This is a genomic window from uncultured Gimesia sp., assembly GCF_937910335.1.
Taxonomy (GTDB): Bacteria; Planctomycetota; Planctomycetia; order Planctomycetales; family Planctomycetaceae; genus Gimesia.
This window is the reverse complement of sequence record NZ_CALEMX010000207.1, coordinates 1-55,521: the sequence shown is the minus strand read 5'-3', so window position 1 is coordinate 55,521 and position 55,521 is coordinate 1. Positions and strand designations below refer to the sequence as shown.

Annotated in this window: 52 protein-coding genes; 13 read left to right on the top strand and 39 right to left on the bottom strand. The window is 49.5% G+C overall.

Annotated features, from left to right (window positions below):
• Positions 1-369 precede the first annotated feature (369 nt).
• The 4 genes from glyA to Q0668_RS07965 all read left to right on the top strand — a co-directional run bounded on the left by glyA (position 370) and on the right by Q0668_RS07965 (position 4,700).
• Positions 370-1,611 carry a serine hydroxymethyltransferase gene (glyA, locus tag Q0668_RS07980; RefSeq protein WP_298862479.1) on the top strand — a complete coding sequence of 414 codons (1,242 nt, stop codon included), beginning with the start codon at positions 370-372 and terminating at the stop codon, positions 1,609-1,611.
• A gap of 24 nt (positions 1,612-1,635) precedes the next feature.
• Positions 1,636-3,012, top strand: coding sequence for a histidinol dehydrogenase (gene hisD, locus Q0668_RS07975; protein ID WP_298862476.1), 1,377 nt, complete (start codon positions 1,636-1,638; stop codon positions 3,010-3,012).
• 412 nt (positions 3,013-3,424) lie between these two features.
• Complete coding sequence (locus tag Q0668_RS07970; protein ID WP_298862473.1) at positions 3,425-3,880, top strand: hypothetical protein; 456 nt, start codon at positions 3,425-3,427, stop codon at positions 3,878-3,880.
• Positions 3,881-4,310: 430 nt separating this feature from the next.
• Positions 4,311-4,700, top strand: coding sequence for a hypothetical protein (locus tag Q0668_RS07965; protein WP_298862469.1), 390 nt, complete (start codon positions 4,311-4,313; stop codon positions 4,698-4,700).
• A 412-nt stretch (positions 4,701-5,112) separates the two neighbouring features.
• Here Q0668_RS07965 and Q0668_RS07960 read toward each other — a convergent pair whose 3' ends face one another.
• The 3 genes from Q0668_RS07960 to Q0668_RS07950 all read right to left on the bottom strand — a co-directional run bounded on the left by Q0668_RS07960 (position 5,113) and on the right by Q0668_RS07950 (position 7,062).
• The gene (locus tag Q0668_RS07960) at positions 5,113-5,661 is read right to left on the bottom strand and encodes a hypothetical protein (protein WP_298862466.1); all 549 of its coding nucleotides are present in this window, start codon (positions 5,659-5,661) and stop codon (positions 5,113-5,115) included.
• 114 nt (positions 5,662-5,775) lie between these two features.
• Positions 5,776-6,186 carry a hypothetical protein gene (locus Q0668_RS07955; RefSeq protein ID WP_298862463.1) on the bottom strand — a complete coding sequence of 137 codons (411 nt, stop codon included), beginning with the start codon at positions 6,184-6,186 and terminating at the stop codon, positions 5,776-5,778.
• Between the two features lie 69 nt (positions 6,187-6,255).
• Positions 6,256-7,062: a hypothetical protein gene (locus Q0668_RS07950; RefSeq protein WP_298862460.1), complete on the bottom strand. Its 807-nt coding sequence runs from the start codon at positions 7,060-7,062 to the stop codon at positions 6,256-6,258.
• A 317-nt stretch (positions 7,063-7,379) separates the two neighbouring features.
• On the opposite strand from Q0668_RS07950, the gene Q0668_RS07945 reads away from it, so the two are divergent.
• Positions 7,380-9,065 carry a right-handed parallel beta-helix repeat-containing protein gene (locus Q0668_RS07945; protein ID WP_298862457.1) on the top strand — a complete coding sequence of 562 codons (1,686 nt, stop codon included), beginning with the start codon at positions 7,380-7,382 and terminating at the stop codon, positions 9,063-9,065.
• Positions 9,066-9,097: 32 nt separating this feature from the next.
• On the opposite strand, the gene Q0668_RS07940 is transcribed toward Q0668_RS07945, so the two are convergent.
• The 17 genes from Q0668_RS07940 to Q0668_RS07860 form a co-directional block, all read right to left on the bottom strand.
• Positions 9,098-10,594 carry an SDR family oxidoreductase gene (locus Q0668_RS07940; protein ID WP_298862454.1) on the bottom strand — a complete coding sequence of 499 codons (1,497 nt, stop codon included), beginning with the start codon at positions 10,592-10,594 and terminating at the stop codon, positions 9,098-9,100.
• Positions 10,595-10,870: 276 nt separating this feature from the next.
• Positions 10,871-11,242 (bottom strand): hypothetical protein, encoded by a 372-nt coding sequence (locus Q0668_RS07935; RefSeq protein WP_298862451.1) that lies wholly within the window; start codon positions 11,240-11,242, stop codon positions 10,871-10,873.
• Between the two features lie 55 nt (positions 11,243-11,297).
• The gene (locus Q0668_RS07930; protein WP_298862448.1) at positions 11,298-11,804 is read right to left on the bottom strand and encodes a hypothetical protein; all 507 of its coding nucleotides are present in this window, start codon (positions 11,802-11,804) and stop codon (positions 11,298-11,300) included.
• A gap of 27 nt (positions 11,805-11,831) precedes the next feature.
• Positions 11,832-12,077 carry a DUF6868 family protein gene (locus tag Q0668_RS07925; protein ID WP_298862445.1) on the bottom strand — a complete coding sequence of 82 codons (246 nt, stop codon included), beginning with the start codon at positions 12,075-12,077 and terminating at the stop codon, positions 11,832-11,834.
• Positions 12,078-12,166: 89 nt separating this feature from the next.
• Positions 12,167-12,835, bottom strand: a complete 669-nt coding sequence (gene pcp / locus Q0668_RS07920; protein WP_298862443.1) for a pyroglutamyl-peptidase I — start codon at positions 12,833-12,835, stop codon at positions 12,167-12,169.
• On the bottom strand, positions 12,832-13,341 hold the full coding sequence (locus Q0668_RS07915; protein WP_298862440.1) for a hypothetical protein: 510 nt from the start codon (positions 13,339-13,341) through the stop codon (positions 12,832-12,834). The genes pcp and Q0668_RS07915 overlap by 4 nt, the downstream gene beginning before the upstream one ends.
• Positions 13,338-14,015, bottom strand: a complete 678-nt coding sequence (locus Q0668_RS07910; protein WP_298862437.1) for a hypothetical protein — start codon at positions 14,013-14,015, stop codon at positions 13,338-13,340. Before Q0668_RS07910 ends, Q0668_RS07915 begins: the two co-directional genes overlap by 4 nt.
• Positions 14,016-14,102: 87 nt before the next feature.
• A complete protein-coding gene (locus Q0668_RS07905; RefSeq protein WP_298862434.1) occupies positions 14,103-14,681 on the bottom strand; it encodes an RDD family protein in 579 nt (192 codons plus the stop codon).
• An 84-nt stretch (positions 14,682-14,765) separates the two neighbouring features.
• Complete coding sequence (locus Q0668_RS07900) at positions 14,766-15,266, bottom strand: hypothetical protein (RefSeq protein WP_298862431.1); 501 nt, start codon at positions 15,264-15,266, stop codon at positions 14,766-14,768.
• 196 nt (positions 15,267-15,462) lie between these two features.
• Complete coding sequence (locus Q0668_RS07895; protein WP_298862428.1) at positions 15,463-16,095, bottom strand: hypothetical protein; 633 nt, start codon at positions 16,093-16,095, stop codon at positions 15,463-15,465.
• 66 nt (positions 16,096-16,161) lie between these two features.
• Complete coding sequence (locus tag Q0668_RS07890) at positions 16,162-16,398, bottom strand: hypothetical protein (RefSeq protein WP_298862425.1); 237 nt, start codon at positions 16,396-16,398, stop codon at positions 16,162-16,164.
• Between the two features lie 82 nt (positions 16,399-16,480).
• On the bottom strand, positions 16,481-16,840 hold the full coding sequence (locus tag Q0668_RS07885) for a hypothetical protein (protein WP_298862421.1): 360 nt from the start codon (positions 16,838-16,840) through the stop codon (positions 16,481-16,483).
• 70 nt (positions 16,841-16,910) lie between these two features.
• Complete coding sequence (locus tag Q0668_RS07880) at positions 16,911-17,282, bottom strand: hypothetical protein (RefSeq protein ID WP_298862418.1); 372 nt, start codon at positions 17,280-17,282, stop codon at positions 16,911-16,913.
• Positions 17,282-17,845 carry a hypothetical protein gene (locus tag Q0668_RS07875; protein ID WP_298862415.1) on the bottom strand — a complete coding sequence of 188 codons (564 nt, stop codon included), beginning with the start codon at positions 17,843-17,845 and terminating at the stop codon, positions 17,282-17,284. Before Q0668_RS07875 ends, Q0668_RS07880 begins: the two co-directional genes overlap by 1 nt.
• Before the next feature lie 3 nt (positions 17,846-17,848).
• The gene (locus Q0668_RS07870; RefSeq protein WP_298862412.1) at positions 17,849-18,340 is read right to left on the bottom strand and encodes a hypothetical protein; all 492 of its coding nucleotides are present in this window, start codon (positions 18,338-18,340) and stop codon (positions 17,849-17,851) included.
• Positions 18,341-18,462: 122 nt separating this feature from the next.
• Positions 18,463-19,353, bottom strand: coding sequence for a hypothetical protein (locus Q0668_RS07865; RefSeq protein ID WP_298862407.1), 891 nt, complete (start codon positions 19,351-19,353; stop codon positions 18,463-18,465).
• The gene (locus Q0668_RS07860) at positions 19,340-19,600 is read right to left on the bottom strand and encodes a hypothetical protein (RefSeq protein ID WP_298862406.1); all 261 of its coding nucleotides are present in this window, start codon (positions 19,598-19,600) and stop codon (positions 19,340-19,342) included. The genes Q0668_RS07865 and Q0668_RS07860 overlap by 14 nt, the downstream gene beginning before the upstream one ends.
• Positions 19,601-19,698: 98 nt before the next feature.
• On the opposite strand from Q0668_RS07860, the gene Q0668_RS07855 reads away from it, so the two are divergent.
• On the top strand, positions 19,699-20,958 hold the full coding sequence (locus tag Q0668_RS07855) for a mandelate racemase/muconate lactonizing enzyme family protein (protein ID WP_298862405.1): 1,260 nt from the start codon (positions 19,699-19,701) through the stop codon (positions 20,956-20,958).
• Positions 20,959-21,026: 68 nt separating this feature from the next.
• Here Q0668_RS07855 and Q0668_RS07850 read toward each other — a convergent pair whose 3' ends face one another.
• The 3 genes from Q0668_RS07850 to Q0668_RS07840 all read right to left on the bottom strand — a co-directional run bounded on the left by Q0668_RS07850 (position 21,027) and on the right by Q0668_RS07840 (position 23,297).
• Positions 21,027-21,872: a hypothetical protein gene (locus tag Q0668_RS07850; protein WP_298862402.1), complete on the bottom strand. Its 846-nt coding sequence runs from the start codon at positions 21,870-21,872 to the stop codon at positions 21,027-21,029.
• A 48-nt stretch (positions 21,873-21,920) separates the two neighbouring features.
• Positions 21,921-22,463: a cysteine hydrolase family protein gene (locus Q0668_RS07845; RefSeq protein WP_298862399.1), complete on the bottom strand. Its 543-nt coding sequence runs from the start codon at positions 22,461-22,463 to the stop codon at positions 21,921-21,923.
• A gap of 93 nt (positions 22,464-22,556) precedes the next feature.
• Positions 22,557-23,297, bottom strand: coding sequence for an AraC family transcriptional regulator (locus tag Q0668_RS07840; RefSeq protein ID WP_298862396.1), 741 nt, complete (start codon positions 23,295-23,297; stop codon positions 22,557-22,559).
• Positions 23,298-23,474: 177 nt separating this feature from the next.
• Here Q0668_RS07840 and Q0668_RS07835 point away from each other — a divergent pair, with 177 nt between their 5' ends.
• The 4 genes from Q0668_RS07835 to Q0668_RS07820 all read left to right on the top strand — a co-directional run bounded on the left by Q0668_RS07835 (position 23,475) and on the right by Q0668_RS07820 (position 28,449).
• Complete coding sequence (locus Q0668_RS07835; protein WP_298862393.1) at positions 23,475-24,422, top strand: dihydrodipicolinate synthase family protein; 948 nt, start codon at positions 23,475-23,477, stop codon at positions 24,420-24,422.
• 17 nt (positions 24,423-24,439) lie between these two features.
• Positions 24,440-25,384, top strand: a complete 945-nt coding sequence (locus tag Q0668_RS07830) for a proline racemase family protein (RefSeq protein ID WP_298862390.1) — start codon at positions 24,440-24,442, stop codon at positions 25,382-25,384.
• Entirely contained in the window at positions 25,381-26,640 is a 1,260-nt protein-coding gene (locus Q0668_RS07825) for an FAD-dependent oxidoreductase (RefSeq protein ID WP_298862387.1), read from the top strand. Before Q0668_RS07830 ends, Q0668_RS07825 begins: the two co-directional genes overlap by 4 nt.
• 243 nt (positions 26,641-26,883) lie before the next feature.
• Positions 26,884-28,449, top strand: a complete 1,566-nt coding sequence (locus Q0668_RS07820) for a hypothetical protein (RefSeq protein ID WP_298862385.1) — start codon at positions 26,884-26,886, stop codon at positions 28,447-28,449.
• A gap of 63 nt (positions 28,450-28,512) precedes the next feature.
• Here the strand turns inward: Q0668_RS07820 and Q0668_RS07815 are convergent, their stop codons facing one another.
• The 7 genes from Q0668_RS07815 to Q0668_RS07785 form a co-directional block, all read right to left on the bottom strand.
• Positions 28,513-29,382, bottom strand: coding sequence for a hypothetical protein (locus Q0668_RS07815; protein ID WP_298862383.1), 870 nt, complete (start codon positions 29,380-29,382; stop codon positions 28,513-28,515).
• A 389-nt stretch (positions 29,383-29,771) separates the two neighbouring features.
• Complete coding sequence (locus tag Q0668_RS07810; protein WP_298862381.1) at positions 29,772-31,238, bottom strand: DUF1501 domain-containing protein; 1,467 nt, start codon at positions 31,236-31,238, stop codon at positions 29,772-29,774.
• Entirely contained in the window at positions 31,235-34,021 is a 2,787-nt protein-coding gene (locus Q0668_RS07805) for a DUF1553 domain-containing protein (protein WP_298862379.1), read from the bottom strand. The genes Q0668_RS07810 and Q0668_RS07805 overlap by 4 nt, the downstream gene beginning before the upstream one ends.
• 23 nt (positions 34,022-34,044) lie before the next feature.
• Entirely contained in the window at positions 34,045-35,580 is a 1,536-nt protein-coding gene (locus Q0668_RS07800; RefSeq protein ID WP_298862377.1) for a LamG-like jellyroll fold domain-containing protein, read from the bottom strand.
• Complete coding sequence (locus Q0668_RS07795) at positions 35,577-36,110, bottom strand: sigma-70 family RNA polymerase sigma factor (protein WP_298862374.1); 534 nt, start codon at positions 36,108-36,110, stop codon at positions 35,577-35,579. The genes Q0668_RS07800 and Q0668_RS07795 overlap by 4 nt, the downstream gene beginning before the upstream one ends.
• Positions 36,111-36,422: 312 nt before the next feature.
• Complete coding sequence (locus Q0668_RS07790) at positions 36,423-38,828, bottom strand: hypothetical protein (RefSeq protein ID WP_298862371.1); 2,406 nt, start codon at positions 38,826-38,828, stop codon at positions 36,423-36,425.
• A gap of 58 nt (positions 38,829-38,886) precedes the next feature.
• Positions 38,887-39,459 carry a hypothetical protein gene (locus Q0668_RS07785; protein ID WP_298862368.1) on the bottom strand — a complete coding sequence of 191 codons (573 nt, stop codon included), beginning with the start codon at positions 39,457-39,459 and terminating at the stop codon, positions 38,887-38,889.
• A gap of 286 nt (positions 39,460-39,745) precedes the next feature.
• On the opposite strand from Q0668_RS07785, the gene Q0668_RS07780 reads away from it, so the two are divergent.
• Positions 39,746-42,016: a penicillin acylase family protein gene (locus Q0668_RS07780; RefSeq protein WP_298862365.1), complete on the top strand. Its 2,271-nt coding sequence runs from the start codon at positions 39,746-39,748 to the stop codon at positions 42,014-42,016.
• Between the two features lie 383 nt (positions 42,017-42,399).
• On the opposite strand, the gene Q0668_RS07775 is transcribed toward Q0668_RS07780, so the two are convergent.
• The 9 genes from Q0668_RS07775 to Q0668_RS07735 all read right to left on the bottom strand — a co-directional run bounded on the left by Q0668_RS07775 (position 42,400) and on the right by Q0668_RS07735 (position 52,472).
• Positions 42,400-42,879 carry a hypothetical protein gene (locus tag Q0668_RS07775; protein ID WP_298862362.1) on the bottom strand — a complete coding sequence of 160 codons (480 nt, stop codon included), beginning with the start codon at positions 42,877-42,879 and terminating at the stop codon, positions 42,400-42,402.
• A gap of 43 nt (positions 42,880-42,922) precedes the next feature.
• Complete coding sequence (locus tag Q0668_RS07770) at positions 42,923-43,609, bottom strand: hypothetical protein (protein WP_298862359.1); 687 nt, start codon at positions 43,607-43,609, stop codon at positions 42,923-42,925.
• Positions 43,610-44,002: 393 nt separating this feature from the next.
• Positions 44,003-44,941 (bottom strand): ABC transporter permease, encoded by a 939-nt coding sequence (locus Q0668_RS07765; RefSeq protein ID WP_366918882.1) that lies wholly within the window; start codon positions 44,939-44,941, stop codon positions 44,003-44,005.
• 68 nt (positions 44,942-45,009) lie between these two features.
• Positions 45,010-46,575: a sugar ABC transporter ATP-binding protein gene (locus Q0668_RS07760; RefSeq protein WP_298862351.1), complete on the bottom strand. Its 1,566-nt coding sequence runs from the start codon at positions 46,573-46,575 to the stop codon at positions 45,010-45,012.
• Complete coding sequence (locus Q0668_RS07755; protein ID WP_298862348.1) at positions 46,572-47,558, bottom strand: sugar ABC transporter substrate-binding protein; 987 nt, start codon at positions 47,556-47,558, stop codon at positions 46,572-46,574. The genes Q0668_RS07760 and Q0668_RS07755 overlap by 4 nt, the downstream gene beginning before the upstream one ends.
• A complete protein-coding gene (gene rbsK, locus Q0668_RS07750; protein ID WP_298862345.1) occupies positions 47,551-48,516 on the bottom strand; it encodes a ribokinase in 966 nt (321 codons plus the stop codon). Before rbsK ends, Q0668_RS07755 begins: the two co-directional genes overlap by 8 nt.
• Positions 48,517-48,532: 16 nt before the next feature.
• Entirely contained in the window at positions 48,533-49,600 is a 1,068-nt protein-coding gene (locus tag Q0668_RS07745; RefSeq protein ID WP_298862342.1) for a nucleoside hydrolase, read from the bottom strand.
• Between the two features lie 89 nt (positions 49,601-49,689).
• Positions 49,690-50,859 (bottom strand): glycoside hydrolase family 71/99-like protein, encoded by a 1,170-nt coding sequence (locus Q0668_RS07740; RefSeq protein WP_298862339.1) that lies wholly within the window; start codon positions 50,857-50,859, stop codon positions 49,690-49,692.
• Positions 50,860-50,972: 113 nt separating this feature from the next.
• The gene (locus tag Q0668_RS07735; protein WP_298862336.1) at positions 50,973-52,472 is read right to left on the bottom strand and encodes a PQQ-binding-like beta-propeller repeat protein; all 1,500 of its coding nucleotides are present in this window, start codon (positions 52,470-52,472) and stop codon (positions 50,973-50,975) included.
• A 295-nt stretch (positions 52,473-52,767) separates the two neighbouring features.
• Between Q0668_RS07735 and Q0668_RS07730 the strand changes: the two genes are divergently transcribed.
• Complete coding sequence (locus Q0668_RS07730; protein WP_298862333.1) at positions 52,768-54,207, top strand: DUF1501 domain-containing protein; 1,440 nt, start codon at positions 52,768-52,770, stop codon at positions 54,205-54,207.
• 167 nt (positions 54,208-54,374) lie between these two features.
• Positions 54,375-55,521: FG-GAP and VCBS repeat-containing protein (locus Q0668_RS07725; RefSeq protein WP_298862330.1), on the top strand; the 1,147-nt coding region annotated here is incomplete at its 3' end.

Below are 55,521 nucleotides of genomic sequence, written 5' to 3'. Positions count from 1 at the left end.
AGTTCAACGAACTCCCAGGCTTTCTGGTGTGTCATCGAGGCAAGCGTTCCGGTAAACACCACTCGCTCCCCCTGCAACGCGGGAGAGCCTTGTAGCAGTTGATCAGGTTGTTCTTCGTCAGTTTCCGCCATAGGTTAAGTAATAATGTATCAATCAAGGAATTTCGAGTAAAAAGGGGGTTATCAGGTGAGTGTGTCGAAAATATCATTCACATGACCAGTAAACTTTCTCCGAGGATACTGATACGCGAATCTGTTGGGTAGCTTTCAGAGCAAACCTTCATTATAAGGGAGCAAAATAAGTTACATACCCTCCATGTACCGTTTTTACCCTCGATTTTTGACTATATTTCCATGGGAGTTTATAGGAATGTCCGTGCTTGAGTCGTGTGATCCCGAAATCTGGAACCTTATTAAATCGGAAGCAAAAAGACAAAAACACGGCCTCGAGCTGATCGCTTCCGAAAATTACACCAGCGCAGCCGTCATGGAAGCCGCCGGATCGATCCTCACCAATAAATATGCCGAAGGACTTCCCGGCCGACGGTACTATGGGGGCTGTGAATATGTCGACGTCATCGAAGATATCGCACGCCAACGTGCATGCGAACTCTTCGGTGCCGAATATGCCAACGTTCAGCCACACTCCGGATCCCAGGCCAACATGTCCGTCTATTTCACCGTTTTGAAACCCGGTGATACCTTCCTCGCAATGGACCTCGCACACGGCGGCCACTTGACACACGGCATGAAACTGAATTTCTCCGGCACACTCTACAATCCCGTCCCTTACGGCGTACGGGAAGACAACCACCAGATCGACTATGACCAGGTAGCTAAACTCGCCCGCGAACACAAACCGAAAATGATCATCGCCGGTGCCTCTGCTTATCCCCGCGAAATCGATCACCCCAAGTTTGCAGAAATCGCCCAGGAAGTCGGCGCGATCCTGATGGTCGACATGGCGCACTACGCCGGACTCGTCGCAGGAGGCGTACACAACAACCCCGTCGAAGTCGCCGACTTCGTAACATCCACCACACACAAAACACTCCGAGGCCCACGTTCCGGTTTCGTCTTGATGAAAAAGAAATATGCCAAAGACTTGAACCGAGAGGTCTTCCCCGGAATTCAGGGCGGTCCACTCGAACACGTAATCGCCGGCAAAGCAACCTGCTTCAAAGAAGCGATCGCACCTTCGTTCAAAGAGTACGCTCAGCAAATCGTCAAGAACGCCAAAACATTGGCAGAAACCCTGATGGCAGGCGGCATCAAACTCGCTTCCGGCGGAACCGACAACCATCTGATGCTCTGCGATGTCACCGCAATCGACCTCTCCGGAAAAATCGCCGAAGAAGCACTCGACAAAGCAGGCATCACAGTCAACAAAAATATGATCCCCTACGATCAACGCAAACCTCTCGACCCCAGTGGCATCCGCATCGGCACCGCCGCCCTCACCACGCGAGGCATGCAGGAAGACGAAATGAAAAAAGTCGGTGCTTGGATTCTCCGCGTCCTGAGTGATCCCGATAATGATTCCAATATTGAAGCCGTCAAAGGGGAAATTGGGGAATTCACCCAAAACTTTCCCGTTCCCGGCATCGCATAATACAGACTCATATAGTACAGACCAATGACACACAGCGATCTCAACATCACAACCATCGACTGCACCCGCGACGACGCCACCGCGCTCTTCAGCGAACTCCGCGAAAAACTCAGCCCGCGCGGCAACATCGTCTCCGAAGCCGGACGTCAACGCACGATCGAACTCTTCGGCGAACCCCTCTCGCCACAGGAAGTCGTCGAACGTATCTGCAATGATGTCCGAGATAAAGGACGCCATGCACTCCTCGATTACTCCGAAAAACTTGACCAAAAAAAACTCACACCCGAAACCATGCGTGTCTCGGCTGAAGAACTCAAAACCGCTCACGAACAGGCCGATGCGGAGTACCTGAAAACGCTCCGCACCATTCGCGATAACATTATCGAATTCCAATCCGCGCTCCTGCCCGATGATGTCAAAGTCACCCGCGAGGCAGGGGAGGCCCACGTCGAATTGCGACAACGCTATCTGCCATTGAAACGCGTCGGAGTCTGCATTCCCGGCGGTGCAGCCGCGTATCCCTCGACACTCCTGATGACCGCCATCCCCGCACAAACTGCAGGCGTAAAAGAGATCGTCGTCGTCGTGCCTCCCACCGATTTCGGAGGCTACAACACCGACATCCTCGCCGCCTGTTATGAACTGGGCATCACAGAAATTTATCGTGTCGGCGGTGCACAAGCCGTCGCAGCACTCGCCTATGGTGTCGAAGGCATAGAACGCGTTGATAAAATTGTCGGCCCCGGTAATCTGTTCGTCGCCCTCGCCAAGCGTCACGTGTTCGGCGAAGTCGATATCGACAGTATTGCCGGCCCCAGTGAAGTCATCGTCCTGGCGGACGAAACCGCCAACCCGGAATTCATCGCCAGCGATCTGATCTCGCAAGCCGAACACAGCCCCGGTTCGGGAGTCCTCATCACCTGGCATGCACCACTCATCGAAGCCGTCCGTACCGCGCTGATCGAGCAACTCAACGAACTCCCGCGCGGCGATCTGGCACGCCAAAGCCTGCTCGACTACGGCGCCCTGATTCTCACACGCGACGAAGACGAAGCAGCCCGCTATACCGATCTCTTGGCTCCCGAACATCTTCATATTTCCACGAACGATCCAGAACAACTGCTTGCTAAAATCCAAAATGCCGGCGCGATCTTCATGGGCCATTATACCCCCGTTGCGACAGGCGATTATTACGCCGGCCCATCGCACGTACTGCCCACCGGCGGCACCGCCCGCTTTGCCAATGGCCTCTGTTCGATTGATTTCCTCAAACGTTCTTCCGTCATCTCCTACAACCAGCAGGCTTTGGCAAACGACGCCCCTGGCATCTGCCTCCTCGCCGATAAAGAAGGCCTCACCGCTCACGCCGCCAGCGTCAGTATTCGTTTGAAACAAAACTGAACTTGACCTCGCCGCGACTTTATTAAACCGCGCCACGCCCCTCAATCTACTGCTCACTTTCGCTCTTGACTCGCTCATCGGAAATCCCATCATGCGTTGATGCGCGTCGCGCGCGTGATGCGTTTTTTGCACACTGCTTTTTACGAACACTGAAGATCTCAGCACTATAAAAGTCTCTGTGTTTTGAAACTCTTCACCTGCAAAATCGTCACCAGTTCCCGCTGTCTCGTATCTCATCGACGGCCTTCGGTCACACTTCGACTCATATGACCCCGCGATTAATAACATTTCGCCAACTCTCTTCCACGTTTCAATCAAAAAAATTCGCTTGACCCCGGCGCGCCCTTCCGCATGATGCAACCTGTGCGTTATCAAACTGACAGACCACCAGCATAAAACAGGAAACCAATTCATGAACACCTCCCAACCCACTCCAAAACCCAGACAGCGTATGACAAAAGAACAACGAACATTAATCTTGCGGCTCATTAAAAAAATGATTGGTCTCGGAAGATATTCTTCCGAAATCAAAACCGCCATCGCCGATCAGTTCCATCTCAGCCCCCGTTCCGTCGAACGTTACATCAGCAGTGCCCGCCGGGAAATGCTGGAACGTTTGGAAATCTCAGTGGAACAGCACCGCGCAGATTCCTTCTACTTTTATCGCAGCATCATCGATTCACCAGAATCAAGCACGCGCGACCGTATGCACGCCCGCGAACGCATCGACAAACTCATTGGCGCCGAATCAGCAATCCGCTTTAAACCTGATCCATGGGTAAACGAAATCTCCCCCGAAGACATCAAAAACATGACCGACGAAGAACTTGATGCCGCCTACCAGAGAATCAGCAAAGAAGTCACCTAAAAAACCAGCCACACATTTTATGCCATAGCCACACAGACCTCGAGATGAATATCCGGAACTGCATAAACCCCACACAAAACACGTAAATGCGTCCGTGTGGTACTGGGTGGATCGCCACCAGTGATCATGAAAGACGGGTAAGCCCGAATGCAATTCGGGCCGAGCACAGCGAGCAGGAATCTGACAGAGCAACAGAACAATCAATCGTGATCGTCCTGTTTTCGGTAATGAGAGATCGATTCTTTAGATCTCATTCGACCAAATAGCCAGACAGTTTCCTCTTGTTTGACAACAACCCTGCGACACTAAAAGCTTGGCAGCTGAATTTCAATTGCTACAATGTCGTTTACCACAATGCGTTGACGACCATCGCCGGTTCTCACTACAGCTTGGTCACATATAACAATTGTATGATCACAGGAATTTAATCATGGTTGAAAAACAAGATAACATAGGCCTGTTAGCAATGTTTTATAAGATCGTAGGCGTGATTATGTTTTTGTTTTCGCTATTCCCATGCATACATCTCATTATCGGAATTGCCATTATGGCAGGTGGTTTTAAATCCGAGGATGTTGCTCCTCCATTCATATTTGGATTAGTGTTTACCATTATTCCACTGATATTTATTTCTTGTGGTGTGGCTCTAGCTATCTCAATGTTTATGTGTTCGCGTTATCTCGAAGCAAAATCGAATTATCGATTCTGTCAGATCGTGAGTGGTATTAGTTGTATTTTCATGCCTTTTGGAACAGTCCTAGGTGTTCTTACTCTGATAGAGTTATCAAAAGATCCCATTCGGGAGTCGTTTGTTTCATAACCAATGGTTAACGTGCTCACACTCTTCACCTCGTGCATAAAAACATACTCATCATTCGAGTGCCTTATGTCATATTAAAAATGTCCCATCCGGGTGGTACTGGTGGTACTGGTGGTACTGGTGGCTCGCCCCCAGTGATTATAAAAAACCAACCTCTCACCACTACCAAACAATCAGAAACCCTGGCCAATCATCCTTTCCCAGCCAATTCATCAAGGTAGTTCGACAGTCTGATTGACAGATTAAGATACTGTTTTTCCTGTCCTCAGAAAAAGAGTAACCCTCTGCGTGCACAACCTTGTTTCTCAACTGGCGAAGATCGTTAAAGATTTTGCAATGGCGTTCAATTTTCCTCACAACGCTAAATAACACCTGCCTTGAATACACAGCAGACTCCATCAATGAAATAAGTCTAATATTTCGGAGTGTCAACAAAACTTTCGCCCACCTTTTCCATGAGGTAACCCAAAAACACCGCGCCCCCCTCCAGCACCGCGAATAAAATCACCAGCCACAACCGATGTTGAAAATTAAACGCAATCACAGAAAACACATTCGGTATTTGACGAAAGGCATTCAGCACAAAATCCTTCATCGCCACGAATACTGTTATGATCATGGCACTTCTTGCTCGGGATCGTCTGCCAAATCGTGAATCATCAGATTCAATATCACTATTCTCTTCAGCAAACTTCTCCGCTTCGTTAGATCGCCAGCCTTCTTCTGCATGAGCATAAGCGGCTGCAAAACAGGCCCAGCCAAACAGACCAATTGCGACCATCAGCATCGCAATCACCTTATGAGTTGAAAGCTCCTCGTCTTTCTTTTTTTTCTGCTTTGTTTTTGATTTTGATTTCGGTTTTTCGGTCTTTGATTTTGTGGCCCCCTCCGCCTCAACTTTTTTCGCAGGGGACCTGCGTTTTTCTCTGCGCTGGGGTCTTTGATACTCTTCTTGATTCATTGTTGCAAATCCACTGAATGCGGTGATAGATATAATTGCCAGAGACATCAATGAACTAATCGGAATTAGGCCAACTAAACTGAGAGTTCTACAATCACAAAACTTTGACTACGCTCAATCAATTTTTCCCATCACATAACCCAGAAACAGGGCGCCTCCTTCCAGCACAGCTATAAGAATCACCAGCCACAATCGATGCTGAAAATTAAACGCAACCACAGAAAAAAAGTTCGGGATTTGACGAAACGCATTCCAAATGAAGTCCCTGAAAGAGGACCTCGATTCACGTTGGATATTAATTCCATCTTCAAAGCGATCGTCCTGACTTATTTCATCAGAACCACTGGCTTCGCCCTCTTCACTGACGCGATCAGCCTGATTCATTCGCCAACCTTCTTCTACATGTGCATAAGCGGCTGCGGCAAACGCCCAGCCAACAAGAGCGATTGCAACCATGAGCATTGCAATGACTTTCGTCGTTGACGTGCCTTCATCCTGAGTAACCGTTCGTCTCGCTGCTGCCATTTCGGTCTCTGCCTTTCTCGCGTTTTAAATTGAACCACATTTAAGAAATTGAGTTCCGGTGAAAGTCAATTACAAATACTTACCTTGAATCCCTGACTTTTTACACGCTTTTTTATACAGTTTTTTCATCCCTTTTTCGCTTATCAGATCCGGCCGTAAATCGTAAATCTTGTCATACGTTTCCACGATCTTGGGAAAGTCATTCTTGTTTTCATAAATCCCGGCGATCTCAATCACCACATCCAGAGCCTTTGGTTCAATCGCCAGACATTTATGAAATGCTTCCAGCGCACACTCGTCTTTTCCCAGCAGCCGTTCCATTCTGCCTAAGTTAAAAAGGATGTAGAGATCTTCGGGACTTAGTTTATGCGCCGCCTGATAACTGGCGATCGCCCGATCCAGATTCCCCTGCAATTCGTGCCAGCGGGCGGACACAACTTCATGTTCATGATGCATCTCGTTCGATTTCAACACAGCCAAAACAGAGTTGACATCGGTAATCTCCTGCAGGCAATACAGATTTTCCAACGCCCCCGCTAGCAGGATGCCCACATTGATGGGCTCCTCGTCACCAGCCAGCTGCACTTCGTTCTTCCCGTTTTGAACATGTTCTATCCACTCCTTGAAATTGTTTCGAACCTCGTCCTGAATCGGTTCCATATCCTTGAGAGGAATATGAGTTCCCGTACTGCAGTTCCCACACTCATTCAATATCTGTGAGCGCGCACCAAGCGGAAACAGCGGTATCCAATAAATGTGCCCAAATTTCCGACCCACATAACTCTGCTGTTTCGTGTAGTAACCGCATTGTTCACAAGTGCCAACGTAGTCGACAACGTTTTCTTTAAAGTACATTCGCGAGCCGTAAATAATCATGCGAAAACCTACCCTTCATTGATGTAAATTCGTAACCCCCCGGTCCAGCGATTGAAAATCAGTTCACACCCGCACAAAAAAACATTATGACACCACGAAATCCGCTGTCAAGAATTTACTGATCATTTGCGTGCCCCTCAAACAAAAGACTGAAAGCACTGAATTCAGAGATTCGCTTGACCTGACTTTTGAACCTGTTAGTTTAAAAGAGTGCGACATCCGTCGGCGATGAAGACAAACCTCGCGACTATGAATCCGTTTTACAATGGGCCAGTTTCATAATAGACCCGTTTCATAATGGAAGAGAGAAGCCTGTCATGATCTCAATCAACAATCATCAACTGTCAAACCTCTCCCGTCTCCCTCTGCAGGGGCTTCTAGTGCTCTTCACCCCCTTTTGGGGGGTCACACACTTAGCCGCTGACACGCTCAGTGTTCCAGCGGACCATAAAACGATTCAGGCCGCCGTGGATGTAGCCAGTAAAGGCGACACCGTTCTGGTTTCTGCAGGAACCTACAAAGAACGTATTCTATTGAAAGAGGGTCTCACTCTAAAAAGTACCGGCGATGAGACTAAAGGTAAAATCGGTTTGAAAAGAGCAGAGACAACAATCATCGATGGCGGCGGAGAGCAGGGCGCAGGCGCAGGTGTAACGATGGCTCCCTTCTCAACTCTCGACGGTTTTACCGTAACCAACGTCGGTCAGTACGACGACGACAAATGGAACAAGCATCACGCCACGCAAGGCGAACAACAGTCACACGAACATATCGGCGAACCTGGCACAGCCGGAATTGGCGTGATCGGGGTTACCTGTACCATCAAAAATAACATCGTACATCATATCGGCTACACAGGAATCGCGATTCAGGGAGTCGCCGGCAAACGCTGCGCTCCTCACGTTTATCGCAATTTCTGTTATCGAAATATGGGTGGCGGCATCGGATCGATGCAGAAGTCGACAGCCATCATTGAACAAAACCACTGTTTCGAAAATTTCTATGCAGGCATCGGACACGACGACGCCAGTCCCACCGTGATCAACAATACCTGTTACGAAAACATCCGCGCCGGAATCGGAATCAGTGAAGGTTCCCGAGCCCTCGTCCGTGGAAACAAGTGCTTTAAAAACCGCCGTGCCGGCATCGGCATTCGTACCGGCGCCCACACGCGACCCGTCATTGAAGAGAATCAATGTTATGAAAACGAAATGGCAGGCATCGGCACGCGTGAAGAAGCCTCACCAACCATCCGTAACAATCGCTGTTATAAAAACAAACTGGCCGGCATCGGTTCGCGCACACACGCCACGCCAACCATTCTCGGCAACGAATGCTACGAAAACGGTCAATCCGGAATTGGCCAGCAAAGTGACGCTGTAACCATGTTGATCAACAACCATTGCCATCACAATAAATCCTCCGGCATCGGATTCGCCACCTGCGAATCCGGTCGATCCACAGTGATCAATAACCGCATCATTGACAACGGAAAGATCGCCGTCGGCGTTAACGCAGGCTGGACCGTACAGCTGTCAGGCAACGAACTTTCGCAAAAAAATGGGTTGCCACCAATTGTCATGGTCTTTAACGGCGCCGATGTCACTCTGACCAGCAACACCATTCGCGGCGGCGGTGTCGCCGGCATCCGCGCCGCTGGCAAGGTCCGCGCTGAGAACAACGAATTTGCAGGCACCTCTTTACGCAAGTTCGGACCACCCAACTTTGCGATCTGGGCACTGCCCGGATCAGATCTCACGATGAACGACAATAAAATCCATAGCTGGCGACACGCGCTACAGGCCTCCGAGGCAAATATTTTCGCGACCGGGAACAAAATCAGCCAGTTCCATAAAGCAGCCTTCGTGGTTCAAAATTCCGCCAGCCCCGCCAGCCTGTTCGGCAACACCGCGATCTCAATCAACCCCGAAGACAAAGTCCTCTCAATCAGCGGAAAAACGGGCATCGTAAACAACAACATTTTGAAACGGCCAACAGACTAAGCAGAGCAGGGGAGAGATCGGTCTCTGATAGTTTACTGTGAAGTTTCGGCAGGTGTTCGCTCGTCATTCAACAAGGCAGCTTTCGCAATATTTCGCAGCATCCCTGAAAAGACAAAGTAATGCAGCGGGCAGACAGCATACCAGTATATGCGTCCCCACAGACCTACAGGATCGTAAATCGCAGTCTGTGTGATCCGGGAAGATTCACCATTCCCTGTTACCTCGAATTCGAGCCAGGCGCGACCCGGAAGTTTCATCTCAGCGATCAATCGTAATCGATGCTCCGGCTCGTAGGATTCGACGCGCCAGAAGTCGATCGTGTCGCCCACACGCAGGTTTTCATCATGCGCACGTCCACGTCGCATACCAACTCCACCAACCAGAAGATCCAGTATCCCGCGCAGATGCCATAACCAGTTGCAGGCATACCAGCCGGTATCCCCGCCAATCCTCTGAATCGGCTGAAAGGCGACAGCCGGAAGGACGTCGACCTCGATGCTCCGTGAGTCTATCATGCGCCTACCGAATTGGACTCCCGTCCAGGCAGGAAGAGCCCCCGAAGATGAAAGCGCATCCGACCAGCGCGTTTCCGCGATCGCATTGTCTTCATTCTCCAGTGCCCGCCTGACAGCAGCTTCGATACCCATTGGCTCAAGGTCAAATTCCTGGAGCGCACTCTTATCTCGCACAACCGTCGAATGCACAATGCTCTCGATCAGCTTACGCCCAATTCGGGCATACAAGGGAGTCACCAGCCCTAACCACAGGCTGGAGAGATAAGGCGTCAACACCGGCACCCGAATCATCCGAATCCGCAGACCACGAGACCGTGCATAAACACGCATGATGTCAGCATAGGAGACCTGGTCGGCACCACCGATTTCAAATACCCGACTCTGAGAACCGAAACGATTCAATCCCGCGATGAGATAGATTATCAGATCTTCGATCGCAATGGGTTGGGCAGAACGCATGACCCACTTCGGCGTAATCATGATCGGCAGTCGTTCCACCAGAGAACGAATCATCTCAAAGGAAAGACTTCCCGATCCGATCACAATCGACGCGCGGAACTCCAACACGGGCACACCACGCGCACTTAAGATCTCGCCCACCTCCTGACGACTTCGCAGATGTGCAGAAAGCTCCTCATCTTCATTCCCCAGGCCTCCCAGATAGATAATGCGTTCCACACCCGCTTCAGAGGCCGCCTCTGCGAAATTCTGCGCCGCCAGTCGATCGTTTTCTTCAAACGAACCACTGGCGCCCATGGAATGAATCAGATAATAGGCAACTTTCACACCTTCCAGTACGGGACCCAGGCTCTCACGATCCAGGACATCACCGGCGACCACTTCTGTGGATGTAGCCACCCGCGGAAGAAGAATTTCCGGACGCCGCGCCATGCAACGCAGACGTGCCCCACGCTGTTCCAGCGTCTGTAGCAATCGTCCACCAACATAACCTGTCGCCCCCGTCAGTAAGATCAAATCAGAATCAGAATCAAATTCGTCAGGGGAGAGAGCCATTTGTTCAAAATACATTCATTCGGCGGAAAACGGGGCCCAGCAGCCACACCGGCAATGCTGAAGTGATGAGTAGGCAATGATCCTTTATAGACTATAGTCTAGACCCAGCCTGTGATGAGGTCTCATTTAAGTTTTTTCTTAATTCAATAGACAGGATTCCCACTTAGATAAGCGATTCTTCAACAGGCAGATAAGCATGAGCGCGCCTGGGTAATTTATGCTTGACTAATTCGAACGACAGATTCGTTGTGCATAGTTCATTCTAACGAGAGCCAATCATTCCACAATCTCAATTGGTTCAAGCTGATCCCACGCATAGCTCATACCATCAATCGAAATAGCACTCACCATGATGTCAATTTCGTGCCCCTGAAATTCAAACCTCACACGACCAGGACGCAACGTAACATCCCGAAATGTCATGCTCATTCCCGACATTTTGTATGCATCATCGGGTAGCTTGAACGTACCCAACTTCACTCCGCTGGCCTCTATGCCCTTGAACACAATCCGGCGGCTCAGGCTTTTTGAATCGGAATCCACAAGGCGGAGCACCAAAGCCAGACGAGGACCCTCATTGTCAATCTCTACTTCCCAATAACCCTGCGACGCATTAAAGGATTTCCAATACCAGCACAAAAGAAGCACACACAGTTACCTGCAACTTCACTTTATCGAAGGTTTCTTCATTCTGATTCATCGTTCAACCATCCTCAAACTTCTGCAGGTGCTGTTCCAGCTGATCCCATTCTTCGCTAACATGTTGATGGATTTCCGGGTTGGAATAGTAGGGATGCCCGCTGGAAACGTAAACGTCGATCGCATCTCTCACATGAGTAATCAGCGCCATTACACGCGGTACCAGTTCCCGAACTTCCGGCAGACAGTCTTCGGTAAACTGGCACTGAATTGGAGATCCCAGCCCCAATATCTGGCACCACTCACTTCCATTCTCTTCACTCCAGACCGGGGTGACCAGCAGATAGCGTTCTAGCACCGGGAAATAATAGACAAACGCCTTGCCCCCCATCCACATGAAATCTTCTGAGTACGCTCCGGGATGCTCCAAAAATTTCCGGTACGCCTCTGCCAGAGTCAACCCGCCAAAGTTCCTCCATGCAGACTGCGCATCCAGGTCACCGTCATAAGGATCGAAGTCCCGTTCGCCGGGCAGGGGACCGGATGTATTTTGAAATTGATTTTGTGTCATGCTGCTGCAAATTTCTCTTAAATCCGTTTACCCGATCATCAACATCGCCACATAAGGCACCAGACTAAAGGCCAGGAAGATCAGCTTAAAAGCACCAATAAACGCATAGATCACCACATTAAAAGTTTCCCGCGGCAGCGGAAACCACGCGTTTTGCGTGCGATACACTAAATCGGGCGCGAACAGACAAAAGCCCGTCCAGAAAATCAGAATGCCCCCATTGAAAATCGTGCACCACATAAAGAACGTTGTCAGCATTTGCAAATCCATCATCAACTCCTTTTTTATTTATTATTCGGCGTCATCAACTGACGCTACAGTAACAACACCCTGGATCCCATCAAGTTCATTTCAAAACGATATTAAATTTGTAACCGTGAAAAACTCGCATCTTCAATATCCTGAGAATTTTCAAGAGCAGCCTGAATCCCCAACCTGACTCCCGCGGCCGAGGTCTCGACCGACATACTGGGAGCCCCCAGATTCTCATCGAGGGCAGCCACACAAGGCAAATGGGGCAGGTGAATCCAACCAGCACGAATCGGCAATCGTTCTGTAGCGATGTGATGCAGAATTCCATACATCAGATGATTACAACAGAATGTACCAGCCGCATCCGAGATATCAGCAGGAATACCAGCAATCCGCATCCCCTTGACCATCGCACGCAGCGGCAGTGTGGCGTAGTACGCCGCAGGTCCCTCGACCGCCGTGGGTTGTCCTTGCAAAGCACAACCCGCATTGTCCGCCAACCCGTAGCGGGTCGCATCATTCAGGTTTTGCGCCAGCCGTTCCACGGTGATCATCGCCCGACCACCGTATTCGCCCAGCATGATCACCAGCTCCGGTTGGACTTCGGCAATCAGGTTTGTAACAAAATCGATACATTCAAAAAATACATTAGGTACAATCCGGGCAACAATCTCAGCATCACCAACAGCAGTGCCGTCTAAGACTCTCGCCACTGACTCTGCCGGATTAGTCGGCGTATTTCCATATGCTTCGAATCCCGTCAGTAATACTTTCCTCATTTCAAGTCCTTCCTGATATTCCGAATCCGCGCTTTGACCGATGCTGCCTCATCCTGCATCGCATGACCCAGAATCTGATCAACTTCAGTTTGATACTTCGGATGCTGCAGCGCCAGCTCATAGAAACCATTATAAGCCCAGGCCCGCACAAATTTATTTTCACTCTCCACACAGCCTCGCAAAAACGATTCCACACGTTTGACATTCCGTTTCCCAATCGTCAGAAATGGCAGACTTTGCAGCAGATGCAGTTTCGATTCCCACTCTTCCAGATCCGACAACGATTCAAAAACCCGATTCAGATCATCCGTTGATAACGCGCCACCCTTACCCTCTTCCAGATACCGTTTCAGCAACCAGCTGACGCCCCGTTGCAACGCAGGCTCTTTCAGAAGTAGTACAAGTTCTACCCCCACCCCCGTTTCCGAACCGTGCCGCTCGTAAATCTCCTCCAGATCCTCAACCGACTTCCCATTCCAGACCGCGATTTCCTGCTGTAAACTCATGACATATCACTCTCAGGTTTCACTTCAACTTTCACATCGCGCCAGATACCACTGTGCCACAATCCGGGCGTCACGACCAAAACAGCAATCAGCCCGATAAAACCGGCACTGAATGAATAAAAACTAAATATTGCTCCTGCCATCTGTTCGCAACCACACAACTGGTATTTCGCGTAGATCGTCTGCGGCAGCCCAGCCAATGCAGGCAGTCCTTCGTCAATCGTAATGGTCGCCGTGTATTGCCTCGTTTTGAATGTGGGAAGATCAGCCAGCAGAATTTCCCCAGGAGCAACTCGTACGATCCGACTACCCAAAGGCTGATCTCGATAATCGATTAACGATCTTCGGACGATTTCTTTTCCCTCTTGATCATGAATCACAATCCTGGCTGACAAACCTGACAATAGCCCGACGGGAAGAGCGCCATTCTCATCCTTAACATCATGATCCAGAAAAATTCCCTCACCATGTGAAATGCTGCATGTCTGGCGAAAAGGAACAGTGATCGTCCCCGGCTGTGAGAAATCAATCTCCGTCATCATGGGACGAGCAGTCGTCCATTTCTGAAACTGCTCAAACATATAATTCGCAGATGAATAAAAGAAAACGGCACTCATTATCGAAAGCAAAGCAAGCACAACACCAGTCAATCTGCCAATCGCCAGTTTTCGCATAAACTAACTCCAACCGGTAAATGTAATGCCATGACTCTTTTCAAAACGATCAGATGGAAACAGGAGCCCCGTTTTAATCACCAGTGTTTAGTGCGCTTCACTTTCCTCTATGACTGGTTTGCCTTCATCAGATTTGATTCGCGTCACACGCGGATACATCAGATTATAACCTAACGCACTATAGTAAGTCATATGAATTTCAGCGGTCCCCATTGATTCTGCATTGTTTTTGATTACGCAGGTACCAGCAAATCGATCGCGTAATGTCTGTCGATCATCATCTGTAGCGACCCACATCAGATCAAATATGAAAACAAAGGGACCGACTAACCAAAACAACAGACGATATGTCATACGAAAAACGGAGGGCCTCTTTCCACGCAGATTGACAATCCGCGCATTGGCAAGCCAATAACCTGCGGTTCGCAATTTCGAAGCTTTGAGAATCGTAAGATAGGCCCACACAAAAAGATAATAATAGAGAAAATACGTATCGGTAAGATCATTCGTCAAAGCAATGCAGAGAGACGCAGATGAATAATAGATGGCATACAGCACTACAAGATCAACGACGAGAATGACGATGCGACGCCAGATCCCGATATAATCACCGGGAGCATAATAGACTCCTTCACCCAGTGAGGTATCCCGTTTGCGTTGCGCCATATGAGTATCCTAATTCGACACAGAGATCTGATCAGCTTTCGATAGTGTTTTATTACTCTTATTCCTGTTCGCGCACTGCTGTGATCATCTTTTTCTTCGCCGAGGCGGTCCGTCTACCGCTTCACTTGCAAGCTGATACAACTGGAACCCGGCATAACACAGCCAGGCACAACAACCGAGAAAGATCCACACCGCTACTTTACTGGAGTGTCCTTCGAGACGAGATGAATCCTCGACGCCGGGCAAATATTGAATGTTTACTTTCGGTCCGGGAGTCGGCCAACTGCTGGGGACATCGTCACGTTCACTGTGATGCTTCCCCTCTTTGTCTGTAAACGTATATTCCACAGCAAGTAGGCTACCACCCTTTCGAGAATTTCTGGTTTCAAATGTGCGTGCCACTTCGGCTTCTGCAGTAGTACCCCACACAGCAAATTTAAGTTCCTGAAATGACAGATACCCCGATACCAAAAAAGCGATTCCTGCAATCAGAATCCATTTTAGTTTTGACAGTTCTTCTTCTTCATCCATCTTGATGTCGTTCTTCTGCTGAGATTCTCTGGAAATTGTAAATCCTGATTGCATGCCTGTTCTCTGCCAGATTCAGTAGAAACAAGCAAGCCAATCGGTTCTATTAATCTACATGCAAATTCATACACAAGTCAACATACCAACCCATTACACAATCGTGTAGTACCAGGCCTTTTTTTTGAAAGGTCAAGTAGAATATCGACCACTCCACTTTGGAGTACCGCTCTATTTCAATTCACTCCTACATCCTTTACTCATGCACATAGGCCCAATCCTTCACCGGTTCCAGCCATCCACCATAGCCGCGTTTGGGATAGTTCTGCTTCGGAAAATACAGCATCTGATCGAAGCCAACTCCAATACAAGGTGTCCACACGGAAATGGCCCACGGATTCCCATCGTATTCATTTCTGGTTGGCGAGTCCGAATGATAATGAAACTCCGGGCATGCTCTGATGCCCGTATCCGGAACAACGGACAGGTAATCGGGCACTAGATCATCCAGTCTCTTTGGCGGCGCGCTGTGATCGCGTTCATATGCCTTAATCGCCTGGGTCAAAGGCAAACTCCGTTCGGTGAACGCTTCCCACCCTGACACCCAGACTTGATCTTCCAGATAACTACCCACCACATAACAAGGAAGATAAAACAGGGCGAGCAGTAACCAGGGCAGGGCCCGAGTGCGATACCGTTTGAAGCAAACACGTACCAGCAACACCGGCAATGACAGAACAGCAGCCAGAAACAAAAATAGATAAAACATCGTAAACACGAAAAAGAAACCACTGCCATACTTCGCCAGCACACCCCACTGCGCGAACGGCATCAAACCAATCGCAGAAACCGCATACAACACATAAATCAGCCGGTCTTTAGAATTCATTCTTATTGCCGAACCTTGTTCCACTCACAAATTGCGCTTCCACTTTGGAATTTTGATTTGCAGTATCTAATCCCCTCCCACTTCATCTTCACGAGTTTCCACTTCTTTCGCCTCACTCACATGAGCACCCGCGGGGTTCACAATGCGATCCATCTCCAGCATCATCCCGGCCATCACTCCCGATTTCCCACCCGAACCCTCTTTATGACGATACAGGTCTGCCAGACACCCCTTGATAACAAAAGGCATCACCAGCAAAAAAAGTACGATTGCAACAAGCACAATCAGATCGATTTGCTGCATAGGTTTTACCTCCCTCATCGAACGCCCACCATATCGGTACTTATGATATAAGTTTGACATCAATCCTGATCTCGAATGCAGTTTAATTTTCCCAAAGCTCGATTTCCGTAGGCGTTTTCCGTTTGGATTCACGAAACAGTTTCCCTGACTGAATCAGGCCAATCATGAGGAAAACATAACCCAACGTCCTGATAGAAGAAATCAGAATGTTCAATTGATTTATCGACTCTCGAAACTTCTCCAAGAAATCTCCATCCGCAAAATGATACATCAAATGCAGGCCACAATAATAGAGCCCTGTTAAAACAGCGATCAGCAGAAATAGAATGAACCAGGTCTGAGCTTTGTTTGCAGGCCACCTGAGAACGATCACCAACATCGCAACCGCGATCATCGCGATCACAAACCCGTTGATAGTGTAGAAAATTTGAATATAACCCATTAATTCACTTTCAATAAAAGAATGATAAATTTGTTGTGGAATAAAACAGGTTGAATTCGCTGCATAGGTTTTACCTCACATCGCTATCAGGAGAAAAACGCACCAGAATTTTTCTCAACTGAGTACGCAACTGAAACACAGCCACTATAAATAACAGCTTACCAAACATTGATAGCGAAGCCAGAATCATCCCGTATTTCCAGAAATGCGAATATTCGTCAGGTCCCATCAACATATTCCCGCCTTCATCGATTCCGGAATGATTAACTAAGTAAGGGAGCAGATGAGAAAACGCTTCGGTCAATAATATCAAAGACATCGAAACCACCAGCCACCATTTTCCGTTCACTGCAGGCCAGGTCATAATCAAATACAAAGCAGCGCACCCCACCAGGAATATCAGCCACGGCGAGACTTGCCAGAAGACATGATACATTCCCATTACTGTTTTGCTCCGTTTGAATGAGAAAATTGATCCCCTCGCACTGATTGACCTGTCAATCGACAGGCGGCAACCGCATCCTGGATTCCAGAAATCAAAACCAGCGCCGCCATCACGACCATCACCAGACGTAATAAATCCGGCACTGAGGCGGGGGCATACGCTATTTGAGTTGGCAGATCCCGCCATTCCAAAGCGCCGAAACAGACTGCCGTTACCAGCGCCCCGAATAACATTCCCATGATGATATGTAAAACATACTCACCACTCGGCAGACCGCCCAGAAAACGACGACTCTCTCTTTCCAATGCGAAGTCAACAATCGAAATCCCGACATCAATCACAAACAGAGCAATCAGACACCAGAAGTAAATTCCATGCAGCGTTACATTCGGTATCAACAAAAACAGGAGTGCATAAGTAGGACCACGCAAGCTATGCACAATCAGTTCGAAACGAGAATCCGGATTCGACCGAATCCCATGCGCAAAACTATGATAAACGGCAATATCAGTGGCTCCCAAACAGCCAAGAACGAATAAAAGATAGGTTGCCACTTCCATTGATCAAGTTCCTGCCCGTTGATCTGCTGCCGTTAAAGCTGCCAGTTCGCCGCTGCCTGCCATACGCTGCAAAGTACGGTTGCGAAACGCGAACAGGGAACGAATCGCGCCCGCTGCAAACAGCCGTGTTCCAATCTCGCCCCCATAAGGCCACGCGAGCCTGATATTAAGTATATCACGAACGATAGTCTTATCACCCACCTCTTCGAATTCATGCATATGATTAAATAGTGAAAAAGGGCCGTGTATCATCTCCTCACCAAACAGGCAGGGAGGTTCATAAACGATATGACGGAACCCCATGACCATGGGAATACAGCCGGCAAGCGTTTGTTCGACCCAGACCGTCGAACCGGGTCGAATGGAAGACTCATGATGCAGCAACCGAAATTCAGGAAGATCGGCATGTAAATTGTTCAAGTGATCGGGATTTTCATAAAACTGGAACAGCGTCTCACGGGGAACAGAAACGAGTTGTTCAAAACGAAATTCCATAAATTTGCTCAATTGATTCCAAATTAAATTCGAGTAATCGCCGTCGTTACAAGTCTAGCCATCATAACACTCCCCGCTTCGGTAAGAGACTGCAACAATCTGTAACAGCAAAAAGCATTTGCTTAAACTTTTTCCGGAACCCTTTTGAGGTGCAAGCCCTTAGCGGCGATTTGTGCGGTAATCAAGGCATCAGAAGTATTCGCAATGATAAATAGAATCCCAGCAAAAACATACTCGCCTTCAGAGATTGAAATCGTAATAAGTAAGAGTAAAAACATAAAACCAAAAAACTCTGCAAACGCAACCGAGTAGTGCTTCATCACAAAATCACCCCAGGAGGGGAAGACAAAACTACGCACGCCAATTTCCATTGGCTTCCAGAACGTAGCCCCGCAACTTTCACATTCGTAATCGTGTTTCGGCACAACTTCATAACAATGGCCGCAAAGTTTTTCGCGAGATTGTGAAACTTCAGGATCAAACCCTTTCTCCTCAAACAATTGGTAAGCATCCAGAAACACTTGTCGCATGGTGTTGCGATCAATCTTGGGAAAGCCGGAATAATTCAGATTCTTACCGTCTTTCAGGCAGATTTTCGCATTCCCGAAAATCGTGCTTTTCAGCTCTTTGATCTGACTATAATAAATCGACCAGAACGTGCGCTTCGGCTTCCCCGAACCATTCGTACGAATACACAACATCCGTAAATTGGTAAGGATGACAACCGTATGATTAATCGTTTGTGCCCAGAGCACTCCCATGAAAATCTGTTCGGAAACAGAGGATTGATTCCCTTTCGAAATGAATAACACTTCCTCATTATCCAGCAGCATCTCTTCCATTAATGGTTCAATGCGTTGCACCAGTTTGAATTTTTTCTTGATCGCGCCGTTCGCAAACATGCCTGTAATCTTGGGAAACATGGTTTCCAGTCGATAATTAATAGCGGGAGACAAAACAAGATTTAATTCCGTTAATCTGGTTTCAACCGCGTTACTGTCAACTGCATTCATTTTCCATGCTTCCTGATTTTGAGAGCGTCATTGAAGTGTAAAAAAACATCATAACCAGAACCGTTGAACAGTTCAAAATAATTATCGCTTTTTCATGTATTTCAAAAATTCTCAGAATAAGCTGATGGACTTCTTGCTCTATCTCATTCCAGATTGCCATCAGCGTAATAATTAGGAAACGAGGTTTCACCACGCTGGCCTCAGAGCGAGGCACATGGTTAGAATGAAGTACTTGCCGATCGAACATCGGATCAATTCCACTCGTTAGTCATCTGTAAAAGTCGGCTGAAAGAACTTTCACTGCAAATCAGCCATTGAATAAATCATCTTAGAAGGAGTGTTGTCATGCCAGCCTCTCATACGAATCGGCGAGAAATATTACAAAAGGGCGCCATCCTGGCAGCAGGTTATTTTGCCGGGACTCCTTCAAGCGCGCAGGCCGCCGCATCGAATCTGCAGACAGACCTGCCGAAGCTGAAGATCACAGGCGTCAAAACTTTTTTACTGAAGCATAAATTAAAAAGACCCTTCGGCGTTTCCGTCTCCGTTCCCCTTGATGAATTCAGAAGAACGCTGTTAGTAAAAATTGAAACCGATGCAGGGCTGACAGGTTGGGGTGAGACCGCCCCTGTAAGCGGCTCCCGTGACACGATTGACAATCAAATCGCCCCCAGGCTCATCGGCCAAAATCCGCTCGAACAACGCAAGCTATGGCGTTTGATGTGGGGGCCGAACTTTGGCAACGCACTCGCGGTCGCCGCACTCGACATGGCGGTCAACGATATACGAGGCAAAGCATTGAATTTACCAGTCGCAGAATTATTTGGCGGAAGACTCCGCGACCGGGTCCCCGTTTATGCCTCAGCCATGAATTACCTGGAAGGTGCACAACCAGAAGACCATTACCCCCGCGAGGCGGAAGAATTAGTCCGGCAAGGTTTTAAAGCTTTGAAAATGAGAATCGGACGTTATTCGGTTTTACGCGAAGCAGCTGTAGCCGCATCGGTCCGTAAAGCAGTGGGACCAGATATCAAATTAATGGCCGATGGAAACGCAGCCTATACACTGTCATCGGCCATGCGCATGGGTGAGAAATTAGAAGAGTTAGGTTTTGAGTATTTTGAAGAACCATTACCACAGGGTTCCCATTATGCAGGATATGAAGAATTAAGACAAAAACTTGAGTTGCCATTAGCGGCTGGCGAAGCCGTCGATTCTCGCGCCAGCGCCAAAGAGCTGATTGATCGAAAATGCATGCACATCATCCAACCGGACGTCAGCCTGTGCGGCGGCATCGGCGAAACACTCTTTATCTCCGAACTCGCCGCTTTGTCGGGAATACGTTGTATCCCCCATTGTTGGGGCGGCGCCATTCTCATTGCCGCCACAGTGCATACGCTCGCACTCATGCCTGATCCGCACTGGGGATTCCCAACCGATACCCCGATGCTGGAACTCGATCAATCAGAAAATCCCTGGCGCACAGAAATCGTCAAGCAACCATTCCAGCAAAAGGACGGCTTCGTAAAGGTACCCACCAGACCGGGACTCGGAATCGAAGTTAACGAAAACATCGTTGAGAAATATGCAATTAATCGACGTTGATTTCCGGCGCTGCACTGCGGAAAATGAAATCCTACGCAGCAGAGACGAAGACATTACTCAAATTCGAGCTAATCATTGTCTGGTAGTTGCTTTAAATACCGAGCATTCATAGCGCTGTTGTAAGTAAACACTGCATCGCCACAATTGGTCGTAACAAACACCAGAACAGCATAGAAAAATTCGCCGTTAGCAAGCGCAAATGCGATCCCAACCCAGATGAACACCGTGAAGGAAAGCTTACTATAGGCGATGACATAGTCCTTCATGGCAAAGTCACCCCAGGAAGGAAAAATTAAACTGCGGATCCCAACTTCAAACGGTTCCCAGAAAGTGGCTCCGCAGGCATCACACTCGAATTCGTGTTTCGCAACAACTTCAAAACAGTGACTACACATATTTCCCCTCGACTGCGAGACCGAGGGATCAATGCCTTTCTCTTCCAGCAATTTAACAGCGTTCAAAGAAACTGAACTGATTGTCTTACGATCTATATCCTGAAACCTTTGAAAACTCACCTTTCCACCATCTTTGAGACGGATTCTGGGGATAAAGGAATCAATTTTTTTCAGATCAACAACCTGCGTATAGTAGATGAACCAGAACGGTTGATGGGGAACTTCCTTACTATTTACAGGCATGCATAACATCCGTAAATTAGTGAGTACCACTATGGATTCGTGATACTCTATTTTCCCCTTCGTAACAAACAGCACTTGCTCATTTTTCAGTAACATCGCCTTCAGTAATGGTTCGATCTCCTTGACCTGCTGGAACTTTTTCCTGATCTTTCGATCCAAAAAAATCCCGTCCAGCCTGGGGAACATCGTCTCCAGCCGATAATTAATCTCGGGAGACAAAACCAGACCCAGCTGGCTTAACTTCAAACGAACCATTTCAGGAGTCACTTTAGTCATGCTCGGTCTCTCTTCAAAGCAAAGCCCGCAGACAACCTCTGAACTATTTCACAGTCGCTTTATCCAGCTCTGCACATCCAACACTTCGCTCAACATCATCTGTTGCGCACACAGAATCGAACGCTGCAATTCTTCCGCCGTCACATCGCCTGCAGAATTCGAAAGCGCTAATGTACCCGTAGCATCACTCAAAAATTCCACGGTAAACCCGAGATGCACCGCCTGTCGGGCCGTCGTGTCACAACACATATGCGTCATGTAACCGGCGATGGTCACGGTATCCACACCTTTCTCGCGCAACCATGTTTCCAGCTCTGTCCCGGTAAAACTGCCCGGCAGTGTTTTCTCAACCAACAGATCATGCGGACGAGATGCCACCTCGGGATGCAGTTCCCAGCCCGACGTCCCTTTCTGAAAAAACGGCTTATCCGGATCAGAAAAATGATGTTGCACCACAACCACAGGCACCCGACCCGCCGCAGCATCCATCGCCTTTAAAATCTGTTCCAGATGCCCCGCCGGATGGGTAATCGGCAATGCCCCCGTAAAATATTCATTCTGCACATCGATCACTAACAACGCCCGACTCATGGATACTCCCTCATTCCTTCTCGTGAAATAGAATACTTCATATCTTCAAACCATGTATCACAATAACAATAATGCAAACGGGCAACAATTGTCTTAGTCCCTCCGGAATTCATTTGACTTCTGATAATCGCGAGGTGACATCCCCGTCGTACGCCGAAACTGGCGCGTAAAGGCACTCTGATCAGAATAGCCGACACTCAAGGCAACCGACGCAATCAAGGTGTCCGTTTCGCGGAGCGTCTGCCGGGCACGATCAATCCGCAGCTTCAACAGCCATTGACCGGTCGTAAGACCAAATACATGACGCATGCGCCGATTCAATTGATAATGAGACATCTCAGCGATCTCAGCCAGCTCTTCAACCGTTGGTGGCGCAGACAAGTTTTCCTCAGCATAAGAGATCGCAGCCGCCAGGTGTTGATACTCTGCGGTTTCCAGATCGGGCACATGCAAGTCCTGGGAAACACCCACCAATCCTACAACTTTGCCAGTCTTCCGTTTTCGCAAAGGCTGTTTACACGTCAGACACCAACCCACATCCCCGGAAGCATAGATGTGCAACTCCAACTGTGACACAATGGGCATGCCCGTCTGCAAAACACTTTGGTCCTGCGCCTCAAAACTCGTACCCAATGGAGCCCGCAGCACTTCAGCCGCCGTCCGACCGATTAATTGCCCTTTGTCCTGGACACCACAACGCTCCACAAGCGTCTGATTCACAACCAGATACTCAGCACGTTCATTCTTGATGAAGAATACAATATCCGTCAGATGGTCAAATAACGCTTCGCCCGTAAACGGCGGATCTAACTGGCTCAAAAACTCATGAATCATCGCAATCTCTCCTTTCCCCAATTGTGCGCTTTTTCAAGTCGATTGTCGACTCTTTGTCAAGACAAGGCGAATACATGACCGTATGATTAGCCTTTAATCAATAAACACGTAATAGTGCCGCATTCTGGCACTCACAAACACGTTGATTCAGCCGACACCATAACAGGGAGAACTGAAATGACCGATAAAGCACAGATATTCCGTGGATGTATTCCGGCATTAATGACACCATGCACGGAGCAGGGCACACCCGACTTCGAAGCGCTGGCCCGCAAAGGAAGTGAACTGATCGCAGCAGGCATGCGAGGCGTCGTCTATTGTGGCTCAATGGGTGACTGGCCTTTACTGACCGACGAACAACGCATGGAAGGAGTCCGCCAACTCGTCACGGCAGGTGTCCCAGTCGTCGTCGGCACCGGAGCTCAGAACACACAACGCGCCGTCGCCATTGCCAGTCACGCCAAAGAAATCGGAGCAGCCGGACTCATGGTCATACCGCGTGTCCTTTCGCGGGGAACCTCACCAGCTGCACAACACGCTCACTTTGCAGCGATCCTGAAGGCAGGCGGGGAACTTCCAGCAGTGATTTACAACAGTCCCTACTACGGTTTTGAAACAAAAGCCGATCTCTTCTTCGACCTGCGCCGCGAACATTCCAATCTCGTGGGATTCAAAGAATTCGGCGGACCGGATTCACTGAGTTACGCCGCAGAACACATTACCAGCACAGACCCGGACCTTGTTTTGATCGCAGGCGTCGACACACAAGTCTTTCATGGCTACGTACACTGCGGCGCAACCGGATCCATCACAGGCGTGGGTAATGCATTACCCAGAGAAACCCTGCACCTACTCGAACTCTGTACGCAGGCAGCCGCCGGCGATGCCGAAGCCAGAAAACTCGCAATGGAACTGGATGAAGCACTCCACGTGCTTTCCACCTACGATGAAGGACCGGACCTGGTATTGTACTACAAATACCTGATGGTCCTCGAAGGTTATCCCGAATACGAGTTCCATTTCTACAAATCAGATGCGCTCAGCGCCAGTCAGCAGACTTTTATTCGGCAGCAATGGGAACAGTTCAGAACCTGGTGGAGTAACTGGCCCGGTTCAAACACCTGATTTGTCAGGAGACAATTATGCGCATCATTGACTCACACACGGAGGGTGAACCAACCAGAGTGATCATTGGCGGGGGCCCCGATCTCGGAAACGGTTCCTTGCGCGAACGTCTGTTACGATTCAAACAAAACCACGACCACTTTCGCAGCACCGCCATCAATGAACCGCGCGGATCCGAGGCAGTCGTAGGCGCTTTACTGTGTGAACCAGAAGATTCAACCTGCGCGACCGGCGTCATCTTCTTCAATAACACCGGCTATCTGGGAATGTGTGGACATGGAGCCATGGGTGTCGCCGCCACGCTCGCCTATCAGGGCAGGGTAGGGCTCGGCCTCTGTCGATTGGAAACCCCCGTGGGCGTCGTTGAAGCCAATCTACTGACTCCCAATAGAGTCGCCATTGAAAACGTCCCCAGTTATCGTTATCGACATCAAGTCAGTCTGAATGTTCCCGAACTCGGAACCATCGTCGGCGACATCGCCTGGGGAGGAAACTGGTTTTTCCTGATTGAACAAACACCCGTTCCACTTACACTGCAAAATGTGAAACCGCTCACCGCTGCCGCGTTACAGATTCGTTCAGAACTCGAACGCCAGCAAATCACTGGCGCAGATGGTGAGGAAATCGATCACATCGAATTCTTCGGACCCGCAGAATCATCCAATGCAAACAGCCGTAACTTCGTCTATTGCCCGGGCGGCGCCTATGATCGTTCACCCTGCGGCACAGGCACCAGCGCTAAACTCGCCTGTCTGGCCGCAGATGGAAAACTAATGCCAGGAGAATCCTGGATTCAAGAGAGCATTATCGGCAGCCGTTTTGTTGCCACCTATCACGTAGGTTCGAACGGTGAGATCATACCCACCATCACGGGCAACGCATTTATCTGTGGGGAGGGAATACTCATCCTGCAACGTGACGACCCTTTCCGCAACGGCATTTCCCTCGCAGGGCCAGCATGAATTCGTCCCCAAAAACGGAAACAGCAATCGTCGTCGGCGCCGGCGTCATCGGTATTGCCTGCGCGCATTACCTCTCAAAATCAGGTATGCAAGTCACCGTTATAGATCGCAATACAATCGCAGGCGCCTGCTCGCATGGAAACTGCGGATACATCTGCCCCTCACACGTTCTGCCGCTCACAGAACCGGGGGCTATCCGCGTCGCTCTCAAATCGTTATTCACCCCCAACGCCCCCTTTCGTGTCAAACCACGCTTGAGTCCCGCACTCTGGAACTGGATCTGGCAGTTTGCCAAACGTTGCACGCAGCGCCAGATGCTCGAAGCAGGCAAACATCTCCAATCGATTCTTGATTCATCGATGCTCGAATACCGCAGGCTGATCGCTGAAGAACAACTCGATTGTGAATGGACAGAAAAAGGACTGCTCTATGTCCTCCAAACCGAAAAAGGCATGCACGAGTTCTCCCAAACGGACAAGATACTCTCTGATCACTTTGGAGTGAAAGCCCGCCGCATCGAAGGCACTGATCTTTGCACTGTCGATCCCGCTCTCAAAGACAATCTAGCGGGCGCCTTCTATTATCCGGGAGATGCTTCGGTCCGACCAGACCTGCTCAATACACAATGGGCAGAACGTCTCAAACAGCGTGGCGTCAAGTTCGTAGAGAACTGTGAATTGCAGAACATCGGTAAATCGGAGGGCCAAATCACACACCTCAAAACTTCGAAAGGGGAAATGGACGCGGATCGCATTATCTTCGCCACCGGTGCCTGGAGCCCTCAGTTATCTGCCGAGTTGGAATGCCACTTACCCATCCAGCCCGGCAAAGGTTACTCCGTTACCATGCAGCGACCCGACCCGTGCCCCATCTATCCCATGCTGTTTCCAGAGCACAAAGTAGGTGTCTCACCCTTCCAGAACGGCTATCGACTCGGCTCAATGATGGAATTCGCCGGTTATGATACCGCAATCCCAAAGCGTCGCATCAATCAACTACGCGTTTCAGCGAAACCGTATCTGATCACTCCCTATACGGAAGGCGACCAGCAAACATGGTTCGGCTGGCGACCCATGACCTGGGACAGCCTGCCAATCATCGGCCAGGTTCCCAACCTCACGAACGCCTACCTCGCTACAGGCCACAACATGCTTGGAATGAGCATGGCCACAGCCACGGGAAAATTAATCGCCGAAATCATTCAGCAACAACCCACCCACATCGATGCGACCCCCTTTTCACCAACGCGTTTTTGAGCCCGTTGATAGCAAAGCCAGTTGAATATCAAAATTCAAAAGCACTTTTCCATAGTGTCCTCAAAGCTTAATTCTTTTTCGTGCATTTCGTGGTAGATAAAAACACAACCGATCAATACGTTTCGTCTCTTTCGTGGTAGTACTGACCCCAGTTGCCTTTCAATCAAACCAAAAATTGGGTTAAAATAAAAACCACACCTGATTAACCAGCCTCCCGCAAGTTCATCCAACAGGACCAGCACCATGAAACGATTGCCAGCCTTTTGCCTCTGCCTCTTAATCATCCTTACCACAAATATTACGTACGCAGACAAACCAACGGCCAAACCAATCGATGTTGGCTCGCGCCTCGAACTGATGGTCGATAACACCCTGATTGCAACACGTTCGGCAAACGCCCGCTTTGTCCTGCATCATCCCGTTCCGCAGGAAGTCGTCATTTCACACGATTCCCCCTGGGAAGGCAGCGGCTGTGGTTATCACAGTATTTTCCAGGATGGTGATAAATATAAAATGTACTACAAAGCCTGGCATCTGGATGTGCAACAGGGAAAGCTCGGACCAAACCCCAGCTTTTTCACCTGTTACGCCGAAAGCGATGATGGCATTCACTGGAAAAAACCGAATCTGGGCCTGTTCGCTTTCCCCAAGGGTGGCTCCAAAGACAATAACATCGTAATCGGCCTGGATCGACGAGACTGGATGAAAACCGCTAATCCCGATCCCGTACATCCAGCCGTCTTCAAAGATGAAAACCCGAACGCCGCCCCCGATGCAAAATACAAAGCCATTCTTCGTTCCCGCAAGCCCAAAGGACTACTCGCACTCAAATCGCCCGATGGCTTAAAATGGTCGCTCATGTCCGAAAAACCCGTCATCACAGACGGCGCCTTCGATTCGCAAAACCTCGCCTTCTGGGATCCAGCCACGAAACAATACCGCGCCTATTGGCGCTACTTCACCGCTGGCACCACCGACAAAGTCTGGAAGCCCGCCGGTGATCGCGCCATCCGCACCGCAACCTCCGACGATATGATCCACTGGAGTAAACCACAAGACTTGAAGTACGGCGACACTCCCAGCGAACAACTCTACACAAACCAAATCAAACCCTACTACCGCGCACCACATATTCTAATGGGCTTCCCCACACGTTACATCGAACGCGGCTGGTCTAAATCAATGGAAGCGCTACCCGAATTCAAACACCGAAAAATGCGTTCGTCAATCTCCGACCGCTACGGCATGGCAATTTCTGAAGGTCTCTTCATGACCAGCCGAGACGGCGTCAACTTCAAACGCTGGCAGGAAGCCTTCCTGCGTCCCGGCATCCAACGCAAGGGAACCTGGGCCTACGGCAATCAATACATCGCCTGGCAGATGGTAGAAACCAAATCAGCCATCGAGGACGCCCCCAATGAAATCTCTCTGTATTCCACTGAAGGCTACTGGACCGGAAAAGGGAGCCAACTCCGCCGCTACACCATGCGCATCGACGGCTTCGTTTCCATCAACGCCCCCATGAAAGGCGGAGAGATCATCACCCGCCCCATCACCTTCACAGGCAAAGAACTCCTACTCAACTTCGCCAGTTCCGCCGCCGGTTCGATCGTCGTAGCAATCGAGACGCCCGATGGAAAACCAATCCCCGGCTTCACCGCCCAAGACTGCACCGAAGTCTTCGGCGATTCCCTAGCACGCCCCGTCTACTGGAAAAACAGCTCCGACGTCAGCCAACTCGCCGGCAAACCAGTCAGACTAAAAATAAAACTCAAAGACGCGGATCTCTATTCGCTGCAGTTTAAGTAAGCAAACTTGAAGGGGAGTGGGCTACTGAAATTTGACAAGGTGGGATAGCTCAACTAGATACAATTATTCAGTTTCATAATCATATCTTATAATATCGACCTTTATGTCTTTATGAGTTTTGGGATGAGGCTCTTTTGTGGGAAGCACAGCAGTAATATGCTTGAGGGTTCTAATTTTGAAAAGTGGGTCTAAATCACTTGACTTCATTTCCCTACTGCTAATCCATATTTCGGCAAGAGATTTTGATGCCGAAAGATCAGATAATTCAGTAGGAGAAAATGTCGTACCTCTTATATCAAGATGTCTTAGCTTCGGAAGAGTCGCCAGCATCTCAAAGGTACGTGATGCTAACGTGTTGTAGGACAAATCTATATATTCGAGAGTTTTGATTTTAATAATTTGCTGGAGAATCTCTTTGTCAACAGAACAATGTCTTAAGCTTAATGATTCAAGACGTAGTGACTGAATATTTTTTATAACTTCAGAAGTGAGGTTGTATTTACCAATAGACAGATCAGTCAGGCCAGGAATTCGATTTAAAAGATTCGATAAATTACTGGTGCCGACTTTTGTGTCATAAAGATAAATGTCCGATATTCTATTCTTAATTGGAAAGTTGCTACAAAATTCTGTAGATAAATTACAGTCAAAAAAACTGATTGATGTAATATTTTTTAGCTTCCCAATGATCAATGCCTCTCTCGCGGTGAGTTTCATATTACTTAGCGACAGAGATTGTAGCTCAATAAATGTGCAAATCGACTCTGGCAAGGGCTTTTCAGACCATTCAATATCATATTCTAACTTTAACACTGTATCAGCCAGTCCGACGGGTGACGCTATTTTCAGACGACTTAACAGCCCAGACCTGGGAGTATAAACAAGCCAATGTCTGGGCATTTGGTAACCTTTATTTTCATCAATCGCTTCCAAGTAATAATTTTCTTCCAAATCTTCCGCAACTCTGACGCGGTTTAAATAGACCGACCTGGCTGAACTATTTAAGACGCAGTAGAAGCCCAGCAAGATTAAAAGAAATAACAGACATGTAATGATAAGGGTTTTGGGTTTGTATTTAATTTTCATCGGAGTAGGTATCTAAAGAATAAGGGAGGTAAATACCATAGACTCTGTCATCTAAAGAACATTCTCACAGTGATTTTAAGCGATAAAAACAGGTTTATGAATAATATCACAAGGTAATCTAGTAATCGCCGGGTGCCACTGTCGGCTGGCCCGACAGTGTTTAGAACCAGCGTCCAACAACACAACTGTTCGTGTAATTTCGTGTCTTTCGTGGTAGTAAAAATGCTTTAGAGTGATCAAGAAAGCACATCACGAATCACATGACCTTCCACGTTCGTCAAGCGGCGATCAATGCCGTTATGGTAAAACGTAAGCTCTTCGTGATTCAGCCCCAACAGATGCAAAATGGTCGCATGAAAATCAGCGGGCGTGATCACATTATCTTGAGCCTTGAACCCGAATTCGTCGGTAGCCCCATAACTGGTTCCTCCTTTGACGCCAGCCCCCGCTAACCAGCAGGTAAAACCCAGCGGGTTATGGTCGCGACCGTAGGTTCCCGCCTGGAACATGGGCATCCGACCGAACTCGGTCGCAAAAACGACTAATGTCGATTCGAGCAAACCACTCTGTTTCAAATCTTTGAGCAGACCGGCTACAGGTTGATCCAGGATCTCACCATGCACGTCGTACTGTTCTTTCAGCCGACTGTGCCCATCCCAGTTAATCCGTCCCCCGGAAGCGTAGGCACCGTTGAACAACTGCACGAACCGCACACCACGTTCCACCAGACGTCGCGCCAGTAGACAATTTTTGGCGAATGATGCTTTCGTTTTGTTCGGACTATCCGTCCCGTATTGGCGATGGATATGTTGGGGTTCATCTTCAATGTCAGCCGCCTGGGGAACATGCATCTGCATCCGGGCCGCCAGTTCGTAACTGGCAATCCGCGCAGAAAGATCTTTATCCTCAGGCGTCTTCGCCAGATTTTGCTCTTCCAGAAAACGCAGCGCCGCACGCGCTGCACTATCAGATTTCGAAGAAATCAATTTCGGCCGTTTCAAGTAACGCACGGGTTTTGTCGTACTGAAAGGTGTTCCCTGAAAAGCAGCCGGCAGAAATCCATTGGCCCAGTTATTCGGCCCTGACTGAGGCATCCCCCGCGGATCTTCTATCGCCACAAACGCCGGGAGATTCTGATTTTCAGACCCCAACGCGAAATTCACCCAGGCTCCCATACTCGGAAATCCATCAAAAGTGAATCCGGTATTAATCATATTCTCAGCGGGCCCATGCGTATTTGACGTATTCGTCAACGAATGAAAATAACAGATGTCATCAGACATATCGCCAATATGCGGCAACAAATCCGAAACCATTTTCCCGCATTCGCCCCGAGGTCGAAACTTCCATAGCGGTTGCGTAAGATTCCCATTCGGCCCCTGAAATGAAACGAAATTCTTCTTGCCCGGCAAGGGCTGACCATGCAGGCGAATCAGTTCCGGCTTATAGTCAAACGTATCCACATGACTGACTGCGCCCGAACAATACACGACAATCACATTTTTCGCCCGTGCTTTGAAATGCGGCTGACGAGGTGCATAGGGTTTCGCAGGGTCAATCACCGGCGATTTCGCACGCAACTCATCAGCAGTCAGCGCAGCCAGTGCAATCCCCGAAAGTCCCTGTAAAGCCCCCATCAGAAACTGGCGTCTCTGAGGTTGATGAATACCAGAGTATAAATTCTTTTGCGATGAAACACTCATTGGATAGTGATAAACTCCTTAGTATTGAAGAGCACGCGGCAAACCTGCTCGAGACCATGTTGAGAAGCCAGCTCGGTCAAACGTTGCATTTCATTCGTTCTCGGAACGCGTGAATAAATCAACTCAAAAGCCCGACTCACTTGAGCCGCGGGTTCCATGCCAACTTCGCTCCGAACGCGTTCAGCAAAAAATGAAGCCTGCCGATTGATAAAAGGGCTGTTCAACAGACTCAACGATTGGATCGGCGTAATCGATCGCGTCCGCTTAGGTTTCATCTGACCCGCATCAGGACAGTCAAACGCGCCGAAGATATCCACCGACTGCATCCGAATTTTGTGAGCATAAATCATCCGACGCCACCCCGATGCATCAAACGTCTCTTTGGCTTTGTAATCTGAGAGCCCGCCCCGTTGATTGAAGAAATCAAAACCGGCTCCCCCCATCTTAAGATTCAATTTGCCACTTACACTTAATATCGAATCGCGAATCGCTTCCGCTTCCAACCGTCGCGGCGGAAATCGCCACAACAACCGTGATTCCGCATCCACCAGAAGCGCCTCTTTGCGAGGCTTACTCGACTGCCCGAAGGTTCGAGAAAGCACTATTTGACGATGTAGTCGTTTCAATGACCAGCCATTTTTAACGAAGTCAACAGCCAGCCAGTCCAGTAATAAAGGATGTGAAGGAGCCGCCCCCATCTTGCCGAAATCAGAAGGGGTATCAACTATGCCCGCTCCAAAATGATGCTGCCACACGCGATTCACAATCACACGAGCCGTCAGGGGATGATCATCGCGCGTCAAATGCCGCGCTAAAGTCAGCCTGCGCGCAGCCTCTGGTGCATCAAGCGCCAGTTTCGAACCACCCAGGAACACAGGTGCCGAGGGAGCAACCGGTCTGACACGCTTCATTGGATCACCTCGACCCAATAGCCACGTTTTATTCGGCTGTTCCGTAAAACGGGCCGCATAAACTTGAGGACCTCTCGCAAGTCGACCCTGTTCGCTTTCTGTTTTACGAATCGCCGCCGTTTTCTCAACAATCTCGAGAACCTCTGTTTCGCTTAACCCGGAAATCTTGACATCTTTGGCTGCACGCACATCATCGATCCGAGGCAGGCGATCCTGAGTATTCGATACACGCTTCCAGGAATCCGAACCTTCAGTCAGCACTTCGATTTCATAATCGACGGGAATACTGGAACCGTTATGCCACACGATTCGATTGATAGTCTCGGGTTCCGACAGATCAATGCGTAACCAGGCGGGCCCTCCTTTGGCAGAAATCCAGGGAAATGCCTGTCGCCGATCAATCGATCCATCAACCAGGTTATCAAAGTGCCGCGACTGGTTCGCCAGTAAAAAACTCGACGCAGAAGGTTTTGCTCCAGCAGATGCCAGCGCCACATTTTGCGCAGGCTGATCTTTCTTGAATTCTGACCAGACTTCAAACTCATACAAGCTGGCCGACCCACGATTATTCGTCGCTTCAATGCGCATTCGCACCGCCTTCGCACGAATTGGCTCAAACGTCTCTGTCTGAACATTACTGATCGATGCCCGCAGATGATGCTGTTTTTGCAGCGATTCCCGTTCACGACGCAGTGTTGCCAGTCGTTCACCGACAGCAGGAATTTGAGCCGACCATGTATCGTTCTGTGTCCCCCGTAATCGACGATCACCATACGACAAACCAGAAAAAACGGCCTGCATCGAATAATAATCGCCTTGCGTAATCGGATCGAATTTATGACTATGACAACGCGCACATCCAATCGTCAGACCAAACAGGCTCTGTCCCACCGTCCGAATGACTTCGTCCAATTCATCCTGACGCGCCTGTCGCATCGCTTCGAGATCGCGCCCGATCTGACCGGGTAAGTTAGCGGGACCAGCCACCAGAAAACCCAAAGCGGCATCTGTTCCCAACGTATCACCCGCAATCTGCTCTGTCAGAAACTGATTGTAAGGTTTGTCCGCATTCAAAGCACCAATCACCCAGTCACGATATGGCCACGCGTTCGGACGCGGAAGATTCGTCTCAAAACCCACTGTCTCGGACCAGCGAATCACATCCAGCCAATGCTGCGCCCAGCGTTCGCCATAACGGGGCGAATTCAGTAATTCATCAACCACACGCTCGTAAGCATTCTCTTTTTTGTCCCCAATAAACGCGCTGACTTGCGCTGGAGTAGGGGGTAATCCCGTCAGAGTAAAAGAGACACGTCGCAACCACGTCACACGATCCGTATCCGGTGAAGGTCGAAACTTCTCTTTTTCCAGCCGCGCGAGAACAAATGCATCAATGGCATTCCTCGCCCATTTTTGATCTTTCGTTTTTGGAATCTCAGCTTGTTTCATCGGCTGGAAGGACCAGTGATCCTGCGCGTCTTTCTGCTTTTCCGCATGCCCGCCATCAGGCCATTTAGCCCCTGCGTTGATCCATTTTGTCAGTATCGAAACTTCCGCCCCCGACAGCAGCTTACCCTCCGGAGGCATCCGCGTATCTTCATCCTCGCCTTTCACAAACTGAATCAGCGGGCTCTCTTTCGCGTTGCCACTGATAATGCTCGGCCCATAGCTGTCACCCCCTTTGAAAACGCTCGACTTGAGATCCAGCCGCAAACTGGCCTCCTGCTTTTTACCACCATGGCACGAAAAGCAATGTTTCGCAAAGATCGGTTTCACATCGCGCTCATATTCAATCGGAGCCGCCCACAGAGAATTGGTACCCACCCAGATCATTACTGTCATCATTATCAGAGATATGAATTGCTTCATCATTAGTTTTCTATCTGTCTATTGGATTAGCGATAAGGTGTTCCCACCTTAAATAAGGCATGCACTTGCTCATCATCCATCGCACGACCGAGAATGAGTAATTCGTCCATTCGTCCACTCAATTTACGATCACGTAGATCCCAGTTACCAATCTGTCCAGGGCCAAGTCGGGCAGGGTGGGCCACATCCAATCGTTCCTCCTTGTCGAGCTTACCATTGAAGAAAAATCGCACCCTCCCGCCAACCGAGTCATACACCACCGCTAAATGTACCCAGCGTCCCTGTTGTGGCAGCACGGGTGTGAGTGAATCCGGATACTTATCAACGTTTTTGGAACCGGGATCAAGAGTATTCCCATAAAGGGCAAGCCGCATCGTAGTATGATGCGTTACCATCCAGTGCACCTGACCATCCTGTTCTCCCCAGCCATCTGTATGCAGAAATGACTGATAAGGTTCGCCCAGTTGATCGATACGCACCCAGGCAGCAAGTGTCAGTTGTGGCCACGCCTGTTCGCCGCCTACATTCAGCTTCATATGGTCTCCCACATTCACAAACTCGGGAGCATGGGAACCAGGCCAGCGGCCCTGTGTCATCCGGTAAGTCCCAGCGGGAAGATTCTCTGTTTCGAAGTCGAGCAAAGCAATCAACGCCGGATCTTTTCGTAACGCGTCAAGAAATTGATTCGATTTTGCATGTTGTCCCTCATCCAGGGCAGCACGTAATGAAGCAACTTCACCCGGGCGAATGAATGCGGAGGAACGCAACGCGCGTGACCTACCCGCACCGGCTTGGAGCTTAAACGCTTCACCATCACGCAGACTGAGACGTTTTCCGCCACCGGACGACTGCGCAATCACTTCACCTTCGAACACATGGATTTCAGCATTGCCTTGAGAGGGAATGTCGACACCAAATTTCGTACCCAAATCAACGGCTTCACCTGTCGGTGTCACGACAGTGAACCCCTTGGCGGAAGGGGGAACATCGGCAGCCAGACGACCACGCTTCATATGCAGACGTTGCGCAGATTCAAATCGGAATTCAGCCGGCGCTTCAATGGCAATTCTGGCGCCGTTTTTGGTGACGAGTTCCAGCGAACCCTTCTCGATGACAATCACCTCGTTCCGTAACACAGTCCCTTCGGTAGGACCTTCAACACCCGCGGCACTGCTGATCGTGGCAAACACGCGTGGATGTGTCTGCCACCACCAAGTACCGCTGACCAACAGAATGAGACTCGCAACAACAACCAGCATCCGGCCCGCTGAAAAGAATTGACGAGAGCCAGACTTGGAATCAAAGGTAGAATAGGACGCGCTGCATTCCTGACAATCGGTCGCCAGAGAATCAGTGAGTTGTTCGCCAGGTTGTTCATCGTCAGAAATCTGACCCGCTGCAACTTCCGCCAGTGCAGAATCGAGATTCAATAATTCATTGAAATACCGACGTGATTCAGAATCAAGAGTCAAACGCACATTGAGTTGTTCCAGCTCCCCTTCGGTGATGCGCCCGACGATGTAATTCTGAACGAGATTCTTGAATTCGTTGTCCAATTTCATATCGACGACTCCTGTGCAATATTTCGATGGATACAATCCAGCAACATTTGTCGCATGCGATACAACCACTGGTAAAATCCACCCACAGAGCGACCGCTCGTCTCTGCGATATCCTGAATCTTCGCATCTGACTGATAGGCTTGCGCCAGTAAATAACGATCAGCCGGCGGGACTTTTTCTAAACAGGACTCCAGAGCAATCCGTTGTTGATGAAGCTGCGATTCATCACGCAATGACTCCTTCGCGATCAATTCCACAACTTCCGTGTTCAATACAAGTCGATCGCGTCCCTTGTCACGCAGCCAGGAGAGTACTTTGTACCGGGCAATGCCACACGCCCATGCTTTGAAGTCTTCACCCTCATGAAACTCTTCATACTTCTCCCAAAGTACAATCGCAACTTCCTGCAAAATATCGTCTGCATCCGCCCGCGTGGGAACCAGCCGACGCACAAACGCACGTACAGCAGGCTCGTGCGTTGTGAATGCACGAAGAAATTGCTGATGGTGATCTTGATTGCCGTCTGACATCTCAGTCGCTCCTAATCTATTTTCGCTTCATCATAGAGTATTTCCAGATTCAGTTCCCATTTAACGTCTAAATTTGAAATAAATAAGAATCAACCAAATTTTTACGAAAATCTGCTACATGCTCCTTCACAATCCGACAGGCAGAGAGAAAAAGAGACCAGTCTGAATATCATTATCAACGATGATTACTCTGACTTTGTTTGTTCTGTAGGCTCCGGCCAGTTCAGGTGTTTGTGTAAAAATGCAAATGAGCCCTGGCCTCTAATGCTGTGTCCGGTCTAAATAACAAGCCGACAGTGGCACCCGTACTGATTACTCTGACTTTGTTTGTTCTGTAGGCTCCGGCCAGTTCAGGTGCTTGTGTAAAAATGCGAATGAGCCCTGGCCTCTGATACTGTGTCCGCCCTGAAAAAATTCAATGTCGACACGGTCGGCGAGTCCAAATTGCGCGTAGAGCCAGCGGACTCGGGCAAATTCATGCGCGACCCACTCATCCAGGCCGACTCGGTCATGATGTCCGCGTTCGACCATAAACGGACGGGGCAGCATCAGGTAAGTCATCTCGGCGTAGTCAAATGTATGTCCCAGATTCCAATAAGGCATTTCCCATTCTATCGACCACATAAAACTAAAAGGGTGTTCGGTGGAGGCGATCTTGCGAGTCCACTGATTGAAATCGCCGGAACAAATTGAGAGACAATATTTTTCCAGAATCGTCGGCACACGGACCGCTGTTTCGCCCCCATAACTCAATCCGTAAAACGCAATCCGATCACCGTCCACGAAGGGCAGACTGTCGAGCCAGCGTAAAATCTGGTCATGCTGTGCGACTATGAATGAAAACAACGAACAGCCAACAGTATTCGCCTTGCGATCCAGCCAACGATAACGATCTTCGCCGCGATACAGATTATGTGGCGAGAAAGTGATAAATCCACGTTCGGCTAACTTTGCCGCAAAGTCGCTGTAGGCGGTCTTCTGTGTGTCAATCGTATCACGTGGAATCCCGTTACGACCATGCTGACAGACCACCACGGGTCGCTTCTCACCCGGTTTTAAATCTTTCGGCACAACCAGCACGCCCCAGGCGATCAGGTCATCGAATACATCCAGCACAACATCATAGGCGATCCACTTGTCAGTTTCTTTCACAATTCGAGTTCGCGCGTTGGGGGGCAGGAATGGTTGATCGAATTGGCCGATGGCGTCCTGATAGAAACGACGTCGAAATTCTTTGCTGCCTTCGATAAACTTTTTGGGATCGTGAACGGGCAGACTTTTTTGCGTACCCCAACGCTGATTCTTAAATTCCGGCATTAATTCATAAAGCATGAATTTGTCTCGAACCGTGACCGACTTTCTTACAAGCTCCTGAACGTGGTCTTCGATTTGCTCTACAGTGCGTTGCTGTCGTTTGTCTGATTGAAAAGCGATACGCTGGTCAGTCAAAGGAGCCACCGGTTGTTTCGTCTGTTGAACTCCCAACTCGTCCTGAAAGACCTGCATGGCGCCAGTTGAGAACGGTTTGGTTGTGGTTCCCGGTTTTCCTTGAATCAACGTGGGGCGAGCCGTGCCAGCTGGCAATCGAATTCGAGCAACTTCCTGTTTGACACGATTCAGCGGGGGCGTTTTCCAATCCCCTTTGTGGCCAGTAATCGTAGGCGATTCGCTATGTTCGATAATCAATTTACGCGGCAAAATGAGCGACGCGATTTCGGCATCTCCGAAGCGTTTGAGCAGACTCCAGATATTTCGATATATGGGTTCGGACCACACTGCTTCGCGTGAATCAAAATAGCCACTAACAAGAGTGACATCGATGCGTGTGTCGATGGCTGAGGCATAAAACGCGATCAGCGCGCCTTCCCCGTAACCGGCGACACCAATCGGAGTTTCCGCCGCTTGCAATTTTTGTTGTGCTTCCAGCCAGTCAATGGCCGACTGCACTTTCAGCACTTCGTATCCAATGATATGTCGACCCATCTGGAATGCCTGTCGATAGATCCACTCGCGATTGGTTTGATCGGCGCGTTTCAGCCTTGGATTATCGAAACCAAATTTTGCTCGACTGACGAGTGTGGGAATCAGTACCTTGACGTTGTTAGCAATCAACTGCCGCACGGCTAGAGGATCGGTAGCCCCCCCTTTGATCATACCCAGCAATTGTTCCGGCGTCTGATCTGCATCGGGAATCAAAATCGTTGAGGCAACAGCGGCCGCTTTCGGCGTTATCAGTAAACCTTCGCCGAAAACATCATCGACCACGGGCCAGCGGACTTGTGTGACACGGAAATCATCAGACGCATAAACAACAACACCCTCTGCGGTATTGCCGAAATACTCCATCTCAGAGGGGAGCCGCTCTTCAACGGCGCCGATGAGTGTCCGCAGATGATCGCGATTTTCTTCGATGGCCTTTTTCCAAACGTCGGCTCCCGCATTTTCACCGGGCCAGTATTGACGTCGATAGCTAGCCGCTGCTTCAATTTTTCGCTCGATGAATCGGTGCGCCCCGTCCATCAACCGGTCTGGCAATGTCGTCTCATTCCACTTGAGCAGTTTTGTCCCCGGTAATACCTGTTCCCCGGCGCTGGCATGCCCTTGAAATACAAATACCATCCACAGACCGCAGGCCCACATGAGGATCTGGTTTTTGATTGAGGAAACTCGGCGAATCTCCAAAGCTTTGTCATCGCAAACAGGGAGTTGAGATTGCATTTGAGTGACTCCGGGGAAAATTTTTCCAGTGTGGAAAGTCAAAACGGGATTGGCGTGACTAAAGCAGATCATCCGCAATCGTGCGTTTGATCAACAGATTCGAGGGCACAGAATTACGGTCGAGCATCTTCCGGGCTGCCTCGGCACCAGAAACCGGGAGATTCGCAGGATCGATTAAACCAGCCTGTACCAACACAGAAGCCTGATCCCAATGAATGTGTTCCGAACTCATCTTTCCCTCCTCGAAAGTCACAATCACCACAAGTACAATTTCTAATCGTCGTCCTGTCGCAGGTACGCCGGGCAATAACCAGTCCATTTGGACGGTGTGCGTGCAACGACTCACGAACTCATCCACAATACGGTTCTGCCCGACAGTTCGTGAGATCAGCTCTGTCTCCATATCAGACGGCATATGCGGAATGAAATAGTTGCTATAAAAATGAAGAAGCTGCTCCCGCCCCAGTCCACCCGTCAACGTAGGCACATGATTCACATAGGGAGCTTCAGTCATCGTGCCGCAAGAGGCGACAGCATCTTTGCTATCAAACTCGGCATCCAAATGCGATTCCCATAATTCAACCATCGCCCGCTGCTCGGGTGTCAATTGTGCTAAATCAAGTGTAAACATTTTAAAAGTTCCTTGCCACGTGATGAATCACTACATCTACAGAAAAAGAATGAACGGGGAATTTTGTTCTGCAAACAACCGTTTGTAATACCCTGCAAATATCCAAAGACTATTCTATGAGCAAAGAATTGTAATAGCCAGAACATTTCGGGACGATGAATGGACTCCGTTAATCTGATCAATTCAAGATAATTCCAGATTCTATTGAATTTTCGAAACTGTTTTTTATAAAGTAGAGTACTCTTTATCATACTGAAACAGGGAGCGCACTAGATGGATCAACGCTATGCAAGAACTTCAAAGAAATATTAAATGTACTTTTCGACTGATCGTTTTATTCTACTGCTTCACCTTTACGTCTTTTGTCGCAGCAGTTGAAAACAAGCCCGTAGACGCAGAAAAAGATCCTCACACAATTTCGCTGCAGCAAAGTCTGGAACGAGCCAGACTACTGGCACAGAAAACCACAATTCACAGAGACACCTACGGCGTACCCCACGTGACAGGCCCCACCGACGCCAGCGTCGTTTTCGGATTCACCTATGCCAGGGCGGAAGACGAATTTCAAAAAATACAAAAGAGCCTGCTCAGCGGGATGGGCCGCCTTTCAGAATTGGTGGGGCCAGGAAGATTTTTATCAGACCGTCTCAATCGACTGAACGAAGTTTCCAAACACTCCCAAGCTGAATTCGCAGCGTCCGACGATGAATTTAAAGAAATCTTGATCGCCTATTCGGACGCGCTTAATTTCTACGTCGCGAATCACCCACAAGAACAACCGGTGTTGATCACTCCGTTCGAACCCTGGCACGTATTAGCCGCAGGCCGCACAATGAATCTTTCTTCATTGAATATGAGCCCGGAATACAAATATCTGATAGCAATCGCAAAACAGGAGGCTGCAAAATTAAAAAAAACAAACGAGCAGAAACGAAACGAACAGAAACTGCCCCCTCCTAAACCAAAATCCGAGCGGGATGGCTCAAACATGTGGGCCATTAGCCCCGATCGCAGTGCTACGGGAAATGCCATGCTGTTCATCAACCCGCATATCCCCCTTAACGAAGTCTACGAAGGGCATCTACGCAGCGAAACGGGACTTAATATTTCGGGAGGTTTCGCCTACGGAAGCTTCCTGTTTCCCTTTGCCGGCCATAACGAAAACCTGGGCTGGAGCCTGACAGTAAACTACCCGGATATCGTCGATGTCTATATTGAATCGTTCGACCATCCGACTGACCCCCTGAAGTATCGCTACAACGATCAATGGCTGAAAGCAGCATCATGGAACGAAACCATTAAAATCAAACAGGCAAATGGCAAACTCATTGATCGCGAAATCACATGCCTGAAAACTCACCATGGCCCCGTTTTGATTCTTTCCGACAAAAAAGGCTATGCCGTTCGCACAGCCAGGATTCGGGAAGGGGGGCTGCAAAAACAATTCTACGAAATGGCAAAAGCATCGAATCGAACCGAATTTCAGTCTGCCATTTCCAAACAGGGGCTGGTCTTCCATAACATCATGTATGCCGATGTGAAAGGAAACACCTGGTATCTCTACAACTCGGCAACACCGCGCCGCGACCCAACCTTCGACTGGAGCAAACCCGTACCCGGCGACACCTCTGCAACCGAATGGTCGGGCTACCACGCCATCGCGGAATTACCGCAGGTACTTAACCCCAAAAGTGGCTGGATGCAGAACTGCAATTCGTCCCCTTTCTCAACGACGACTAATAAGATAAACCCACGCAAAACAGATTTCCCCCGTTATTTAGGTCATCGGGATCAAGACAACAACCGCGTTGCCATATCGAAAAAGATATTATCAGGCAACGACAAGTTCACCTTTGACCAATGGACTGCCGCCGCCTGGGACACACACGTCAATGAAGCCCGCAAGTGGATTCCCATGATATCCAAAGCACTCAAGTCGCTAGAAACAAACAACCCGAACAAACAGCAGGCGCAGCTGGGCTCGGATGTAAAACCATTAGTCAAAGAGCTCCAGAAATGGGACCATCAATGCCGTCAAGACTCTGTCGCATCAACGCTCTTTCATTTATGGTACGAAAAAATGGGGCATCGGCTGCAGCAAAAACAATCGAACAATATTGCCACGCTGGAAATCTTGAATGCGGTCAAAAATAATCTGGAAAACAAATTTGACGATTGGCAGATTGAATATGGCAAACTCTTTCGGCATCAACGCCCCAACAACAACGGCCAATTTGCGGGTGACACAGGCAAGAGCTTTCCGCTCGCCGGCGGCCATCCACGCGTAGGCATGGTTTTCACCTACCTCTCCCGTGAGATCCCCGGATCAAAACAAAGATATGGCTATCACGGCCACTCCTATGTTAGCGTCATCGAATTCGATCCCCAGGGAATCAAAGCCAAATCAATCGTCCCCTTTGGACAAAGTACCAATCCAAAATCACCACACTATCTGGATCAGGCCCCCCTCTACGCCCAGGGAATGTTCAAACCAGCCTGGTTCAATAGGGACGAAATCAAAAAGAACACAACCCACTCCTATCATCCCGGAGAATAATACACGAAGTCAGTAACCACTGTTGGCTTGCCAACAGTGGTGAAATCCAGCCACCAAAAACACAACCGTTCGTGTCATTTCGTGGTAGAAACAAACCAACTCACCCGCCACGTTTCCACCGCTGCCGTGCCGCGTCCAACAGCACCGCCACAATATTCACCGCGCCTGGAATCACACGTTTGATCGGATCGGTCGCCCCGATCTATACCAAGGCTGTCGCAGCACCGCAATCGCCGCCAGTTCCAGACCGATTGTTGCGTTCGGGTCGGTGCAGGGCAGCACTGCCGGCGCGCTGTATCGTTCGGATACAGGGCTAACACTCATCTAAGCTGTTATTTGTCTGATGACCAAAACGCGTCATCAATCGGATTCGGTTGTTTGCATTATTGATCTGACGGCTCTTGCGCAACGGGCGGCGGTACTTCGGGAGGAGCCTCTGTTCGTTGTGAGGTAAACAACAGCGCAATTGCCCCTCCCACAATCCCCTGGAGTGGCGAGAGCCAAAAGTTAGATATCAGATAGAGTTCGATGGCATTCATCGGTGCGAAGGGCTCCAGCAAAATTGTAATCGAAAGAATCAGCAGATATCCAAAGGAAAGCCACCAGGTGATCGTGTAAAAGTTCTTTTTGACATTACGAACATCGTCGCCGCTGAGCATCGCTTCCGCACCGAGCACACCCATCATTAAAGCGATGGTAGGAATGATCGTGGGAATGAACCAGGACCATGCTTCTTTGACCTGTTCACCGTACCTGCCGAAAATCGACTGCAACACAATAATCGTGAAGAGCATTCCCCCCCAGCTAAACCAGATTTTCGAAAGCCCCCAGCGGGCTTTGGCAAGCAAGATACGGTCGGTCATCTCTGCCCCTTTCAGTCCTGATTACATTTGCCACCTGAATGATTTATTTCTTCAATTCCGCAAGCAGACCCGCATTTGTCAAATGCTCAATGCCGGAAAACTGTCCCGACTCGCTCAGTTTTGCCTCAGTTCCTTTCTCGGGCTGCTTGAATTCATAAATCAAAGCCGTGCATACTTGGCTCTGAGTATATTCCTGCGCGCCTACATTGTCGGGCAAATTATTTAAACCGCTCCTCAACCATGCCATCGCTTCATCCCGGCTCACCTCCTGATCTGTCTGATCAAACAGAACCGGCGTTACGATAAAAACAATGATCCGGTAATACCCCGGACTCGCGGTGAATAAAGCCCGGATGTAGGCTCCCAGAGAAAAGTCGCGCATCGGTCTCGTATCAGTGACCCAGCGATCGGGAGGTGCTTTCGATTTTCCATCTTCATCGAATTGTTCCAGTCGCGTCACCAGGGCAAAGCCACCCGGAACCGCGAAATAGCTGCGCGCAGAATAACCTTGTGCCGTCAGAGCATCACAAATTTTTTGGTCAATGTCCTTGACCAGGAGAACTTGGTCCGACTCGTTTTCAAAATACGAGTTAGGGATGAGACTCTGCGCAGACGCTTTGGGCGGTGGCCAGGGAAACTTGACAAATTTTTTCCCCTTTTCAACTTCTCCTCTGGTACATCCAGTTGCGACAACCAACAGCAATATCAGAAAGTAGGAGTGTCGAGCCATGAGCGATCTCCAAAGTAATAAAACGAACACTTGTAATCTAATGAACCCAATGCTGATCCGTCCCATTGCTTTATATCCCTGGAATCAAGTCAAATGGCTCATCCACCATAAAAAAAGCAAATAGCTTTCAATAATAATTTGTCCCGAATAACTGCCTCAACTAATGTTAGTAGACATTATAACACACAATCTTAATATACAAACAATATTATGGAATAGTCGCGAAATCCCAAAGATCTCATAAAAATTGATGAGAGACTTCCTCGTGGGTGGCGATGTTGGCTTGTGTCATGTGCCCGGTCTAAATACTTGCCAACAGTGATGAGATCCAACTCTCAACAACACAATCTGTTCATGCTTTTCGTGGTAGCAAAAAACCACACCAACACCAGCTCACCCACCACGTTTCCACCGTTGCCGGGCCGCGTCTAATAACACAGCAACAATAATCACCGCCCCCGTAATCACACGTTTAATCGGATCACTGGCACCAACCTGAGCCAGACCCGTTTGTAGAACAGCGATAATCAACACACCAAAGAAAGTGTTAATCACCGAGCCACGCCCCCCCATTAAGCTGGTACCGCCTATCACGCACGCAGCAATGGCCGCCAGTTCCAAACCGACGGCGGCGTTCGGGTCGGCTGTTGAAAGCCGAGAGGTCTGCATAATGCCCGCCAACCCGCACAGCAAGCCGCTGATTGTGAACACGGTAATCGAATACGGGGCCGTCCTGATGCCCGACATTCGCACCGCTTCTGCATTCGTACCTATGGCAATGCAATACCGGCCGAAAACAGTGCGCGTCAGTAGAAATTGACCTAGCCCAACAATCACCAGTGACAACAGAAACACCGGCGAAAACGCGAAACCTTTAATCGGCGCGCCAATCCACTCGATGGAGGAGCCGATGTATTTCGTCTGAGAATCCGTAATCAAATACGCGCTGCCTCGCGCCATTTCCAGCATACCCAGCGTCACAATAAACGACGGAATCCCCGCTTTCACGCTGATCACACCATTCAACATGCCGCAGAATGCGCCGACACTCAAACAGATGGGAACTACCGCCCAGAGCGGCCACCCATAGTCGACCATAAACACACCCAGCACCGCCGATGATAATGCCAGCAGAGAACCGACCGACAAATCGATGCCCCCAATGATCAATACCAGCGTCATCCCCACAGCGATCACTGTCAGGTCGGGAATCTGATTGGCAACCGACGTCAGCGTGCGTACGGTCAGAAAATTCGTACTCATCAGACTGAAGATCAGAATCAGCAACGCCAATACACCTGAGAGTCCCGCATATTGCAACAGCGAAGACATCAAATTCCGACTCGCCGACCGTGGGACGTCGACATTGAGAGTCTTTGAATCAGGGGCAGGGGAGTCGTTCATACGGTTGCTCCTGAAACTGTGTTTGTCTCATGTTGAGTGTATCCTGAAAAGCAGTCCTGCATGATCGTCTCATAAGACCATGTCGCGCGAGTGTATTCTGAAACCAAATTGCCCGCCGACATCACACCGATCCGGTCGCAGGTTTCGAACAGTTCTTCCAGGTCACTGCTCACAATAATCAATGCCTTGCCTTCTTCCGCAAGATTGTCAAACAGTTGATGAATTTTCCGACGCGCCGCCACATCAATGCCGCGCGTGGGTTCATCGAACAGAAATACGTCAGCCCCTTTCAACAACCACTTCGCCACCGCCACTTTTTGTTGATTGCCTCCACTCAGCGTATCCACACTCTGTTCGATATCACGCGAATGTATCTGCATCATTTCCCGCTCTGCTTCGACAAGTTCCCTTTCCCGACGCAAATTGATAATGCCGATGCCCTCAGCGCGCGTTAACAACTCCATGCTCGAGAGCGTTGTATTCACACGAATCGACTGGGAAAGCAGCAACCCGTTCTGCTTGCGATCTTCCGTCACCATCGCCAGCCCCGCTTTGACCGCTTCATGCGGATGACGAAATCGTACCGGTTTGGTTGCACCCCGTAAAAAGATCTCTCCACCGTCTAACCGATCAGCTCCGAAGATAAGCCTCAACAATTCCGTACGCCCCGATCCCACCAGCCCGGCGATCCCGTAACGCTCTCCCGCCTGAACCGAAAAACTGACATCCTGCACCACCTCATCTCGGCTCATGTCCGCCACACGAATCATCGTCCGCTCGGTCGTATAAGAATGATGATTCTGATTCGCATGTGCCGCCGCTTGTGCTTCGCCCGACATGAGATCAATCACCCCTTCGATCGGCTGAAACTCCGCTACCGCATGCGTGCTAACATACTTTCCATCCCGCAATACCGTCAGACGATCTGCAATCTTCGCGATTTCATCCAGTCGATGACTGATATAAATAATACCGACTCCCTGTTGGCGAAGTTCATCCAGCCGCGCAAACAGCCGCTCTGTTTCCCCGGCACTCAGCGCCGCCGTCGGTTCGTCCAGAATCAATAATTCACAATTGCGATCCAGAGCCGCTGCGATTTCTAACATCTGTTGTTGACCAACACCCAGACTGCCCACAATTTGATCGACGTGAATCTCATGTAAACCAAACTGATCCAGCGCCAAGCGTGCCTGCGCATGCAGCAACTTGCGATCTATAATTCCCCATCGCTCTGGATAGCGACCCAGCAGCAGATTTTCTGCGACGGTTAGCGTCGGTATCAGATTCAGTTCCTGCTGCACAATCTGCACACCCAGCGATTCCGCAAACCGCTTATCCCGAGGATCGTAAGTCACTCCGTTTAATGTCATCCTGCCTGAAGTCGCGGGAGTCAGACCAGAGATTATGCGACACAACGTACTTTTCCCCGCACCATTCGCACCCAGCAACGCGTGAATCTCACCCGCCCGTAGCTCAAACTGCACACCATCCAAAACCCGTACAACGTAATCCTTACACAGATTATGAGCCGTGAACCGTAGCGTTCGAGCAGCGTCATTCATTTCAGAACCTCAGCGGTAACCAGATCGACGGGTGTTTCGCGGTCTTCAATTTTCGCGTCCGGATCTTTGATCAAACGTAATGCGTGTTCAATTCCAAAAACCGCCAGCTCCCCTCCATGCTGATCAGCGGTCGCCAGAATCTGCCCGTCTCGAATCGCCTGCTGGACGGCAGCAATGTTATCGAATCCGACCACCGCCACCTCTCCGCTCTTGCCGTTATTTTTAACCGCTGCCAACGCCCCCAGCGCCATGCTGTCATTCGCCGCCAGAACGGCTTTGACGTTCGGGTGCTCGCTCAGCATCGACAGTGCCAGGGTATTCGCCATGCTCATTTCCCACTGTGCCGACTGGCTGTCCACAATTTTGATCCCGGCCTCTTTCATCGCCGCTTCAAATCCAAGCCGCCGCTGAGTGCCGTTAAAAGAAGTCCGAATGCCTTCCAACACAACCACTTCATCGCCCGCTTTCAATTTCGTAGCCAGAAACGCACCCACTTTTTTAGCACCCGCCTGATTATCAGGCCCGACGAAGGGAATCGATATCTTTTCTACTTTCAAGATTTCCGAATCCAGTTTGTTATCGATGTTAATAACCACCACACCCGCTTCCCGCGCCCGACGCAGCGCAGGCACCAGCGCTTTCGAATCCGCAGGAGCTATCACAATCGCATCCACGCCGTTCGCCACCATTTCTTCAACCAGCGCTACCTGACGACTGAGATCCCGTTCGTCCTTAATCCCGTTCACAACAAGCTCATACGTAGCCTCATTCTTCTGCTGATGTGCTTTGGCGCCTTCCGCCATCGACGAAAAAAAATCATTCGCTAGCGATTTCATGATCAATGCCACTTTTGGCTTTTTTTTGTTTTCAGAATTCGCAGCGGTTTTCGATTTCGTCTGCTCTGAATCAGATGAGCAACCTGTCAACATAAAACAGAAAGCCAGCAGGCAAAAGTAGATAAAATGGGCCTTAGATTTATTCATCGGGGCGCTCCTGTTTTTGTTGCTCTAAAAGTGTTTCAATTTGTATTCGTGATGGCATCGCCGACTGCGCACCATTGTCCGATGCTGCCAAGGCACCCGCTGCCGATGCAAAACGGACCGCGTCAATCAAATCTGCCTTCTCCGCCAGCCTCACGGCCAATCCCGCAGCAAAGGCATCACCGGCCGCAGTCGAATCGACAACATCTATGCAAAAGGCGGGAATCGTCTGAACCGTCTCTCCATCAAACACGACAGCCCCTTGTTCCGCCAGCGTAATTATCGCCCGCTTTGAACCTAGTAAAGTAAGTTCCCTGATCAACGCAACCGCATCATCAATCGTATCTATCGGCTTGCCAAGTAACCCCGCTGCCTCGGACTGATTAGGACATATCAAATCGACGTGCAGCAATTCACTTTGAACGTTTTCCGAAGTATTTACCGGAACAGGGGCAGGGTCAAGTATTACAGGCACGCCCGCTTCCAGCGCGACTTTCGTCGCCGCGATGACGATATCCTGTGGAACTTCGAGTTGCATCAACAGGATATCACTTTCGCGAATCGTTTCTTTCGCCTGTTCGATCTCTGACAGGCTTACCAGACCATTCGCACCGGGAACAACCAGAATCGCGTTCTCGCCGCTCGCTTCCACCATCACAACCGCCACGCCACTGGCCCTCTTATCGCGACGCACGACATGTGATGTATCAATCTCTTCGTCCTGAAGATTCTGCAACAGCAAATCGGCGAAACTGTCATCACCCACACAACCGACCATAGTGACTTCCGCGCCCATCCGCGCCGCGGCCACCGCTTGATTCGCACCTTTACCTCCCGGATTCTCCACTTTGGACAACGCGATCACCGTCTCACCAGGGAGTGGCAAATTCTCTGTACGGATCATCAAATCCATATTAATCGAACCCAACACGGTTATCTTCGGTGATTGTGTTTTATTCATCGTCAAACATCCGCTTCTATTTCGCGGGAGGTTGGCTGGAAAGCTGTACCAGCGCTTCAACGAGCCGTTTCCGCTGTAAATCATTCAGCTTTAAATAACGGTGTCGGCCTTGATCACTTTTTTTGAATGTGGTCAGTCCATTTTCTTTGACGCTGACATCGCCCGAATCCGAAAGATCGAAATATCCACGATGCGGAAAGACGGCATAGAGCACACTCGTTAGATCCCAGGTCGGACGATCATGGGGCGGGGGGTTATAAAGTATATAAGCCTCAGCCAAAGGATGATGCGGCGTGTAATTATAATCCTCTTCGATACTCTCATGAGGATAAGCCGCCGAGAGTCCGATTTCAAAGCCGCTCCAGACTACGGGCGTCGGCCATTTCGCAGCCAGCGTCTTCGCAGACGGAATATCTTTCACGATATTATACTCTCGATGATCGACCATTTTTCCCTTACTGGGAATTTTCGTGAACGCGCCCGCCATAATCGATAGCAGCTTGACCTTCTTCTCGACCAGTTCTTTGCCGGATAGAGAGCTAATTTTATCTCCGGGAGATTTGAGTAGGTTCGCCAGATTAGTCGAAAATCCGACCTGCGCAATCACTACAGAACCATCTTTCGCATCTGCCAGCGCCCGACGCAAAACGGTGACTGCATCGGGTATCGACTTTGTATCTTTCAGATCATGCGGATAACGTAATTGGCCGTTATCTTTTTTCGTCGCCAGACCAATAAACTTCCCGGTGGCTGGCGTGACTCCACTACGACAGATGCCAATCGGAATTTCACCTTTTCCGTAAAACGTATTCACGGCATCAGTAAAAGAGGCAGCCAATGGATTATCTTTCGTAATCGTGACTGCCAGTAATTTGCAATCGCCGCGGGCCTCCAGTGAATGAATCATACCTAACGCCAACACATCATCAACGTCATTGCCAATATCGGTATCGAAGATCAACGGAACAGGGCGCGTGGGTTCGCCCGCATTCAAAGTGGAGCAGATCAACACCAACGCCAGACACAATATACTTCGCGCCTTATCCGAAAGTTGAAAAGTGAACGTCTCAGAGGGAACAGTCATTTGATGAAAACCTTTCACAGAGAAATGGAATTGATTATGAGTCAATCTTCGTAAGAGACACTTTACCAATTTTCAGGCAAGAAAACAGTTCAACGGCCCTTTGCCGGATAGGTTTCCAGAATGCTGCGTGCCGCATCACATTTGCCGCTGAACAGGAGATCGGTTGCTCGCTTCAAGTTTGACATGGCCTGCGTATCATTCTGGTACTGCTTCTTCAGTGCATACAATTTCACCGGAAGCCGTAAATCTTCTGCACGGAAAGCAACAGCATCCTCCGAACGTGACTGCATAAATTTCTGAACGATTTCGAGATACTGATAGCCGCGTTTTCTGACAGGTTCGATGACAGTCCCTTCGCCATAATCATTCCAGGTCGCGATTTGTATCAACGCCGCTTGGCTCTGTTCCGCTAACTCAAGCGTCTCCTTTAACGTTTTTCCATCCCGTGCCGCAATCGATCCATAACTCTTATGTAGTTTCGCTTCCTGGTAAATGTCATGAAAACCAGGAAAAGCGGCTGCAATGACCGACTCGTCCGGCGCTCGGGAATAAAGATCACGGAGGTACTTTTTCCAGATCGCGGGAGCCACAGCCTGACCATCCGAGACAGGAGGCCAGCCGAACATCCCGTCTGCTCCCACCGGTTTTGCAAGATGAGGCAGACCATAGAGCAAGGGAGGGTTTGACAATCCGATTTTCATCTCGCTCCATTGATCCTTTTTAAAGTATTGCGGACCAAAGACGAGCAATACAGGTTGCCCTGCAATTTTCACATACGCATCATCCTGAAACCAATGCTCGTCAAGCCATTTGAAAACTTTTTTCCCCTGAGCGACCGCTTCTTCTTTCTTCAGGACTTTATTCTCAACCATATGCTTGACGGTCTGATCTTCATAACAGATCGCAAACTTGAGCCCCGCCTGTTTGATATACTTGATCAGGTGCTGCGTGTTCCGATGATTTTCAGCATAATCGCGAAACCGATCGATGCCGTACCAGTCGATCACCACCCCATTGATACCAGCCAGCTTTATCAGCAGCACATGACATTCCAGCACATCGGGATCATTGGAATCGTAAAGACCAATCAGCGGATAATCGTGTGATGCCACTGCACGCTGACCATCACTCCCGACCTGCGCCGGATCGAAATGGCCCATCGTCCAATGCCAGCCCCAAACATCACTGACAGGCTTGGACGCGTACCAGGGCATATAATGCACCAGCACGGGCTTCGGCGCATTGCCTTCGGCAGACATCACTGATTTCATGCCAAGAACCAACATGATCACAATAACTTTGACGAAGGGAAAACAGAAAAACAGAGAGCCTCTGTTTTCTGTTTTCGCCTTCAATTTCTCCGGTCCGGTCACTACTTCTCGCCCACACAGATTAACTTGCTACGCGTTCGAACGAAAATTCGACCGTCGGCAATCGCGGGAGTTCCCAGAATGGAATCACCCATATCATTCTTCGCGAGAATTTTCTGCTCAGGCCCATCTTCCAGCACAACGATCTTACCGTTCTCGCCGGCGACATAAATTTTTCCATCGCCATAGATGGGAGAGGCGAAGTATTCACTTTCGTTTTGAATCCGTTTGGGGCCCCAGAGTTTTTTGCCTTTCCCGACTTCAAAGCAGGTAGAAATTCCGCCCCCTTTAACGAGCAACATCCGATCTTCGGTGACCAGTGGTGAGACGATATGGTCGGTATGTTTGGTAGGATGTTTCCAAAGTAAGTGTGTCTTAGTTACATCGCCACGGCCTCCCCCTTTAACAGCCATAATAAACTGCTGCGCTGGTTCTTCACCGAACTTCGCGCCCGCTTCGTTACCGGGTGGCAAAAATGCAATGTCCAGTTCTTTACCTTCCAGAAATCCATCTTTATTCAAGTCGCCGCGATCAAAGGTTTTTTTGTAAAAGGCTTCGGGTACTTTCACCTTGCCGACAAATGCTTGAATTTCTTTTTTGGTCACCTTGCCATCACTGTTGCCCGTTTCCCAGCGGTCGATGGATGCCAGCCACTGATTGGCGATGCCTCCACTCTGCAAAGCCACATAAATAATGCCATCGCGACTCACGGGGGTAGTTTTAATATTGCGTAACAGCGTACGGGCGCTCCAGAGCCGTTTGCCTGTTTTAGGATCATAGCCGATCAATGTACCGGTTCCCGCAACAACAATCTCATCACCTTGATCAGTCTCGCAAATCACGGGATGCGAATAGTTCACCGCTTGATCGCTACGGTCATCTTTCCAGACAATTTTTCCTGTCTTTTTATTGAATGCATAAAAGGCAGGCGCCAGGTCATCGTCCTGACAGAACAACACGAGATCTTTATAAAGTGTGGGAGACATACCCGCGCCCCACTTGAATACAAAATAAGGGACAGGAAGTTTCTTCTCCCATACGTCGGCTCCGGTTTCCGCATCGACGGCCAGCATACCCAGCGTACTGAAGTAAAAATAAACCCGTTCGTCATCCGCCGCTGGTGTCGTCGCAGCGAAGCTGTTTGTGCCATGAATCTCCAACAATTCCCCGGTCTTCCAGATTCGTTCCCACAATTTCGTTCCCGTCTTCGCGTCATACGCATACAGGGCAACCTTGTCTTTGCCCACCATGCCGGATGTAAACACACGCCCGGCAGCCACTACCGGACAGCCAATGCCATCACCCAGTTTGGCAGACCAGATTACATTTTTCTGATCGGTGAATTCAGCGGGCAACTTGTTCTTAGCAGTCGAAACCCCCGAGCAATTCGGGCCGCGGAACTGAGCCCAGTCTTCCGCTTGCGTTGAAGAGGTTCCACACAGGAAACTGAAACTCAACGTGACCAAACAAAGCAATACCGCCTGATTTCGTATACAACACATTCGTTAAGTCTCCTGAAGTTCAAAGATGAAAATAAATCGTGCATGGAGCCACTCCCTCAAATTCAAAGAGAGCCTGCATCAACTGTAACCAATCTTTTCAGCAAAACCCACCGCGCATGGCTCTTTTTTAGACTCCTTTGAAAACATATAAAAAAAACTACATATCATAGAGACAGAGAACCGATCAATTGCTAGAATAGGCGGCTGAATGTACGCATCCCCCACCTGACATTCTAAATGAGCTGCAGAGAACGTTAAAAACGTGCCAGACTGAAGCCAGCGAAAGGACTTTCCCATGTTTTCGATTCTGAATCATCCACGCCGAACGGGCGCCGGAATCTCGCGAAGGGAACTGCTCACAACCGGAGGCGCGGGTCTACTTGGATTAACCCTGCCCAAAGTCATGCAGGCAGAACAACAACAGCTGACTGATCCCTTCCAGGGCGGACGTGCCAAATCGGTCATCTTTCTATTTCTGTTTGGCGGACCAAGCCAGCTCGAAACGTTCGATCTCAAACCAGAGGCTCCCAGTGAAATTCGCGGCCCCTTTCAATCAATAGACTGCCGCACCCCCGGGCTGCTCATCAGCGAACACCTCCCACATTTAGCAAATGTCTCCGACAAATTTTCAGTCATACGCAGCATGACGCATTCATTTAACGACCACAGTGGTGGCGGCCATTATATTCAAACCGGAAATCGCTGGCATCTTCCCATTGGCGGTGGATTCGATGCAACACCCAAAGACTGGCCATCGATGGGCTCGGTCGTCGAATATCTGACACAACATGCGCCCGGCGGTTTAGAACGCGATCTGCCGAACTATTCGGTGGTCCCCAATCGCCTCGGGCGACTGCAGGCCGGGGGCCGTTATATGCGTCCCGGTGAATATGCGGGCTGGCTGGGTCAAGAATTTAACCCACTCACAACAACCGTTGATCAACGGGACTCAAACGATAATCCTTATTGGCGTAACTGTACCGATGAAGAATTAGACTTTCAAATCGAAGGACTGGCACCAGAAGTCCCACTCAAAACAATCCGACGCCGCATTTCACTGCTGAAACACTTTGACAGTATGAAACGGAATTTTGAGAAAGCAGATTCAGAGATCTTTGATCAATTTCGTCAACGTGCTTTAGCACTGTTGACATCAGACAATACCCGTAATGCACTCGATATCAAAAAAGAACCAGATCAGCTTCGAGATCAATACGGACGCCATTTGTTTGGCCAATCCTGCCTGATGGCACGCAGACTCGTCGAAACCGGAGTCAAATTTGTCACCGTGCACTATGATTGCGTAGACGGTTACAGTTGGGACTCACACCGAAACAGTGATGATGTACAACATCACCTGCTACCCACGTTCGACCAGGGCTGTGCCGCTTTATTATCAGACCTGGATCAGCGGGGACTCCTCGATGAAACACTCGTCATCGCAATGGGAGAAATGGGACGTACCCCCAAACCAAACAGCACATGGGGTCGTGGCCATTGGAGCCAACTCTTCCCGGCATTGATTGCCGGTGCAGGAGTGCAGGGGGGCACCACTTATGGACGCTCCGACCGTCACGCTTCGAAACCAGTTGAGCACCCTGTAAGCCCTGAAGATCTGGCAGCCACGATTTACTGGGCAATGGGCATCGACCCGGGTCTGATGCTGCCCGATTCTCTCAATCGACCAGTGCCAATCAACAATGGCGGCTCGCCCGTTAAAAAACTGTTTGGCTGAGAATACTCATCGCATTCACTCTTTCGAGTTTACGCGTACCCTCTGATTGATTTGCTTTCGTACGTTCAATCCATGAAATCCTTGCATTCCCGCGTCTGATCGGCTCCAATTCTAATAATGACAAGATCGATCGACCGTTTCCCTCCTGCCGACATAAGGTCCACCCGATGATACGTTTTCTATTCCTGACCTGCCTCTGTTCTACGACGGTTTGTTTTGCCGCGGAACACAAACCAGTTTTCAAAGCGCAAACAATCGATGACACCGTCGAAATCGGCTACGGTACGGCCATCGGTGATGTGGACGGCGATGGAAAACCGGATGTCATCCTGGCAGACAAAAAAGAATTCGTCTGGTATCAGAATCCCAGTTGGAAAAAACATGTCATCGCCGAAAATTTGACCGAAAGAGATAACGTCTGCATAGCAGCCCGCGATATTAACGGCGATGGAAAAGTGGAAATCGCGGTCGGCGGACAATGGAATCCCGGCGATACCCTGAATTCCGGTGCCGTCTTTTATCTGGTTCCTCCCGCCGATCGCAGGCAACTCTGGAAAGCAATCCAACTCCCGAACCAACCAGTCATCCATCGCATGCGTTGGGTCAAACTGGCGAAAAATCGTTTTGCACTTGTCGTCTCTCCGCTACATGGCAAGGGTAATAAGAAAGGGGAAGGCGCCGGAGTAAAACTGATCGCCTATGAAAAACCGAATAATCCGCAAGAGAAATGGAAGCAAACCGTAATCGACGACACGCTGCATGTAACGCACAATCTCGATCCAGCGCAATGGAATCCAAACACAGAAGCCGAAGAAATTCTATACGCGGGCCGTGAAGGGGCCATGCTGCTTTCCTACGACAAGGGACAATGGAAAACAGAATCCCTTCCTCTGATTGAAGGAAGTGGAGAAATTCGCATGGGACGCCTGGATCCCACCGCACGATTCATCGCAACCATTGAACCCCTGCACGGCGACAAGCTGGTTTTATATCAGGCGGATCACCACAAACCGGATTTACTATCGCAGCGAACCTCAATTCTGAGCCGAAAAGTTCTCGATGACAATATCAAAGCCGGCCATGCCATTGCGACCGCAAATCTATTCGGAAACGGGTTCCAGGAAATCGTCGCGGGTTGGCGTACTCCCAATAAAGATCAGAAAGTGGGTGTCAAAATTTATTGGTCCACTGATTCTTCCGGCAAAACCTGGAAGTCAGCCTGGATCGACGAAAACGGCATGGCCTGCGAAGACCTGCGACTAGCAGGGTGTCCGGAAATGAAATCTAGCGGTATCGCCATTAAGCCCGGAAATT

What these genes read in the sequence shown, in the direction of transcription:
- Q0668_RS07795 (WP_298862374.1), bottom strand. Translation starts at nt 36,110, where the DNA reads ATGTCAGACGGCAATCAAGATCACCATCAGCAATTTCTTCGTGCATTC.
- Q0668_RS07880 (WP_298862418.1), bottom strand. Translation starts at nt 17,282, where the DNA reads ATGGGAATGTATCATGTCTTCTGGCAAGTCTCGCCGTGGCTGATATTC.
- Q0668_RS07905 (WP_298862434.1), bottom strand. Translation starts at nt 14,681, where the DNA reads ATGGCGCAACGCAAACGGGATACCTCACTGGGTGAAGGAGTCTATTAT.
- Q0668_RS07865 (WP_298862407.1), bottom strand. Translation starts at nt 19,353, where the DNA reads ATGAATGCAGTTGACAGTAACGCGGTTGAAACCAGATTAACGGAATTA.
- Q0668_RS07835 (WP_298862393.1), top strand. Translation starts at nt 23,475, where the DNA reads ATGACCGATAAAGCACAGATATTCCGTGGATGTATTCCGGCATTAATG.
- Q0668_RS07925 (WP_298862445.1), bottom strand. Translation starts at nt 12,077, where the DNA reads ATGATGGATTTGCAAATGCTGACAACGTTCTTTATGTGGTGCACGATT.
- Q0668_RS07855 (WP_298862405.1), top strand. Translation starts at nt 19,699, where the DNA reads ATGCCAGCCTCTCATACGAATCGGCGAGAAATATTACAAAAGGGCGCC.
- Q0668_RS07785 (WP_298862368.1), bottom strand. Translation starts at nt 39,459, where the DNA reads ATGTTTACACTTGATTTAGCACAATTGACACCCGAGCAGCGGGCGATG.
- Q0668_RS07845 (WP_298862399.1), bottom strand. Translation starts at nt 22,463, where the DNA reads ATGAGTCGGGCGTTGTTAGTGATCGATGTGCAGAATGAATATTTTACG.
- glyA (WP_298862479.1), top strand. Translation starts at nt 370, where the DNA reads ATGTCCGTGCTTGAGTCGTGTGATCCCGAAATCTGGAACCTTATTAAA.
- Q0668_RS07930 (WP_298862448.1), bottom strand. Translation starts at nt 11,804, where the DNA reads ATGACACAAAATCAATTTCAAAATACATCCGGTCCCCTGCCCGGCGAA.
- Q0668_RS07820 (WP_298862385.1), top strand. Translation starts at nt 26,884, where the DNA reads ATGAAACGATTGCCAGCCTTTTGCCTCTGCCTCTTAATCATCCTTACC.
- Q0668_RS07960 (WP_298862466.1), bottom strand. Translation starts at nt 5,661, where the DNA reads ATGAATCAAGAAGAGTATCAAAGACCCCAGCGCAGAGAAAAACGCAGG.
- Q0668_RS07940 (WP_298862454.1), bottom strand. Translation starts at nt 10,594, where the DNA reads ATGGCTCTCTCCCCTGACGAATTTGATTCTGATTCTGATTTGATCTTA.
- Q0668_RS07805 (WP_298862379.1), bottom strand. Translation starts at nt 34,021, where the DNA reads ATGATGAAGCAATTCATATCTCTGATAATGATGACAGTAATGATCTGG.
- Q0668_RS07970 (WP_298862473.1), top strand. Translation starts at nt 3,425, where the DNA reads ATGAACACCTCCCAACCCACTCCAAAACCCAGACAGCGTATGACAAAA.
- Q0668_RS07735 (WP_298862336.1), bottom strand. Translation starts at nt 52,472, where the DNA reads ATGTGTTGTATACGAAATCAGGCGGTATTGCTTTGTTTGGTCACGTTG.
- Q0668_RS07870 (WP_298862412.1), bottom strand. Translation starts at nt 18,340, where the DNA reads ATGGAATTTCGTTTTGAACAACTCGTTTCTGTTCCCCGTGAGACGCTG.
- Q0668_RS07760 (WP_298862351.1), bottom strand. Translation starts at nt 46,575, where the DNA reads ATGAATGACGCTGCTCGAACGCTACGGTTCACGGCTCATAATCTGTGT.
- Q0668_RS07840 (WP_298862396.1), bottom strand. Translation starts at nt 23,297, where the DNA reads ATGATTCATGAGTTTTTGAGCCAGTTAGATCCGCCGTTTACGGGCGAA.
- Q0668_RS07800 (WP_298862377.1), bottom strand. Translation starts at nt 35,580, where the DNA reads ATGAAATTGGACAACGAATTCAAGAATCTCGTTCAGAATTACATCGTC.
- Q0668_RS07875 (WP_298862415.1), bottom strand. Translation starts at nt 17,845, where the DNA reads ATGGAAGTGGCAACCTATCTTTTATTCGTTCTTGGCTGTTTGGGAGCC.
- Q0668_RS07850 (WP_298862402.1), bottom strand. Translation starts at nt 21,872, where the DNA reads ATGACTAAAGTGACTCCTGAAATGGTTCGTTTGAAGTTAAGCCAGCTG.
- rbsK (WP_298862345.1), bottom strand. Translation starts at nt 48,516, where the DNA reads ATGAATAAAACACAATCACCGAAGATAACCGTGTTGGGTTCGATTAAT.
- Q0668_RS07945 (WP_298862457.1), top strand. Translation starts at nt 7,380, where the DNA reads ATGATCTCAATCAACAATCATCAACTGTCAAACCTCTCCCGTCTCCCT.
- Q0668_RS07900 (WP_298862431.1), bottom strand. Translation starts at nt 15,266, where the DNA reads ATGCAATCAGGATTTACAATTTCCAGAGAATCTCAGCAGAAGAACGAC.
- Q0668_RS07955 (WP_298862463.1), bottom strand. Translation starts at nt 6,186, where the DNA reads ATGGCAGCAGCGAGACGAACGGTTACTCAGGATGAAGGCACGTCAACG.
- Q0668_RS07950 (WP_298862460.1), bottom strand. Translation starts at nt 7,062, where the DNA reads ATGATTATTTACGGCTCGCGAATGTACTTTAAAGAAAACGTTGTCGAC.
- Q0668_RS07745 (WP_298862342.1), bottom strand. Translation starts at nt 49,600, where the DNA reads ATGACTGTTCCCTCTGAGACGTTCACTTTTCAACTTTCGGATAAGGCG.
- Q0668_RS07965 (WP_298862469.1), top strand. Translation starts at nt 4,311, where the DNA reads ATGGTTGAAAAACAAGATAACATAGGCCTGTTAGCAATGTTTTATAAG.
- Q0668_RS07830 (WP_298862390.1), top strand. Translation starts at nt 24,440, where the DNA reads ATGCGCATCATTGACTCACACACGGAGGGTGAACCAACCAGAGTGATC.
- Q0668_RS07810 (WP_298862381.1), bottom strand. Translation starts at nt 31,238, where the DNA reads ATGAGTGTTTCATCGCAAAAGAATTTATACTCTGGTATTCATCAACCT.
- Q0668_RS07770 (WP_298862359.1), bottom strand. Translation starts at nt 43,609, where the DNA reads ATGGCTCGACACTCCTACTTTCTGATATTGCTGTTGGTTGTCGCAACT.
- Q0668_RS07775 (WP_298862362.1), bottom strand. Translation starts at nt 42,879, where the DNA reads ATGACCGACCGTATCTTGCTTGCCAAAGCCCGCTGGGGGCTTTCGAAA.
- Q0668_RS07765 (WP_366918882.1), bottom strand. Translation starts at nt 44,941, where the DNA reads ATGTCTTCGCTGTTGCAATATGCGGGACTCTCAGGTGTATTGGCGTTG.
- hisD (WP_298862476.1), top strand. Translation starts at nt 1,636, where the DNA reads ATGACACACAGCGATCTCAACATCACAACCATCGACTGCACCCGCGAC.
- Q0668_RS07860 (WP_298862406.1), bottom strand. Translation starts at nt 19,600, where the DNA reads ATGTTCGATCGGCAAGTACTTCATTCTAACCATGTGCCTCGCTCTGAG.
- pcp (WP_298862443.1), bottom strand. Translation starts at nt 12,835, where the DNA reads ATGAGGAAAGTATTACTGACGGGATTCGAAGCATATGGAAATACGCCG.
- Q0668_RS07790 (WP_298862371.1), bottom strand. Translation starts at nt 38,828, where the DNA reads ATGCAATCTCAACTCCCTGTTTGCGATGACAAAGCTTTGGAGATTCGC.
- Q0668_RS07910 (WP_298862437.1), bottom strand. Translation starts at nt 14,015, where the DNA reads ATGCGAAAACTGGCGATTGGCAGATTGACTGGTGTTGTGCTTGCTTTG.
- Q0668_RS07915 (WP_298862440.1), bottom strand. Translation starts at nt 13,341, where the DNA reads ATGAGTTTACAGCAGGAAATCGCGGTCTGGAATGGGAAGTCGGTTGAG.
- Q0668_RS07895 (WP_298862428.1), bottom strand. Translation starts at nt 16,095, where the DNA reads ATGAATTCTAAAGACCGGCTGATTTATGTGTTGTATGCGGTTTCTGCG.
- Q0668_RS07730 (WP_298862333.1), top strand. Translation starts at nt 52,768, where the DNA reads ATGTTTTCGATTCTGAATCATCCACGCCGAACGGGCGCCGGAATCTCG.
- Q0668_RS07825 (WP_298862387.1), top strand. Translation starts at nt 25,381, where the DNA reads ATGAATTCGTCCCCAAAAACGGAAACAGCAATCGTCGTCGGCGCCGGC.
- Q0668_RS07890 (WP_298862425.1), bottom strand. Translation starts at nt 16,398, where the DNA reads ATGCAGCAAATCGATCTGATTGTGCTTGTTGCAATCGTACTTTTTTTG.
- Q0668_RS07885 (WP_298862421.1), bottom strand. Translation starts at nt 16,840, where the DNA reads ATGGGTTATATTCAAATTTTCTACACTATCAACGGGTTTGTGATCGCG.
- Q0668_RS07755 (WP_298862348.1), bottom strand. Translation starts at nt 47,558, where the DNA reads ATGAATAAATCTAAGGCCCATTTTATCTACTTTTGCCTGCTGGCTTTC.
- Q0668_RS07740 (WP_298862339.1), bottom strand. Translation starts at nt 50,859, where the DNA reads ATGTCTGCCGAAGGCAATGCGCCGAAGCCCGTGCTGGTGCATTATATG.
- Q0668_RS07780 (WP_298862365.1), top strand. Translation starts at nt 39,746, where the DNA reads ATGCAAGAACTTCAAAGAAATATTAAATGTACTTTTCGACTGATCGTT.